The following is a 53,955-nucleotide window of genomic DNA, read 5'->3' as shown; positions in this document are numbered from 1 at the left end:
ACCTTGTCCCCCTCCCCTTCCGGGCGCACCAGGACGACCGGCCGCCGGGCGTGAGCGAGCACGGACATGGAGACGGACCCGGTCAGGAAGCCGGTGACCGCGCTGAGCGCGCGCGATCCGAGCACCAGCACCTCGGCCTCATCGGCGGCGGCTGCCAGCACCTCCACCGGGTGACCGGGAACGCGCTCCAGGCTGAGATCCAGCTCTGGGTGCAGGGCGCGCACCTCGTCCTCGGTCTCGCGCAGCAGGTGTTCGGCCCAGCGCTCGTCGGCGCCGGTCGCGCGGGGTGCCACGGCGGCCCCCGGAGAGCCGTACGCGGCGGCGTGCGTCCACGGCTGCCAGGCGTACAGCACACTGAGCGGGAGACCGCGCAGCCCGGCCTCCCGGGCCGCCCAGAGGGCCGCTGCCCGGGACTCGGCGGAGCCGTCGATTCCGGCGATTACGGTACGTGGCATGACGCCCCTCCGGAGGGGTTCGGCCGCTCGGTCGCGGTGCCTCGGGGTCGTCCCGGGGTGCCTCCAGACTGGTCTTCCCCCGCCCTGCCGGGTAGGGCCGACCGGCCCAGCGACGCGGAAGTCCGGCCCGTCCACGGCAGGCCGCGCTGAGCGGTCCCGGGTCCCGGCCGGTCCCGCCCGAAGGGACCATCGGCCCACGGAAGTGGTCCGAGCGCCCCCGGTACAGCGGACGCTCCCGGCATCAGATTGTCCGTGTACACGCACTCGGCGTGGCACGAGGAGAGGGCTGACGACCATGGCACTGCACGGGCATTCCCACCGTCCCGCGGGCATCCGCTTCGCCTTCCGGCGCACGGGCAGGACGGACGGCACCGCCGCCGTCCGGACGGACGGCCACACCGCCGCGGCCTCGGCGACGGCCCTGGCACGCACCCTGGCCGGGCTGCGTCTGATGACGGCGTTCACCTTCCTGTGGGCGTTCTTCGACAAGACCTTCGGCTGGGGCTACGCGACGCAGTCCGGCAAGGGCTGGATCGACGGCGGCTCCCCCACCAAGGGCTTCCTGAGCCACGTCGCCGCGGGACCGATGGAGTCCACCTTCCACTCCTGGGCCGGCGACACCTGGGCCGACTGGCTGTTCATGCTGGGCCTGCTCGGCATCGGGCTCGCCCTGGCGACAGGTGTGGCACTGCGCCTGGCCGCGGTGGCGGGCACCGCGCTGATGGCGCTGATGTGGGCCGCCGAATGGCCTCCCGCGCGCCATCTGTCGGACGGCGCCCTCAGCGCGTCCTCGAACCCGGTGATCGACTACCACGTCCTGTACGCGGCCGTCCTGATCACCCTCGCCGTGGCCTGCGCGGGCCGCACCTGGGGGCTGGGCACGCTGTGGGAGCGGCTGCCGTTCGTGGGGCGCAGCCGCTGGCTGAAGTGAACGCGGGAGCCCCGGCCGGAGGGCGTGCGGCTCCTCCGGCCGGGGCTCTCGCGTGTGCGGCGCCCGGCGTTCAGTTGCCCTCGCGGTGATCGTCCAGGGCCGCGCGCCCGGCCTCCAGACGGGCGATCGGGACGCGGAACGGCGAGCAGGAGACATAGTCGAGCCCGGCTTCGTGGAAGAAGTGCACCGACTCCGGGTCACCGCCGTGCTCGCCGCACACACCGATCTTCAGGTCCGGGCGGGCGGCGCGGCCTTCGGCCACCGCGATCCGCACCAGCCGGCCCACGCCCTCCCGGTCGATCGTCTCGAACGGGGAGACGGGGAAGACGCCCTTGTCGAGGTAGACGGAGAAGAACGCCGCCTCTACGTCGTCGCGGGAGAAGCCCCAGGTGGTCTGGGTCAGATCGTTGGTGCCGAAGGAGAAGAACTCGGCTTCCCGCGCGATTCGGCCCGCGGTGAGCGCGGCCCGGGGCAGCTCGATCATCGTGCCGACGGGGCAGTCGACGGCGGCACCCGCCTCGGCCGAGACCGCGCTCAGCACGCGCTGCACCTCTTCGCGTACGAGACGCAGCTCCTCCACCGTGCCGACGAGCGGCACCATGATCTCGGCTCTCGGGTCTCCCCCGGCCTTCCTGCGGACGACGACCGCCTCCGCGACGGCTCGTACCTGCATGGCCACCAGCCCCGGCACCACGAGGCCGAGCCGGACACCGCGCAGGCCGAGCATCGGGTTCTCCTCGTGCATCCGCTCCACGGCCGCCAGCAGTTCGGCATCCCGCGCGTCCGGTGCCCCGCCGAGGGCCTCTTCGCGCGCGATGCGGACGGCGAGCGCCGTGCGGTCGGGCAGGAACTCGTGCAGGGGCGGGTCCAGCAGACGGATCGTCACCGGCAGACCGTCCATCGCCTCCAGGATGCCGATGAAGTCCTCGCGCTGCAGCGGCAGCAGCGCGCCGAGCGCCTCCTGCCGCTCGGCGTCGCCGTGCGCGAGGATCATGGCTTCGACCAAGGGGCGCCGCTCACCGAGGAACATGTGCTCCGTGCGGCACAGACCGATGCCCTGGGCACCGAAGCGCCGTGCCCGTGCCGCGTCATCGGGTGTGTCCGCGTTCGCACGCACCTCCATGCGCCGCACCGCGTCGGCCTGTTCCATGAGCCGGTGGACGTCCCGCACATCCTGCTGGGCTCCGTCGCCGGGTGCACGGCCGCCCCCTTCGAAGTAGCCCACGACGGCCGAGTCGGCGAGGGGTACGGAGCCCAGGCGTACCTCTCCCGTGAACCCGTCGACCGAGATGACCGTTCCCTCTCGCACCGTGACGCCGCCCAGGGCGGTGAAGCACCGCCCTGCCGGGTCCACCGTCAGCTCCGAGGCGCCGCACACGCACACCTTGCCCATGCCGCGGGCGACCACGGCAGCATGGCTGGTCTTGCCGCCCCGGCTGGTCAGCACGGCCTGGGCCGCCACCATGCCGGGCAGGTCGTCGGGCGTGGTCTCCTGCCGTACGAGGACCACCTGCTCCCCTGCGGCGGAACGCCGCACGGCCTCACCCGCGTCGAACACTGCCGCGCCGACCGCGGCACCGGGGGAGGCGGGGATGCCACGGGCGATGGCATCTCCCTCGGCCGCGGCGCCGAAGCGCGGGGACATCAGGCGCGCGAGCCCCTCGCCGCTGACCCGCCGCAGCGCCTCGGCCATGGTGATCACGCCTTCGTCGGCGAGCTGCCCGGCGATGTTGAACGCCGCTTGCGCGGTCCGCTTGCCGACGCGTGTCTGCAGCATCCACAGTCTGCCGCGCTCGACGGTGAACTCGATGTCGCACAGGTCGCGATAGTGCGACTCCAGCCGCCGCATGTGACCGCGCAGCTGCTCGTACGCGGCCGGGGCCAGCCCTTCGAGATCGGTGAGGGGAACCGTGTTGCGGATCCCGGCGACGACGTCCTCTCCCTGGGCGTCGGACAGGTAGTCGCCGTAGACGCCCGTCCGGCCGGTCGCGGGGTCGCGGGTGAAGGCGACACCGCTGCCCGAATCCGCTCCGTGATTGCCGAACACCATCGTCTGGACGGTGACCGCGGTGCCCAGGTCGTCCGCGATGTGTTCACGGCGGCGGTAGAGCCGGGCCCGTTCGCCGTTCCAGGAGGTGAAGACGGCGAGGACGGCCCGCCGCAGCTGCTCGGCCGGGTCCTGCGGGAACTCCTCGCCGGTCCGCTCACGGATCAGGTCCTTGAAGGTCTCGACGATCCTGATGAGCTCGCAGCTGTCCAGACGGCTGTCGTCCTCGACCCCGCTCTGCCGTTTCACATCGGCCAGAACGTCCTCGAACAGCGCGCTGTCGACGCCCATCACCGTACTGCCGAACATCTGCACGAGGCGACGGTAGGAGTCCCACGCGAACCGCTCCCGCTCCGGCGACTTGCCGAGGCCGAGAACCGAGAGGTCGTTGAGCCCGATGTCGAGGATCGTCTCCATCATGCCGGGCATGGAGAAGCGGCCTCCCGACCGGACCGACACCAGGAGCGGGTCGTCCACCTGTCCCAGCCGTCGGCCGGTGGCCTGTTCGAGAGCGGAGAGGTGGGTGGCCACCTCCCCGGCCAGTTCGGCGGGCGGCTCACCAGTGGCCAAAAAGACCCGGCACGCCTCGGTGGTGATGGTGAATCCGGGTGGTACGGGGAGTCCCATCCGGACCATCTCGGCCAGATTGGCGCCCTTGCCCCCGAGCAGGTCGGCCATGTCACGGCCGCCTTCGGAGAAGTCGTACACGTAACGCACCATGGCTGCTCTTCCTCCCGGAGCGACTCGTCACCCGCGCCCGCGGCACTCGGGCTCCACCGCTACGCCGAAGGCCCGGGATCGAGCTGGAAACCCGTCACCAGATCCGACCGGATGAGCAGTGCGGCCTTCATCGTGCCCGCCGCCCAGGGCCGGAACGTCTTCGTGAAGCGGTCGAGCGTGGCACGGTCTTCGATCAGGCGGGCGTAGCCCGTCACGACGACGCTCCAGCCGAGGTGCGTGTCCGGATCGATGGCGTCCGCCTCGTAGGCGACCACGACGGCGGAGCCTGGCCCGGGCGCGTCCAGCGAGGCGAAAGCCGCCCCTTCGTGCAGGCAGACGATGATGTCGTCGCCGTCCATGAGATGGTTGACCGGGCGGACCGCAGGCAGCGCACCCTGGGTGAAGACGACCCGGCCCAGCGACGTCGTGGCCAGCAGCCGCAGCGCCTCCTGGCGGTCGAGCGGAGTCATCCGCCGCGGTGCCACCGCCTCGTCCCGGTCACCCAGGTCCTGCCCGCCGATCTCATTCATCGCGCACCCCATGCCTCCGGCCCCCGTTGTGCTCCACGGTCCCTTTCGGCCTCGCTTCTCTGACAGGGCCGAACGGACCCCACTTGGGCGCCCGGCGAGGCCATCAGGCCCACACTCGGCGGGAAGGGCCCGTTCGGCCCCTCACACTCGGCCCCGCACGGGCGTAGAGCGGAGGCAGGCAAGGAAAACCGCGGTTCCGCTACGGACGCTCCGCCCGTTCCGTCCGGCTGCCGGCCGGCGCCCACGGGGACGAGGCCACCGCCGACCACAAGGACGGTGTTCTGACCATCACGGTCCCGAGAGCGGAGCCGAAGGCGAGCACCCGCACGATCACGGTCCGGCGCACCTGACCGTCTCGTGTGCGATGCCGCACAGGCCCGTGCGCCTGGGGTCGCCCCCCGGCGTACGGGCCTCTCCCTTCCCGGTCAGCCGTGCGGCACCACGGCCACCGGGCACAGCACATGGTGGATCACCGAGTGGGCGACCGGGCCCAGACGGTCGCCCGTGCCGGGGCCGCGGCCGACGACCAGCAGACAGGCCCGGGTGGAGGCCAGCAGCAGATGGTGACCCGCGCGGCCGTGGACCGCGTGCTCCCGTACTTCCATGTCGGGGAACTTGCGCCGCCATGCGGACAGCGCCGCGGACAGTGCGTGGGCCTTCTCCTCCGCCGGGTCGTCCGCGTCCGCCGACGGCACCAGCGGCACGCTCCAGGCGTGCAGGACGTGCAGCGGCGCGTGCCGGCTCGCCGCCGCGTCGAAGGCGTACGCGAGCAGTTCATCGCTCGGGTGGGCCAGGTCGAGCCCGAGGACCACGGGCCGGTACCGGCCGTTGCCCGCCAGCCCCTCCCGCTCGTCCTCGGGCCGCTCCCCCGCGCGTACCAGAACGACCGGGCACGCGGCGCGCGCGGTGACGTCGAGGGCGACCGAGCCGACCAGGAACGCGGCCAGTCCGGTGAAGCCGCGCGAGCCCAGGACCAGGGCCTCGGAGGTCTCGGCCGCCTCCACCAGGGTGACGGCGGGCTGCCCCAGCGCGTGGGCGGGCCGGATCTCCAAGGTGGGGTGGCAGTAGGCGAGTTGGACGGCGGCCCGGTTCAGGGCCGTGCGCCCGCGCTCTGCGGGCACGTCCAGTTCGGGGAGGAAGGTCCGCTCGCCGGGTTCCTCGTCCACATGGAGCAGGTGCAGGGGAAGGCCGCGCAGCACGGCTTCGCGGGCGGCCCAGTCGGCGGCGTCGTGGCTTTCGCGCGAGCCGTCGATACCGGCCGTGATGTGGCGTTGCATGATCCACCTCCAGTGGGGATCAGCCGGTCCAGGTCCAGTCGGCGACCTCGGGCAGATCGGTGCCGTGGTCGCGGATCCAGGCGTGGTGGCGAGTGCGGGTGTCGGCCATGGTCTGGCGGACGACGGCCGCGCGTACGGCGAGGCCGGGGACGCGGTCGATGACGTCCATGACGAGCCGGTACCGGTCGAGGTCGTTGCGGACGACCATGTCGAAGGGCGTGGTGGTGGTGCCGGACTCCTTGTAGCCGCGCACGTGGAGCTGGCCGTGGCCGCCGCGGCGGTAGGTGAGCCGGTGGATCAGCCAGGGGTAACCGTGGTAGGCGAAGATCACCGGCTTGTCGCGGGTGAACAGCGCGTCGTACTCGAAGTCGGCCATTCCGTGCGGGTGCTCCTCGCGGGGCAGCAGTTTCGTCATGTCGACGACGTTGACGACACGGACTGCGAGGTCCGGGAGGTGGCGGCGCAGCAGCCCGGCGGCGGCCAGGACCTCCTGGGTGGGCACGTCTCCGGCGCAGGCCAGGACGACGTCGGGCTCGCGGTCGCGGCTCTCGGAACCGGCCCACTCCCAGATGCCCGCTCCGCGCGCGCAGTGGCCGCGGGCCTCCTCCAGGGAGAGCCAGTCGAAGCAGGGCTGCTTGCCGGCGACGACCACGTTGACGTATTCGCGCGAGCGCAGGACGTGGTCCGCCACGGACAGCAGGGTGTTGGCGTCCGGCGGGAGGTAGACCCGTACGACCTCGGGGCTCTTGTTCAGCACATGGTCGACGAAGCCGGGGTCCTGGTGCGAGAAGCCGTTGTGGTCCTGGCGCCAGACGTGCGAGGTGAGCAGGTAGTTGAGGGAGGGGACGGGGGCGCGCCACGGCAGGCCCCTCGATGTCTTCAGCCACTTGATGTGCTGATTGACCATCGAGTCGACGATGTGGACGAACGCCTCGTAGCAGGAGAACAGGCCGTGGCGCCCGGTGAGGTTGTAGCCCTCCAGCCAGCCCTGGCAGAGGTGTTCGGACAGGATCTCCATCACACGGCCGTCGCGGGCCAGGTTCTCGTCGGTCTCCAGGATCTCCGCCTGCCACGCCTTGCCGGTGACCTCGAAGAGGGCGCCCAGCCGGTTGGAGGCGGTCTCGTCGGGGCCGACCACGCGGAAGTCGCGCCGCTCGGCGGTGTCGGCCATCACCTGGGCCAGCAGACCGCCGAGGACGCGGGTGGGCTCGTGCAGGGTCGCGCCCGGCTTGTCGACGGGGACGGCGAAGTGCTCCAACGGCGGCAGGGGCAGTTCGCGGGTGAGCAGGCCACCGTTGGCGTGCGGATTCGCGCCGAGCCGGCGTTCGCCGTCCGGGACGCAGGCCAGCACCTGCTCGGTGGGGCGGCCGTCGGCGTCGAACAGCTCCTGCGGCCGGTAGGAGCGCAGCCATGCCTCCAACTGCCGTAGGTGCTGCGGGTCTTCGCGCACAGCGGCGAGCGGCACCTGGTGCGAGCGCCAGGTGCCCTCCACCGGTTCGCCGTCGACCTCGGCCGGGCCGGTCCAGCCCTTCGGCGTACGGAGCACGATCATCGGCCAGGACGCCCGTACGCCGGTCCGCTTGATCTCGGCGATACGGTCCAGGGCGTGGTCCATGGCATGGACCATCGCCTCGTGCACCTTGAGCGGGTCCGAGCCGGTGACGTGCAGCGGCTCGTGGCCGTATCCCCGCAGCAGGGAGTCGAGTTCGGCCTCGGGCAGCCGGGCGAGGACCGTCGGGTTGGCGATCTTGTAGCCGTTCAGGTGCAGGATCGGCAGTACGGCGCCGTCGTGGACCGGGTCGAGGAACTTGTTGGAGTGCCAGGACGCGGCGAGCGGCCCGGTCTCGGCCTCCCCGTCGCCGATCACACAGGCGACCAGCAGGCCGGGGTTGTCGAACGCGGCCCCGTAGGCGTGCGCCAGGGAGTAGCCGAGTTCGCCGCCCTCGTGGATCGAGCCGGGGGTCTCGGGAGCCACATGGCTGGGCACGCCGCCGGGGAAGGAGAACTGCCGGAACAGCCGCGCCATGCCCGCCGCGTCCCGGCCGACGTCCGGGTAGATGCGGGAATACGAGCCGTCCAGCCAGGAGTTCGCCAGCACCGCTGGGCCGCCGTGCCCCGGGCCCCACACGCACAGCGCGTCGAGCGAGCGCTCCTTGATCACCCGGTTCAGATGGGTGTGCACGAGGTTGAGGCCGGGCGAGGTGCCCCAGTGGCCGAGCAGGCGCGGCTTGATGTGCTCGGGCCGCAGCTCCTCGGTCAGCAGCGCGTTGTCCAGCAGATAGATCTGCCCCGCGGACAGGTAGTTCGCGGCGCGCCAGTGGGCGTCGAGGGCGGCCAGGTTCGGTGGGCGGTGCTTCGTCATGGTGTCTCCGGAGTCGTCAGGGGCGTGCCGTCGGTATGGGTACCGCGTACGGGGGGTGCTCAGTCGTGGGTACGACCCCCACCGGGCAGGGCGCGTGATGCGGCAGGGCGTGGCTGACCGGGCCGAGCCGCATGCCCAGGCCGGTCGTGCGGCGCCGGGCCCCGGCGACCAGCAGGTCGGAGGCGGTCGCCGCCTCCAGGAGCACGGTCCGCGCCCGGCCCTCCGGGGTCCTGCGCGTCACCCTCACCTCGGGGTGGGCGGCCGTCGCGTCCCGGCTCGGTCCCGAGCCGTCGACCCCACGATCAGCGGACGGCCGGTCGCCTCCACGTCTCCACGTCTCCACGTCTCCACGTCTCCACCGCCTCCACGTCTCCACCGCCTCCACGCCTCCACCGCCTTCCGGCCGCAGGTGTGCTCGGGAAGGCCGCCGCGGCCCTCCTCCCGGAGACTGGCACCGGCCGGTGGCGGGATACAGGGGCGAACCGGCCCTGCGGAGGGGTCATTCGGCCCCTGCCCGCCAAGGTGGCCGCGGGACACGCTGCTCGCATGGCTTCACGGACCCCTCGGCGGACTCTGCGGACTCGGCGGACTCAGAGGGCGGGGCGAGGGCCGCCCGGACACGGATGGACTATCACCCCCCTCGCACGGTCTGTCCGCACGGCCTGCCGCAGCTCTGCGAGGTGGAGCTCGATCCCGTTCTCGCCGGCCGAGCGGGGTGACCGCCCTCGATGTCCGGGTGCGGCTGCCCCCCGGCGGCCGCACGCCCCGTACCTGCGAAGACTGCGAAGGCTCCGATGAGGAGGAAGTAATGAAACACGCCAAGGTCGGTTCGGTCATGACGAGCGAGGTCGTGAGCGCGCGGACATCGGTCCCCTTCAAGGAGATCGCCCGCCTGCTGGCCGAGCATCACGTCAGCGGCCTTCCGGTGGTGGACGAGGACGACAAGGTCGTCGGTGTACTGTCCGAGACCGATCTGATGACCCGGCAGGCGGAGGCCGAGGACCCGTACGAGCCGCCACGCCGGTTCCGGCCTGCCGCCTTCGGGCGCGGTGCGCGCGCCCGAGGGAAGAAGGCCCGGGCCCGGACGGCGGGTGAGCTGATGTCCCGTCCGCCGATCACCGTGCGCGCCGACGACACGATCGCCGTCGCCGCCCGGACCATGGCGGCGCACCGCGTCGAACGCCTCCCCGTGCTGGACACCGAGGACCGGCTGGTCGGCATCGTGGCCCGGCGCGACCTCCTCCAGGTCTTCCTCCGCTCGGACGACGAGATCCGCGCCGAGGTCATCCGGGATGTGCTGGTCGGGACCCTGTGGCTGTCGCACGGCACGATCGACGTCACCGTGAATGAGGGTGTGGTGACCCTGTCCGGGCAGCTGGAACGGCGCAGCGAGGTCCGCCTCGCGGTGCGCGTGACGCGCATGGTGGACGGAGTCGTCGCCGTTGTCGACCAGCTCGGCCACCAGCTCGACGATTCGCACCTGCACCCGGACGCACCGGCCATGCACGGCATCGCCGACGACTGGCTGCGCAAGCTCTGAGAGGGGCGGTGACCCGCCATGAGGACCCGAGAGCGGTGGTGGCGATGGCGCCGCAACCCCTTGCGGCGCCGCTGCGACGTGGTCGAGGCATGGACCGCCCTGGCGTTGGGGATCGCGTTCCTCTTCGGCGTACCGGCTGCGGGATTCGCCGCGGGCGACGCGGCGTACGGCGCGGCGCACTCGACCGCCGTCGCCCAGCGGGCCTCTTCACGGCCGGTGGACGCGGTCCTCGTCCATGACGCGCCCGTTGACCTGCCGTCGGCCAACGGTGGGAGCACAGGCAAGGAGCGGGCAGCTGTGCGCTGGACCCAGGCCGACGGCACCGTACACACCGGAATCGCGAAGGTGAACTCCGCGACGCCCGCCGGTCAGCACATCCGGATCTGGCTCGACGTCCGCGGTCGCGTCGCCGACGAGCCGCTGGACGACAGCCAGGTGTGGCTCAGTGCCCTCTCGTGGGCCACCATCGCCGCCCTCGGGGCGGCAGGCACCCTGCTGACGGTGCGGTACGCCGTGCAACGGTACGCGGAACGGCACCGGTCGGCCGAGTGGGAACTGGCCTGGGCCCGCACCGAGCCCGGGTGGCGGCGCCCGCGGACCTGACCGGCCCGGCGCGAGGGCCGTTCGGCCCCTGTCAGCCCGTTCCGGGCTTGCCGACGCTGGGAGCAGCACCTCATCACCGTCACGAGTCGAGGAGGAACCCGATGGCCACCACCGGAGCCACGGCCCTCGACAGGGCGGGCCTCGGCGCCGTGGTCGCCGCTCTGGTGGCGGACGGCCACACCGACACGTCCCCGCACCCCGAGCGCGAGAAGCTGTGGAGCACGGAGCGCGCAGCGGACGGGACGCTGACGGTGTGTGAGGAGCGGGCCGAAGCCCCGTCGTACGCGTTCTTGGGCGTACACCCCTGCGATCTGCGGGCCATCGTGGTCCCGGACCGCGTACTGGTCTCGGGGCATTACACGCGCTCGGGCTGCCGGGAACGCCGGAGGGGGGCGTTCCTGATCGCCACCGAGTGCACAGAGCCGGGAGGCACGCGCTTCTGTGTCTCCATGGGGAGCGGCCCTGCCGCGGAGGACGGCTACGACCTCGCCCTTAGCGAGGTCGTCTCCGCCGCAGGGCACCGCTTCCTCGTCCGCGCCGACAGCGGCACTCCAGGGCGTCGTGAGCCGCAGCGACCTGCTCAAGGTCTTCCTGCGGCCCGACGAGGAGATCGCGGCGGAGGTCGCGCGCACCGTGATCGCCTGTCTCTTCCCCCGGCAGAGCGTCACGGCGACGGCGCAGGAGGGCGTGGTCACCTTTCACGGGGTGCTGCACGACCGCCACCTGGTCCCGGTCGCGGCGCGCCTCGCCCAGGCCGTGGAGGGCGTCGTGGACGTACACATGGACCTCACGGCACCGGACCTCACGGCACCGGCCGCGCCACCGCGGTGAAGTACCTCGGCGGCGAGGCCCAGAACCAGTACGCGCGGGCCGTGCACCGTCCGGGCGACGCCGGTGCGCGGGACGCGGTCCGCCGGATCTCGAAGCACTCGCCCCCCAGGGCGTGGCCGTGCACACGTTCGACATGCCGCTGGGCGAGCAACTGCCGCGTATCTGCTGAGGGTTCTCCGGCTCGCGAGGTCACGAGGTGGGGACCGTTCGGCCCTGTTCCCCGCAACGCCCTGTACGTCACGATCGACCACAGAAGCAACCACACCGCATCAGGGGGCGGCATGGCCGTAACGGAACACGACTCCAGGCCTACCATCGGGGTCTTCCTCGTCGACGACCACGAGGTGGTGCGCCGCGGGCTGCACGACCTGCTGGACGCCGAGCCCGACATCACCGTTCTCGGCGAGGCCTCGACCAGCGAGCAGGCCCTGGTGCGCGGCCCGGCCCTGCGGCCCGACGTGGCGGTCCTCGACGTGCGCCTGCCCGACGGCGACGGCATCACCGTCTGCCGCGAACTCAGGTCCCGCATAGCGGGATTGTCCTGCCTGATGCTGACGTCGTTCGACGACGACGACGCTCTCCTCGACGCGATCATGGCGGGGGCGGCCGGTTACGTCCTCAAGCAGATCAAGGGGACCGACCTCGTCGCGGCGGTGCGTACGGTCGCCTCGGGGCAGTCGATGCTCGATCCGGCCACCACCGCGCGGCTCATGAGCACGCTGCGAGGCCCCTCGGCGGAGGACGCGCCGGCCGGGGACCAGCGGCTCGCGGGCCTGTCCGCGCGCGAACGCGAGATCCTCGATCTGATCGGCGAGGGTTTCACCAACCGCCAGATCGGAAAGCGCCTCTACCTCTCCGAGAAGACGGTCAAGAACAACATCTCCCGGCTCCTGTCGAAGCTGGGCGTCGAGCGCCGCGTCCAGGCCGCGGTCATCGCGGCCCAGTTTCCTCCGGGGGACCGGTCTCGCTGACCCCCGGGCGCCGGACACCCAGCGGAACTCGCCATTCCAGCCGTGTGCCCCCTCCCTCCGCCGCTTCCACGACACACGTCCCGCCCCGCCCGTCGGCCCGCTCCGCGAGGTTGCGCAGACCGCTGCGCCGACCGGTCCGGACGGGGATCCCGATCCCGTTGTCAGTCACGGTCAGCGCGACCTCCCCACCGCGCACCACCAGCACCACCTCGGCCGCCGTGGCTTTCGCGTGGCGGGCCACATTGGTCAGCGACTCCCCCAGCACGGCCAGCACGTCCGCGCCGATGTCCCCCGGCACATCGACGTCGATCAGCCCCTCCATGCGCAGTGCGGGCGTGAAGCCGAGCGCGGGCGCGACGCCCTCCAGTGCCCGCACCATCCGTATCCGCAGCCCCGGGCCCGGCCCGTCGTGCGCGCGCAGCCCGAAGATCGTCGAGCGAATGATCTTGATCGTGGTATCGAGGTCGTCCACCGCCCGGCCCACCCGCTCCATGACCTCCGGATGCTGGATGAAACGCTGCGCGCTCTGCAGCGTCATCCCCGTGGCGAACAGCCGCTGGATCGCGAGATCGTGAAGGTCCCGCGCGATACGGTCGCGGTCCTCCAGGATGCTCACCTGCTCCGCGTCCCGGCGCCGGTCGGACAGTTCGAGTGCGAGCGCCGCCTGGTCGGCGAAGCCGCGCAGAGGCTTGCTCTCCGCCTCGCTGAACGGCGCCTGCCCCGCTCCGCGCGCCAGCAGAAGCACACCCCGGACGCCGTCCCGGGTGCTCATCGGCACCGCCACCGCGGGCCCCAGCCCCTCCCACCGGTCGGGCCCGTACGTCACCCGGGAGTCCTTCCGCACATCCACGGTGACGACGGCCGAACCCGTGCTCATGGCCGCGCCCGCGAGCGTCCCCTCCGCCGGCAGGACCAGACCCTGATGCCCTTCCGCCCCGCGGCCCAGGGCAAGGACACCCCGCAGTTCACCGGTCGCCGCCTCCACCAGGTCCACCACGCCCAGCTCGGCCGAGGTGATCTCACGAGCACGCTCGACCAGCACCTCCAGAACCTGCGACTCGGGCACCCCGGACAGCAAGGCGCTGGTGACCTCGGAGCCGGCCTCCAGCCACCGCTCCCTCAGCCGCACCTCCTCGAAGAGGCGGGCGTTCTGGATCGCCACCCCGGCCGCCACCGCCAGCATCGCCAGGACGGCCTCGTCCTCCTCGTCGAAATCGGCACCGCCGCGCTTCTCCGTCAGATAGAGGTTGCCGAACACCTCCTCCCCCACCCGGATCGGGACGCCCAGGAACGAGTGCATCGGCGGATGGTCGGCCGGAAAGCCGGAGGACGCCGGGTGCTCCGACAGCTCGCCGAGACGAAGCGCCACGGGGTGGCGGATCAGCTCGCCCAGCAGCCCGTGTCCCGACGGCAGCTGACCGATCTTGCGACGCACCTCCTCGGCGATCCCCACCGGCAGGAACTGCGTCAGCTGCCGCCCCTGCCCGATGACCCCGAGCGCCCCGTACTCCGCGTCGACCAGCACCACTGCGGCCTCGACGATCCTCCGCAGCACCTGCGGCAGATCCAGCTCCCGGCCGACCTCCAGAACGGACTCCAGCAGCACGTGCAACCGGTCACGCGTGCTGCGCACCGTGTCGATGCGCACTTGCAGCTCATCGAGCAGTTGATCCAGTCTCAGTCGCGACAGCGGCCGCGCCCCGTCCCGCCCGACCCCGCCCATCGGTCCCTCCCTGGGGATCCGCCAAAAGAAACCAGAGCTCCGGCTCTCACCGTAGCGGCAGCGGGACCTCCCTACTCACGCGATGCGCACACCGACGGGAAACGTCCGCTCCCGGCCGGTGCCGTGACGGGAGGCGTCCGCCCGGCTTCGAAGGCCCCACGACAAGCCGTCCGGATAGACCGGACAGAACTGTTCCCAAGTCGCTTACGCGCGCGTCGTCACCGACCGGGCGACTTTCGCCTGGCTGTGCGACGTCTACGTCGACCCCGCGCACCGCGGCAAGGGCCTCGGCACCTGGCTGGCCGGCGCCGTTCGCGACCACCTCGCCCCGTACAGGCTCAAGCGCGTCCTGCTCTCCACCCTCGACGCGCACGAGGTCTACGCGAAGGTCGGCTTCGCACCCCTGCCGGACCCCGACCACCTGATGATCCTGAATCCGCCGCAATGAACGCCGCAGTGAACGCCCACCGCGTACCGACGAAGGCTCACCCGGTCACCGTGTCCCCGTGACGATGAGCCACCCGCCACTCGCCGCCCTCGCGGCGGTACACCTGCGTCGCCCGCAAGGTGAACGTACGCGGCTGCCCGTCGACGGAGGTGGCGACGTGTTCAAGACCGGCCGTGTAGGCCATGTCGCCCACCACGTCGTACGCCTGCAGTTCGAACTCGTACGACGTGCAGTCGGAGAAGCTCTCCTCCAGGGCGGTGAAGAGCGTGCCGATCTCCTGCAGGCCGTTGGCGTTGCGCCACGCGCCCAGCACGCTCACGGGCTCCTTGCTCGACCACAGGGCCCGGCGGGGGCCCGCGTCGCCGTTGTGCAGCGCACGCTCCGCCTCGTACAGCGCGGTCCTGACCCACACCAGGAAATCGTCACGGTCGCTCATGTCCTCATCATGGCCCCGTCGAGTCGGCAACACCGCCGCGCGGCGCGACAACGGGCCGGAAATTCATTCCCCACCGCGGGGACAGGCACCGTACTGTGTCGCGGTGACGACTCAGATGATCATTCTCAACGGCGGCTCCAGCTCCGGAAAGTCCGGGATCGTACGGTGCCTGCAGGCCGTACTGCCGCATCCGTGGCTGGCGTTCGGAATCGACTCACTCGTCGACGCCCTGCCCGCGAGCATGCAGGCATCGCCCGACGGCATCGGGTTCGAGGCGGACGGCACGGTCAGCGTCGGGGCCGACTTCCGGGCACTGGAGGCGGCCTGGATGGAAGGCGTCGCGGCGACGGCCCGGGCGGGCGCCAGGGTCATCGTCGACGACGTCTTCCTCGGCGGAGCCGCCTCCCAGCAGCGCTGGCGCAGGGCCGTTGGCGACCTGGCCGTGCTGTGGGTCGGCGTCCGGTGCGAGAGCGCGGTCGCCGCGGCCCGTGAGACCGCACGGGGCGACCGGACCCGGGGAATGGCCGCATCCCAAGCACACGTGGCGCACGAGGGGGTCGTCTACGACGTGGAAGTGGACACGACACAAGCGGAGTCCCTGACATGCGCCCAGGCCATCGCCACTCACGTCATCTGATCGACGAGTCGACGCTCAGCCCGAAGCCTCCCCCCTCCCCCACTACTCACGACGAAATGAGTAGCCGCCCCCACGCGCCCCGGACAGCCCGCCCCCTAGCCTCTCGATCATGAGCACCGAGCAGCAGACCCCCACCCCGTCGGCCCGGGTGACGGTGGGGCAGGAGTGGACGGGTACGGCGTCGATGGTGCTGGGCATGGTCGCCGTCGCACTGTTCGGATGTCCGCGGCTGCCCGGCTCCGTTCCCTCGCAGCTCCGTTACTTCCCTCTGTACCTGACCGTGCCCCTGGGGATCTGCGCGATCGTCCACGGCATCGCGGATCTGCACCATCTGCGCGGTGAAGCGGGAGTCGACCGTCGCCGTGCTCGCGCCGGGGTCGCGCTCGGCCTGGTGGCCGTCGCGGTGCCGCTGGCCCTTGTCGTGTGGGCATGCGTGACCTTGAGCGAGTGACCGACGGCGAGGGCAAGGGCGGCCTCGCCGCAGCCGAGGCCCCGTCCGGCTCCACCGGCGGCTAGGGCCTGTTCGGCGGATGTTGTCTGGGACGTGGGGTCCTGGCACGCCCTCCCCCAAGGCCTCAAGGGCCAGGGGGGACCTGGGACCCCCAACGGCGTTGTCGTCGGCTGCCGACTCCCCCAAGCTCTCGACTTCGGTCGAGCAGGGGGCACCCCCATCGCGTCGACCCCCTCCTCCGCCTTGCAGCATTGGGGTCTCCCCTGCTCGAACGAAGTGGAGAGCTTGGGGAAGCACCAGGACCCCGCTCACCAGGACCGAAAGACGCAGGCACCTCACGGGCGACCAGATCCGCCGGACAGGCCCTAGCCCGGCCGACCGACCTCGACCACTCCCGTCTCGTACGCCACGATGACGGCCTGGGCGCGGTCGCGGACGCCGAGTTTGCCGAAGAGGCTGGTGATGTGGTTCTTGACGGTGGAGCCGCTGACGCCCATCGCCTCGGCGATCTCCACGTTGTCGAGGCCCGTGGCCATCAGCCGCCACACCTCCGCCTCGCGCGGTGTCAGACCGCTGATCTGTACGAGGGGCGGCTCGGGACGCTCCGGGGCCCTGACGTACGTCGAGATCAACCGCGTCAGCAGCCGGGGCGCGACAGCCGCCTCGCCCGTGTGCACCACCCGTACCGCCGCCACGAGTTCCTCCGGTGAGATGTCCTTCGGCAGGAACCCGCAGGCCCCGGCGCGCAGCGCGGCCACCACGTACTCGTCCATGTCGAAGGTGCTCAGCGCCAGCACCCGGCAGCCGGGCAGTTCCGCCGCGAGCCGGCCGGTCGCGGCGACGCCGTCGAGCACCGGCATGCGGATGTCCATCACGACGACGTCGGGTCGCAGCCGGTGGGCGAGGGCGACGGCCTCCTCGCCGTTGGCCGCCTCGCCCACCACCTCGAAGGCCGGGTCGGGGGTGAGGATCAGCGCGAGTCCGCGCCGTACGAGCGGCTGGTCGTCCGCGATCAGCACTTTGATGGCCTGCGTTTGCGTCACGTCGGCCGTCATCCCGTTCATCGCAGCGCCCCCTGGTCCGCCGTCAGCGGCAGCCGTGCCGCCACCCTGAATCCCGCCTCGTCCAGCGGACCGGCCTCGAACGTCCCGCCGTGCAGCGCGGCCCGCTCCCGCATCCCCACCAGGCCGTAGCCGGACCCCGATGCGGTGCCCGCTCGCACGAGCCCCTCGCAGGCGCCCGTTCCGTCGTCCGAGACCTCCACCGCCACCCCGTCCGGCTCGTAGGTCAACCGCACTTGGGCCCGCGCCTCGCCCGCGTACTTGCGCGCGTTGGTCAGCGACTCCTGCACGATCCGGAACACCGTCAGACCCACGCTCGGCGGCAGCGGACGCTCACCGCCCCGTACGTCGAGTGCGGTGGGCAGACCGGCCCGGCACGACTCGGCGACGATGCGCTCCAGGTCGGCGATGCCGGGCTGCGGGGCGATCGGCTCGTCCTCCGTCTCGTCCCCGGCCCGTAGTACGTCAAGGAGTTGGCGCATCTCACGCAGCGCCATGCGCCCGGAGCCCTCCAGTTCGACCAGCGCCTCCCTGGCCACCTCCGGATCACGGGCGAGGTTGGCCCGGGCGCCCCCGGCCATCAGCTGCATGGTGGTGATGTGGTGCGCCACGATGTCGTGCAACTCCCGTGCGATACGGCGCCGTTCGGCTGCCACGGCCCGGTCCGCCAGCAGCCGGCGGTTGGCCTCGATGTCCCGCTGCCAGCGGTTCATCACGGCCCCCGCGATGATCACGATCACGGCGGCGAGTGCATTGGCCACCAACTCCATCAGCGACGGCCGCGGCCACTTCGTCCAGTCCACCAGCGCCGCCACCGCGGCCAGCGACGCCGCCACCACCACGGGCGCGCTCCTGAACCGTACGACGGAGTAGAGCGCGACCACCACGGCGGCGCCGAAGTGCAGTGTCGTGGGCGTGGTCAGGTTCAGCCCGAGTCCCAGCAGCAGCACGGCCACGAGCACGAGCACCGGCGCACGGCGCCGCACCAGCAGCGGCAGCGCGGCGACCACCACCAGCACGCATCCGGCCACGGGGACGTCGCCCTGTCCCGCCAGGCTGGCGAAGGTGAAACTGAGCAGGTCCATGACCCCGGCGCCGACCGCGACCAGGCCGTCGTTGCGCGTCCAGGGCGCGTCGCCGCCCTGCCGGGTCGCCGGGGCCCAGGGCGCGGGGCGCGTGGTCACCATGACGGTCCTGATTCTGTGAGTAGCGGTCCGGGCCGCCGACGGTGTGCCAGTGGCCCTCGTTCCATGATCCCAGTCTCCCATCGGGAACCGGGCCAGTCCCGGGCCTGCGGTCCGATCCCGCCCTGGGACCAGGGTCCCAGTCCTCGCTCCCGGCCACCCCGAGCTCCCAGGCCGTATCTCCTCCCGCGCTCGGACGACTGCGTCCCGCCGCGCTGATGTGCTGGTCACAGGCCGAAAGCGCCGCACCCCACTCACCGTCGGAGGACAAAGTGATCCGCGCCCTGACCGGGTTCTCCACCCGCAGCCCATGGAAGGTCATCGCCCTCTGGGCCGTGGTGGGCATCTTCCTCGCCCTGCTCGGCCAGTCGCTGCTCTTCCGCGTCACCCAGAGCCAGAGCGGGGACTTCCTGCCCGCCAAGTACGACTCGGCCGCCGCGCTCAAGGTCGCCGAGGAGAAGTTCGGGGCGAAGCCCGATGCCAACGCGGTGACGGTGCTCGTCGCCCGGGCGGACGGCGAGCGCCTGACCGGAGCCGACCAGCGACGCGTCGGCGACATCGCCGCGGAGTTGGGCCGACGGCACGTCAAGATGCCCAAGCCCAGCGGGGACCAGCCGACGTTCCTGGCCGAGGACTACTCCCAGACGCCCAAGGTCAGTCCCGCCATGGTCGCTCCCGACGGGGGCTTCGAGCTGCTCTCCGTGCAGCTGACCGGCAACTCCACCGACCCCGGTATGCACGACCTCTACCGGGCCTTCCGCGACGACGTGAAGCACGAGTTCGCCGGTGCCCGGATGCGTACCGGCTTCACCGGCGGACTCGCCGACCTCGTCGACACCACGGAGGCGGAGGAGACCACCACCACCGTCGTCGGCGCGCTCATGGTCGGCCTGATCGTGTTGATCAACATTCTGGTGTTCCGCAGTGTGCTGGCCGCGTTCGTGCCCCTGCTGGCGGTCGCCATCATCAGCGGCGCGGCGCTCGGCGCGGTTGTGGGCGCCGCGTTGCTCACGGGCATCGACCTCGACACCTCCACCCCGAACCTGATCGGCGTCGTACTGATCGGCATCGGTGTCGACTACTTCCTCTTCCTCCTCTTCCGCTTCCGCGAACAACTGCGGGCCCACCCCGACCTGCCCGCCCGCGCCGTGGCCGCGGAGGTCACCGGCCGGGTCGGCACCGCGATCACCTCGGCGGCCCTCACCATCGTGGCCGCCTTCGCCACCCTGGGCATCGCGACCTTCGGGCAGTTCCGCGTCCTGGGCCCCGCCATCGCCCTGTCCGTGCTCGTCATGCTGCTCGCCAGCCTCACCCTGATGCCCGCGCTGCTCGCGGTCAGCGGGCGCAAGATGTTCTGGCCCTCCCGCGCCCTGCGGCGCGAGCCCCGGCCGGGCGCCGCCGGGCGCGTCGGTGACCTGGTCGCCCGGCGCCCGCTCACCCTCGTGGTCGCCTCCGTCGCCCTGCTCGGCGCGCTGGCGGCAGGAGTCGCCGGTATCCACATGGACTTCGACCAGACGGGCGGTGACAAGGACACCCCGGCGGCCGCCACCGCCGCCGAGATCAACCGCGCGCTGCCTGCCGGGGTGTCGGATCCGACCACCGTCTACGTCACGGCCGACCAGGGCCGTACGCTCACCACCCGAAGCGTCGACGCCCTGCCCAAGGCCCTCGCCAAGGTCCAAGGTGTCGGCCAGGTCGGTCAGACCGTGCTGAACGAGGACCGCACGGCGGCCCGCATCGACGTCTATCTCACCGCCGACACCCAGAGCAAGCAGGCCCGCGACCTCGTCTCGGGGCCGGTCCGCGACACCGTCGCCATCCACACGCCTGCCGGTACGGAGGCCCATGTCGGCGGTACGGCGGCCATCTTCGCGGACATCTCCACCGCCGTCGACCACGATCTGAAGACCGTGTTCCCGGTCGCCGCGGGCTTGATCGCCCTCATCCTGATCGTCCTGCTGCGGAGCCTGCTCGCCCCGGCCGTCCTCATGATCGCCGTGGGGCTCGGCTTCGCCGCGACGCTGGGTGCCTCCGCACTCTTCTTCCAGCACCTGCTCGACAAGCCTGGCGTCAACTTCGTCCTGCCGCTGGTGCTGTTCCTCTTCGTGGTCGCCCTCGGCACCGACTACAACATCCTCATCAGCGACCGCATCCGCGAGGAGATGGAACACCCGGGGCCGGCCCGGGCCGCCGTCGCCCGCGCCGTACGTCACACCGCTCCCGCCATCGCCACGGCCGGTGTGGTCCTCGCCGCCTCGTTCGGCAGCCTCGCAGTGAACGCGGCGCCCGCCACCCAGCAGATCGGCTTCGCGACCGGGCTCGGCATCCTCCTCTCCGCCTTCGTCCTGTCCATCGTGCTGGTGCCCGCGCTCGCCGCGCTCCTCGGCCGGAGCATCTGGTGGCCGGTCCGCCCGGGCCGCACCAAGGGCCGCCACCACGCCGATCCACTGGACGGCACCCGGCCCCACGAGGACCGCGTCACGGTCCACTGACACGCGATCCACGGACCCGGGCGACCACCGGTCGGCAGCCAGGGACGGCCGCACCCCTCACCGAGGCGGGGTGCGGTCGCCCCTTCGTACTTCCTCCGGCACTGAATCACGGTTGCATAACGAGTAATTCCACTGTGTGACATGTGCCATTGCACATGTCACATGATTTGACTGACCCCGTCGCGCCGCCATGGCGCGCCGACTGAGGAGGGCACATGCGAAGACCATTGGCACTGCTGGCCGTTGCGGTCTCCACCGTCCTACTGGGCAGCGCGGTCCCGGTCGCCGCGGCCCCCGACAGCGACAGTCGCGACACCGACGCGGGCCGGATCGCATGGACGTCCTGCGGTGACACCACGACCCCGGCGCTGCAGTGCGCGATGCTGGAGGTCCCGGTGGACTACGCCCACCCGGACGGGCGGAAGATCAAGCTCAAGCTCAACCGGCTGCCCGCCACCGCCCCCAAGGCCAAGCAGCAGGGTCCGATCCTGCTCAACCCCGGTGGCCCCGGCGACAGCGGTCTGTGGATGCCCGCCTACATCACCGGCCAGATCCCGGCCGACGTCGCCTCGACGTACGACTGGATCGGCTTCGACCCGCGTGGCACCAACGGCAGCGAACCCCATGTGGTCTGCGACGCGCACTACTTCGACGGCGAGCGGCCCGACTACCAGGTCGGCCACGGCACCGAGAAGGCGTGGCTCGGCAAGGCCGCCACGTACGCCGCCGACTGCGCGGCGGACTGGAGCTGGATCCTGCCGCACATGACGACGGTCGACAGCGCCCGGGACATGGACCGCATCCGCGGCGCGCTCGGCGCCAAGAAAATCAACTTCTACGGCGGCTCGTGGGGCACCTCGCTGGGCTCCACCTACGGCCAGCTGTTCCCCTCCCATGTGCGGCGCATGGTCCTGGACAGCATCGTCGGTCCCACCATCGCCTGGTACGACCACAACATCCTCCAGGACAAGGAGCATGAGCGGCGCTTCCGCGCCTTCGCGGAATGGACCGCCAAAGCCGACCCGGTCTACCACCTCGGCACCGACGCGGACGCCGTGATCAAGAAGTACTACGCCATGGAGGACGCGCTGCGCACCGCCCCGGTGTCCGCCGCGCCCGCCCCCGGCAAGATCGGGCCGGCCGAGTTCGAGGACACCTTCTACGGCGGCGGCTACAACTTCCTGCGCTGGCCCCGGATGGCCACGGTGCTCTCGGGCTACCTCACCCGGCACGACACCCGGCCGCTCACCATCGCCTACAACCGGTACGCCGCGCCGGGCGCCGACGACGGGGCCTTCCCGAACTACAACGCCACGCAGTGCACGGAGAGCGCCTGGCCCCGGGACTGGGAGTTCTGGAAGAAGGACCAGGCCAAGGTCAACGCGGTCGCGCCGTTCTACACGTACAACAACATGTGGTACAACGCCGCCTGCATGTTCTGGCCCTACCAAGGCGGACCGGGCCGACTGAAGATCACCGGCAAGGGCCTTCCGCCGGTGCTGCTGTTCCAGGCGACCGAGGACGCGGCCACGCCGTATGCCGGAGGGGTCGCGATGCGCAAGGCGCTGCCCGGCTCCAAGCTGGTCGTCCAGAACGGCGGCAGCTTCCACGAGGTCCTCTTCCACGGCAACGCCTGCCTGGACGACACCTTCGTCGACTACCTGCGCGACGGAACCCTGCCCGGCGGCAAGGGACTCATCGCCAAGACCTGCGCCCCCGAGGCCGACCCGGCACCGACGTACGTCGAGCCCACGCCGGCCGCCAAGGCCTCCGTGGCCGCGATCTCACCCACGGATCCGGAGGCCGTCCACGGGCGCTTCTGACCACCCGTCAGGGTAGAAGTCCGACGGGGAACCGACTACCGATGCGTGCTCCCGGGAGGGCCCCGGGAGCACGCGCGGGCTCAGGCGGTGCCGAGCGGGTTGAGGAGGGTGAAGCGCCAGCCGCCGTCGGCGTCCCGGCGGGCGATGTTGGCGGTAGTGCCGGTCGGGGCGATCCGTTCGCCGTCGGGGCCGTCGATCTCCATGGTCCAGTCGGTGACCAGGAGGGCGGTTTCCGCGCCGACGAGCGTATGCCGCCGAACGTTCGTCAGCCTGCCGCGGGCGGCGACGGTTCCGCCGATCTCCGCACGCAGCGCCTCGGTGCCGGCGATGTGCTCGCCGGCCACCGTACGCATACCCGCACCCGGGGCGAACAGGGCCAGCACACCGTCGACGTCGCCGACGTTCAGCGCGTCCTGGAACAGGATCGGCAGCTTGGCGGGGTCGGTGATGGCAGGGGACATGGTCGGGTCCTTACGTCACGAAGGGATGGTGGTGACGGCTCTTCGGCGCGGTGCCCGGCGTGGTGACCCGTCGGTGACCGGCGGGGTGCGCGTCGTTCGGCCGTGACTCCACAGTGCCTCCGCGGCCACCCTGCGGACGAGGTAGAGTCCGGACTCGACATGGTCGAAAGTGGACAGCGCGATGTCATCGACATCACCTACGACAACCCTGACCGGACGCACACCGGCATCGAGGTGCTGACCTTCGACATGCTGAAGTCGCGTCTGAAGAGCTCGGTGGCCCGTCGGCCGAGCCGTCTCGACTTCCACCAGATCATGCTCGTACGCGGCGGCGAGGGCACCGCGATGGTCGATTTCGTCACCTACCCCTGTACCCGAGGCACGCTGCTGCATCTGCGGCCCGGCCAGGTGCAGCGCCTGCCGTACGGCACGGACGGCCGCCCCGCCGACCTCGACGCCGTCCTGCTGATGTTCACGGCCGACTTCCCGCCGCCTCTGCCCGCGACGCGCGAGGTGCTCGATGGATTCGGCCCGGTGGCATGGCGTCTGCCGCCCGACGGGTTCGATGCTTTCGATCGCGCCGTGACGGAGATGGAGGCGGAATACGGGACGTTGCGAGAGGAGCAGACCCGTGACGCGCGAGTGCGCGCCGACACCGAGGCCGAGGCCGAGCTGACCGGCGCGTTGCTGCGCCAACTCCTCGGTGCGCTGCTCATCCGCATGGCGCGCCTTCCCGACCGGGCCGGACGGCCCGTCCCCGCCGCGCCCGGCGCCGAGGTCCACCTCGCCTTCCGGCGCGAGTTGGAGCACTCCTTCGCCACCACCCGCTCCGTCGAGGACTACGCCGCGCGCCTCGGCTACTCGCCCCGGACCCTCACGCGCGCATGCCTGGCCGCCACCGGCCGCAGCGCCAAGCAGCTCGCCGCCGCACGCGTCGCCCTGCAGGCGCAGCGGCTGCTCGCCCACACCGACCTGCCCGTGGCCGCGATCGGCCGCGCGCTCGGCTTCACCGAGGCCACCAACTTCGGGAAGTTCTTCGCCCGCGAGACCGGCCGCACCCCGGGCGAATTCCGCCGCGCCCAGCGGTGAGCCGAGCGGCCGTTACCGAACGCGCCCCGGAGTAACGGCAGTCCGCGCCGGGTCGGCCGCGTCGATGAGCTGGCGGAGCGCCCCGAAGAAGACCTCGTGGTCGACCACGGCGGGCAGGATGGCGGCAAGGTGCCCGGTCAGCACCGGGAATTCGGCGGGGTCCAGCGCGGCCAGTGCGGTGCGGGTGACGGCCTGGGCGGCGCCGGGGTCGCGGTGGTCGACGAAGCTCGCGCTGCCCAGGGTGAGCAGGTACATCCGCCGGTAGCAGGTGATCGCCTCCTGAGGCGTCATCCCGGCCGCGAGGGAATCGGCGAGTTGCGGCTCGACCAGGCGCTTGAGGAGCTGGGGGCCGAGCCAGGGGCGGGCGCCGCGCAGGGCGACCAGGCCCGGATGGGCGGCCAGCAGTTCGTACAGGCGCCGGAAGCGGGCCTCGGTGGCGTCGGTCCAGGCGGTGCCGGGTGCGATGTCGGGCAGGGATGCCGCGAGGTGGTCCACGCACAGGTCGAGGAGCCCGGCCAGGTCCGTGCAGCGGCGCTGGAGCGTGGCGTGGGCGATGCCGAGCCGGGCGGCCAGGGTCCGGAAGCTCAGGGCAGCGGTGCCTTCCTGGTCCACGATGAGCAGGGCCGTCTCGGCGATGCGCTCGGGGGTCGCGAGGTCGAGGGATGCGGATTGCCTGGGCATGTGAGCCAGCGTACGGTACATCGTATCGAACGTCATCGTCACCGCCCGGGGCCACGCCTCGTCCTGAGCGCCCTCTCCGCATGGGAGTCTCCGACATGCACCAGCTCACGTACGGCGACGTCAAGGCGGCCGCCGACCGCATCGCCGGACGCGTCCGGCCCGTCGTCCTCGCCCCGGCCGATCCCGGGGAGGTTCGCGCCGCCCGTCGCGGCCTCCTCGACGACCGCCCCGCAGAGGCCTCCAAGGTGTGGCTGGCGCTGGAGTTCATGCAGCACACCGGCTCGTTCAAGGCCCGTGGGGCGCGGAACTTCCTCCAGGCCCACCGCGAGGCCGGGACTCTCCCGGACGCCGGGGTGACGATCGCCTCCGGCGGGAACGCCGGGCTCGCCTGCGCCTGGGCCGCCCAGCAGCAGGGCGCCACCGCCACCGTCTTCCTGCCCACCACCGCGCCCGCCGTCAAGGTCGCCAGGCTGCGCGGCTTCGGCGCCGACGTCCGGCTGGTCGGCGCCGAGTACGCGGACGCCCTGGCCGCATGCGGGGACTTCGCCGCCACGACCGGCGCGCTCGCCTCTCACGCGTACGACCACCCGCTCATCGCCGCCGGGGCGGGCACCCTGCTGGAGGAGATCCTCCAGCAGGTACCCGACCTGGACACCGTGGTGGTCGCGGTGGGCGGCGGGGGCCTGTTCGCGGGCGTCGCCACCGCCGCACGGCACCACGGCGTACGCGTCGTCGCGGTCGAGCCGGAGAACTGCCGGGCGCTGAACGCCGCGATCGGGGCCGGCCGTCCGGTCGACGTCAAGGTCGACTCGATCGCTGCGGACGCCCTCGGCGCGCGTCGCGCCTCGGCGATGGCTCTGCACGCCGCCCAGCAGGCCGATGTGCACTCCGTACTCGTACCCGACAGCGAGATCGTCCGCGCCCGGCAGGCCCTGTGGGACCACCGTCGCATCGCCGTGGAGCACGCCGCCGCGACCGCGCTCGCGGCCCTCACCACGCCGCAGCACCACGCATCCGGCCGGGACCTGCCCGCCACGGCGGGCTTCGGCTACCGGCCCGGCGACGGCGAGAAGGTCGCCGTCGTCCTCTGCGGCGCCAACACCGACCCGGGCGACCTCGCCCACCAGGTGGACCAGGGCTGATCAGCAGGGGGCGAGGGGTCGGTCGCGCCTCCTCACTCCTCCTCGTCCAGCGCGAAGGATCCGTACTCGGGCTTTCCCGAGCGCTCGTAGACGCAGTACTGCACGCCGGCGCCGGTGGTGCGGGAGTCCTTGAGCGTCCAGGCGGACGGGGAGGCGCCCCCGCCGAAGAGCCGCTTGCCGGTGCCGAGGATCACGGGGTTGACGAGGAGCCGGTACTCGTCGACGAGCTCGTGCCGCTGCAGGGTGCGGATCAGGTCACTGCTGCCCTGCGTCATGATCACGCCGTCGAGCTGTTCCTTGAGCTGGGCCACGGATTCGGCGGCATCGCCCGTCAGCAGGTGGGAGTTGTTCCATTCCAGACTGCGCGGGGTGCGCGAGGCCACGTACTTGGGCATGGCATTGAGCTTCGCGGCGATCGGGTTGTTCTCGTCGGTGACGCGAGGCCAGTAGGAAGCGAAGAGGTCGTACGTCCTGCGGCCGAGCAGGAGATGGTTGGTCCGCTCGAAGATGTCACTCATGAGGTTCACGAAGTCGCCGTCGACGTACGGGACCTGCCAGCCGCCGTGCTCGAAGCCTTTGTCGACGTCCTCGCCCGGCCCGCCCGGGGCCTGCATGACGCCGTCCAGCGTGACGAACGCGGTGACGATGAGTGGGCTCATGATGCTGCCTTTCGCGTGCGGAATCCGTCCGTTTCCCGGTTGCCTCACGGACCCGCGAAAACTCATCGCCCCCTGCACGTCACCCGTCGGCGGCGTTCACAGATGCTGAGGCTGCTGCCCCCGCTGTTCGTCGTGCTGGGCCAGAACCCCTAGCAGGGTCGCCACGGTCAGCCCGGCCTCGGCCGGGTGCCTCAGAGGGGTGCCCGGTTCGATGCGATACGTATTGGAACGGCCCTGCCGGGTGTGGGAGAGATATTCGGATTCCTCCAGATCGGAGATAATTCTCTGGACGGCCCGCTCGGTGAGCCGGCAGTGCGCGGCGATGTCGCGTATGCGGACGGAAGGATCGTCGGCGATCGCGGCCAGCACGCGGGCGTGGTTGGTCAAGAACGTCCAGCCCGCATGCGGTTCAGGTACGGCACCCATCCCCTCAGGGTATGACGCACCTTTCGCGCATACAAACAGGCGAAATACTTTTCATGTATCCCTTGACGTATCAGGGACGGAGGCGGAACCTGAAGGGAGCCAAGCAGGGCACCGGCGGATGCCTGGGGAGCCAATGCCATGCCAGAGCATGCAATACCCGCGCAGGTCAGTCGCGGGTGCACCACCTACGCGGCACCGGCCTACTCGCCGAGCGGCCGGCCACTGCCGCGCCTTGAGATCGAGGTCCGGCCGGCCGGCGACCGCCAGCTGGTCGCGGTCACCGGCGAGATCGACATCGACGCCGACCACCTCCTGCACAGCACGCTGCGTGCGGCTCTCGACCACTCGCGCCACGGTGTCGACGTCGACCTGAGCAAGGTCGACTTCTGCGACTGCTCCGGCCTCAACATCCTGCTGCGCATCCGTCAACGCGCACTCCAGGACGGCAAGACGCTCTGCGTCCACGCCCCGAGCAGCGCCGTACACAGGCTGCTGACCGTCACCCGCACACTGTCGCTGCTCGCCCCATCGGACGGCCGCCGCACGGCCATTGCCGCCCAGGACCCGGATGCCGTCCAATAGCGCGACGACGAGCGCGGCCGGCCTTCGTCAGCCGCAGCGCTCCGCGTGCAGTTCCGAACGGATGAGCTCCAGGAGGCGGCCGGTCCAGTTCCGGCCGCGGCCGGAACGGTCGCCCCAGAAGTCGGAGTCGGAGTCGTCGTAGACGAGGGTCGCGTCGTCCGTGGCCAGGAGCACTTCGGCCAGAGCCGGGTGCTGGGTGTACTTGGCCCGCAGCAGACGGGTCATCACGGCCGGCCGGACCTGCTCCCAGCCGTCGCGCCGGCCGGCGTCGGCTGCGAGCTTCTTCGCCGCGAACGAGCTGTCCGCTTCCATGATCGCGGCGCGGGCGTCGGGGTCGGCGGTCGAGAGGGCCCAGTACGCGTGCGCGACGGAGAGGTAGGTGGTGCCGTCGACGTCGACGGGTGCCGGATAGTCGTTGCGCAGGGCCTTCGTGCCCGGATCGTCGGACGGCTTCAGCGGATAGCTCTGGTAGAGGTGGACCGCGGGGGCGACAGAGGTCGCGGGTCCGTCCGCCGGGACCCGCGAGGGCCGTTCGGCGATCCACTTCGCCCGTTCCTCGAAGTAGGCGACCGCCTCGTCGTACTCCTCCTGTGTGATCGCGTCGTCCGGCCAGTCCTCCGTGTACCCGCCCGGCCCGAGCACCAGCACCTGCAGCGGCACGTCCCTGCGGTCCATGTCGCCGAGCGCGTAGTGGCGCTGCGTTTCCGGGATGGCGAGGTAGGCGGCGCGGGCGGCGGCCCGCCGCTCCTCGGTGCGGTCGGCGAGGAAGGCGTCAACGGCGGCCAGACAGCGATCCGTTGAATCCGGCCGCCCGTTGAGCTGCTCGATGGTGTCGCGCACCTCGGCGAGCAACAGCTCAGGGGTGAGCCACGTGTACGGCTCGCTGAACTTCCAGGAGGCCAGCTCATGGCCGGACGCCCGGGCGCCTTCCGGGAGTTCGGTGGCGACCCAGCCGCAGTGCAGCTTCTCCTCGAACTCCTTGAGCGTGACCAGGCCCCAGCAGTCGATGAGACCGTCGGCGTAGATGAACAAGTCGGTGAGGTGGTAGTCGCCGTTGCGGATGAATGCGTGCCGCCAGGTTCCGGGTACTCGTATGCCGTCCGCCATGCGGTAGGTGCGCGCTTTGCCGATCATCGCGACATTGTGGCGGACGCGTGGGCCCCGTGACACCGCGTTCCGGCCCGGCCGAGCCTGCCGAGGCCCCGGCCCGAGGGGGTCGGGGCGACGAACGCCGTCACCGTCCCAGGTAGGTGAGGTCGACCGCGTCGGACATCGCACGAGCACCCTCGTCGTTGAGGTGGAGGTGGTCTCCGCTGTCGAGATCGGGGCGGATGAAGTCCGTTGCGTCCGGGTCCTGGACCGCGGCCGCGATGTCGACGACCGCGTCGAAGACGGTCGCCGTGCGGATCCAGTCGTTGACCTGACGGCGGATCACCCGGCCTTCGGGACTGTCGATCCCGGGGTAGATCGTGCCCGCGTACGGGCCCATGGTCATGCCGATGGTGGTCAGCCCCGCGGTGCGGGCCTTCGCGGCGAGCGCGGTGTAGCCCGCGATCAGGTCCTCGGCGGTGGCGGGCGGCTCGCCGGTCATACCCGGCAGCCCGAGGTCGTTGAGGCCGAAGTGGAAGAGCACGTGGGTGGCGCCGGGCACGCCGAGGACATCGCGGTCGAAGCGGGCCAGGCCGTGCGGGCCGACCTCGTCGGTCAGCAGCCGGTTGCCGCCGATGCCCTGGTTGACCACCCAGCCCCGGCCGATACGGCGGTTGAGGTGGTTGGGGAAGCGGTGGTTCATGCCTGTCGAGGTGCCCGTTCCCTCGAACCAGGAGTCGCCGAACGCGACGGCGATCGCGGTGCCCCGGGGGGCCAGGACGTCGACACCGGTGATGTAGAAGCGGCTGTCCACTTCCTCGGCGCCGTCCAGCACGGCCGCCGAGACATGGTCGCCGGACACCGCGTAGGCATTCTGCGACGCGGTGTGGGCGAACGTCGCCAGCCCGGTGTCCTCGGGCAGGTACAGGCTCAGTACGAGGTCGGTGCCCGCCCTCACCGCCAGGTCGACGGGGTCGCTCTGGACCACCTCACCGACCGGGACGGTCACCTCGGCCGCACCGCCGAAGCGCAGCACTGTGTCGGTCCCGGGCAGGAGGGCGGTTTCGGCGGCGGCATCGGCGGTGTCACCGCGCTCGGCTCGGAGCGCGACCCGAGCGGCGGCTATGACCAGCGGCTCCTTGCCGTACTCGTTGCTGAGCTGGACCCGTACGGCCTCGCCGCCGCCGTCGAGGTGCAGGATCTGACGCAGCGTCTGGTCGCGGAAGCCACGGGACGGCTTGATCTGGATGGTCTCGTACGGGCTGAGCACGGCGGAACGGAAGCCTGCGACCCAAGCAGTCGTGGTCATGGTGACGAACTCCTCTGCACGGTAAGGACGGGGAACCGGCGGTGTGAAGCCCCGCTCGATGAACTGAACCATACAGTACAGTTCACATGTACTAGACGGTTCAGTTGAACTGAACTCAACGGGCTGGTTCAGTACTGTCCAGACTGCGGTGCCAAGGCGACAGAAGGAGACGGCGAGAGTGCGCGCAAGCGAACGGGCCCCCAAGCGGATCCCCTCGGGCGACCGGGCGGCGGCCAAACGCAAGGCGATCGTGCAGGCAGCCGCCGACGCGTTCCTGCGGGACGGCTACGGCGTGGGCATGGACACCATCGCCGCCGAAGCGGGCGTCGCGAAGGTCACCGTCTACAACCACTTCGGCAGCAAGGAAGCCCTCTTCACGGCGATCGTCGGCGACGTCCTCGACGCCGCGCTCGCGGAGTCGACACGGCTGATCGAGGAACGTCTCGGCTCCTCCACCGACGTACGCGCCGACCTCGTCGCGATCTGCGAGGCCTGGGTGGCCGGCCACGCCACCCCCGAGGTCCTCGCACTCCACAACGCCGTCATGGGCTCCATGCCGCAACTGCCCGACCTGGGCCGCACCTGGCAGGAGCAGGGCCCCGAACGCTTCCACCTGATCGTCCGCGCCGCGCTCACCTCACTCGTCGACCGCGGCGAACTCGCCATCGACGACATGGAGTTGGCGGCCATCCAGCTCTCCGGCCTGGTCCTGATGCCGCATATCGCGTACGGCTCGGCCGGCGCCGCACCCGACCCCGACCTCACCCAACGGCTGATCACCGGCGGCGTGGACATGTTCCTCGCCCGCTACCGCCCCACCCCCTGACGGAGGGCTCAGGCGAGGGCCGTGCCCCCTTCGGCACAGCCCCCGGTCACTGGGAGAGCAGTCATTCCTTCGGCGTCAGGGACCTGGCGACCGGCGTCTGCAGTTCGGTCACCCACTCGTCGCGGTTGTCCGGGCACTCCAGGTTGATCTCCCGGGGGTAGCCGGCCGACCGGTAGCCGTTGCCGTCGATCCAGTGGGCCAGGGTCTGCGCCGTGGGCAGCACCGCGTCCATCGAGCCGCGGTGCACGATCGTCGCCGCCCGGTCGACGGGCGGAAGGTCGAGCACCCGGAAGGCGCCGTCCTGGAGGGGCGCCGCGACCTGGACGCCCGCGTGGACGATAATCCTGCCGTCACCCTCCGAGACGTCCTCGTAATAGGCGACCCCCGGCCCCGTCGGCGTGACGCCCGCCTCGCCCAGACGCCGGAACAGCTCGTCGTAGAGCGGCCCGATGACCGAGCTGATTTCCTGCGGCTCGAAGCTCGCGGCGGTCGCGGTCAGTTCCGCCACCCGGACCGCCGGGACGGTCTTGATGACAACGTCGTTCGTGGGCATGTGCCCCTCGCTCTCGATCGACCGGAGCCTCGCCTCGACCTGCACCAACCGCGCCGCCGCAGCGGCCATCGCTGCCTCCAACTCGGCTTGCCGCAGCCGCAGCATGCCGCGCAGTTCCTCGGTGGTGACCTTCCCGTCCAGGATCTCCTGGACCTGCTGAAGGGTGAACCCGAGATCCTTGAGCGCGATGACACGGTTGAGGCGGGCCAGTTGGGCGGCCGTGTAGTAGCGGTACCCGCTGACAGGGTCGACATGGGCGGGCCGCAGCAGACCGGTCGCGTCGTAGTGACGCAGCATCCGGACCGAGACGCGACCGTGCCGGGCGAAGTCTCCGATGGTGAACATGATGTCTCCGAGTTCAGCGCCTGACACGGTGTGAGGGTCAACAGACCATAGTGGTGAGGGAGGAACACCGACCGTTTCAGAGAGGTCGGCGGGGCACCGCAACCGCCGCTCCACGCCCAGGGGTGATGATGACGAGCATGACTACCTCAACCAGAAGAGCCGAGCTGTTCGCCGCAGACGGAGACGGAGACGGGCCGGACCGTCGGTTCAACGGACCCGCGACCGGTGATGAGCGGCGCATGCTCCTCGGCTTCCTGAGGGATCAGCGCGCAACCCTGAAGCTGAAGTGCGCGGGCCTGGAGTCGGAGCTGTCGTCGCGGGCCGTCGAACCGTCCACGCTCTCCCTGCTCGGCCTGGTCCGGCACCTCACGGATGTAGAGCGCCGTTGGTTCCGCCAGGTGCTGGCCGGGCAGGACGCCCCGGCCCTTTACTCTTCCGGCGATGCCCCCGACGGGGACTTCGACGGCGCCGTGTCCGCAGATCCGGAGACGATCGCGGACGCGTGGCAGGCCTGGCGGGCCGAGGTCGCATACGCCGAGGACTTCGCACGCCAGGCTCCGCACCTCGACGTCGAGGGTGAGGACGCGTGGCGCGGGACGGTGTCGCTGCGGTGGGTACTCATCCACATGGTCGAGGAGTACGCCCGGCACAACGGACACGCCGACCTGCTCCGCGAGCGGATCGACGGCGCCAGGGGGCTGTGAGGCCCAGCGGTGATACCGCCGAGCCCTCAACACGAGCGCGAACGCCGTGCGCACGCGGCGCGCATCCTTGTCCATCGGCAGCCGTGGCCAGGGCCCCACCTTGCGCCGCCCGCCGACCCCGTGGGCGTACCGCGCCCGTGCCTCCCTACCGTCGCCCGCCGAACTGCCAGTCGTGGACCTCGATGTCGGCATACCGTTGCGGGGTGAGTACGGCGCGTGCCGCGTCCGGGTCCGTGGCCCGGACCAGTGCCGCCGTACCCACCCAGGTGGCTGCGTCGTCGGAGAGCAGCGGCCCGAACGCGATCAGGTCGTCCCGGTCCGGCGGCACGACGAGGTCGGCGGGCTCCCCCGAGCCGAGGCCGAGGACCAGGTAGCGGTTGCCACCGGTCGGGCCTCCGGGGAAGTCCCACATGGTGCGCCCCAGCAGGTTGCGCCACCGTCGCACCAGTACGTCCCGGTACGCGCCTGCCTGGTAGTTGGGCTCGTCGAAGGCGAACGCGCGGGCCGCGCCCGGATCCGGCAGGTCGACGAAGTGCACGCTGCCGCTGGGCGTCTCACCGTCGTCGGCGAAGGTCGGGCCGCGGGCGATCAGCTCCTTCGCGTACCCGTCCATGTAGGACCAGTGGGCTTCCAGCAGTTCCTCGCGCAGTTTGACGGAACCGGGCCGATCGCGGTGGTAGCAGAAGAACTCCATGGCCACGGAGTCTCCCCGACGTACGGCAGCATCTCAACGGGCTTTCCGCGAGGCCGCATACCTCCGCGCGAGGGCAACCTCTCAGCTGGAGGCCAGAACACGATCCAGCGCCGCTCGGCCTGCCGGTCCCCATGTCTGCTTTCCACCGGGCAGCCCCCGCTCCCAGGCCTGCCCGATACTGACGAGGGAGAGGCCTCGCAGCACGGCCCACCCGCGCGCCCGCCGGATCATCGCCTCGTCCGCATCTGCGTACGTCTCGAAGAACCGCGAAGCCGAGCCCGACGGAAGAAGCAGCCACGCGGCTGCGAGATCCGTCGCCGGGTCACCGGCGCAGAGCTCGCCGAAGTCGAAGACGCCCGTGAGCGTCCCGTCCGAGACGGCGACGTTCGCAGGATGAAGGTCCCCGTGGACCCATACCGGCGGGCCCTCCCGGTCGGGGGCCGAAACCACCTCCTCCCAGACGTCCCGGATCCCGACGGGAACGCGTGAGGCGACGGCCTGGAGCTGCTTCTCGAAAGGGTGCGTGAGCGATGTGAGCGGAACGCCGCGCATCGGGTTGGCCGGTGCCCCGGCGGGCGCGTCCCTGTGGAGCGCCTTCAGGAAGGTCGCCAAGGTATCGGCCGCGCGGTGGCCCTCGGTGATCGGGGCACGGTCGCCCGGCTCGCCGGGAACCCATCTCGCCACGGTCCACACCTCCGGGAACAGGGCGGACGGCTCACCGAGCCGCAACGGGGTCGGAACCGGGAGCGGAAGGCCCGGAGCCAGCACGGGCAGCCACTCATGCTCCTTGCGGAGGAGTCCCGGCGCGCGTGCCGTGCGCGGCATCCGCACGGCCAACTCAGCTCCGAGCCGCCACAGTTGATTGTCCCACCCGCCCTCCACCGGACGCAGGCCGAGCCCGGCAAGGTCCGGATGCTGCGCCTGCAGGAGGGATCGCACCAACCCCGCATCGATCTCCACGCTGTCCACGCTGTCCACGGGTGAAGCTCCTGCCCTCGTGCCGACTGTCATCTCACTCCCCTCATGATCGCCGGAAGCGGCCGCAGGGGTGGACACGGCGTTGTTAGTGGCTTGTTGGTGCTCGTTGCCATAATCGCCCCGGCGGCGGCAGACAGGCCCGCGGCCGCACTTGATCAGGAACAACGGGGGAACGATGTCAATCAAGCACGTACGCCGGGCAGTTGTGACCGCGACGGCGGTCACCGCTCTGGTCCTGGCCGGCGCGACCAGCGCGTCCGCCGACGGCAACGTGACCTGGCACCACAAGACGTCCGACGACTGCCTCTTCTACCGGGTCAACGGCGCCGGCGTGCCCTACGACGTGGGCATCGACTGGTGTGCCGCCTCGAACGTCTGGTACGAGCAGCACAACAGTGACGACGACACCTGGCTGATGCATCCCGGCGCCAACCACGACTACTGCCTGGCGGCGTACTCCAACGATGACGTCTACGTGGAGCCCTGCACGCCGAACAACGACTGGCAGCGCTGGTACGAGCGCTGGACCGGGACGCACTGGAAGCTCCAGCACAAGCAGACCGGCCGTTACCTCGACAGCAACGACTCCAGCGTCTACCTCGGCCCCGGCGGCGTGAACAACGACAACAAGTACCAGCTCTGGTACTGACCGGCTGTTCCGCCCCCCGGCCGCCGATATATCAGCAGCCACGCACACAAATTGTCGAACCCAAGGAAATCGGGGGATCAACCATGCGCATCAAGCACATAGCTCAGGTTGTCGGAACGATGGCGCTCACGCCGCTCCTCGTACTGGCGACGAGCACCGCGGCCCACGCCGACTCGGACGTCCAGTGGAACCACAAGCCGAGCGGCAAGTGCCTGGACATCAGCTACAACTGGGCAGGCACACCGGACAACGTCCACCTCAACGGCCGCGGCTGTGGCAGTTCCTACAACCCCTGGCACGACGTGTCGCTGGGCGACGGAAGCTGGCTGGAGAAGGACGCGACCAAGCCCGGGAACGGCTTCTGCCTCACCGCGTACACCGACCACGACGCGTACATGGAATCCTGCAGCGGCAACAACTACCAGCGCTGGGACGAGATCGACACCGGCAACGGCTGGAAGCTGCGGAACCGGCAGACGCACGAATGCCTCGACAGCAATGGAACCGACGTCTACATGCATGAGTGCAACGACGGGAATCAGTGGCAGCTCTGGGACTGATTCACGCTGTCACACCAAGGGTGGCGCCGCGCTGTCGGCGCCACCCCGGTGGCGTCGCTACGGCCGGATGTACGGGCGGCTGCCGTCGTCGGCCGTGGTCTTGTCCTGCGACGCCTTCGTCGCGGCGGGCTTGGCGCCGCCCGTCTTCTTCAAGAAGATTAAGACAAGTAAGGCAAGGTCACCCATATCGTCAGCGGACGTTGACCTTCCCCTTACCTGCCCCTACCTCGCCTCGCCCTCCCGCCAGGCGCAGCGAATCGCGTTCACCAGCCCCGTGACAAGGTTCGCCCGCTCGGCCATCGCCTCGACCACCACGTATTCGTGATCGGCATGGGCCCCGCCCCCGACCGCTCCCAGGCCGTCAAGCGTAGGCACACCCAGCGCGGCCGTGAAGTTGCCGTCGCTGCCACCGCCCACTGCCACACCCTCGATCCCCGGATGCAACTTCTTCGCCACCGCGAAGAGTTCGGCCGACGCCGACTCGGGCATCGGGGGTCGGCCGACGCCGCCCTCGACCGTGATCTCCGCCTCGTCGAGGTGCGGAGCCAGAGCCGCGAACGCCGATTCGATGCGTTCCTTCTCCTCGGCCGACTCGACCCGGACGTCGACGACGACGGTCGCCTCGGCGGGAACGACGTTGTCCAGGGTTCCCGCGGACGCGACGGTCGGGGTGACGGTCGTGCCGATCCGAGGGCGACCGAGCGCCGCGATGTCCAGCACTTGGTGTGCCGCTTCGACCAGGGCGTTGACCCCGGCCTCGGGTTCGAGTCCGGCGTGCGACGCCCGGCCCGCGATCGAGACCCGGAACGTGCCGCAGCCCTTGCGGCCGGTCTTCAGACCTCCGCCGTCAGCGGCCCCCTCGAAGACGAGTACGGCGCCGCATGCCCGGGCCCGTTCTTCGATGAGGGCCCGAGAGGAACGGGAGCCGACCTCCTCGTCGGAGGTCACCAGGATCTCGACGCCGGAGAGGTCGTCGAGCGCCGCCAGCCCATGGATGGCCTGCACCAAACCGCCCAGCATGTCGAAGACACCCGGGCCGGTCGCCCGCCCGCCCTCGACCCGGAACGGGCGGCGGGCAAGCGTGCCGAGCGGAAACACCGTGTCATGGTGACCGAGGATCAGTACGCGGGGATCGCCACCGCCCGACCAGTGGACGTGCGGCCCGGCCGCGCTCTCGACGAGGACGGCCTTCCCGCCGAGGCGGCTCTCGACGACGGCGGCGACAGTTTTCGCCGATGCCGTCAAGGCGTCGGGATCGCGCGAGGGCGACTCGACTTCGACGAGTGTCCTGAGGTCCTCGATCATCGCGTCAACACTCACATCGACGCTCTTGTGCGTGGTCACGCGGTCAGCGTACTTGTCTGCGCCATGACGCCGACCCATGGCCTCGGCGCCCTTCGGGCGCGTAACGTGCCCAGGTGATCGTGATACCAGAGGTGTTCGCGCGGACCACCGTCGAGCGCGAAGGAGAACCCGGCGCGCTGTGGCTCGCCGAGCTTCCCGGGATCGTGGACGGGCTGCTGGACCGCTGGAGGTGCGTGCCGGACGGCGAGGTGATGCACGGGGGTGTCGGCGTGATCGTCCCGGTGCGCCGGCCGGCGGAGGGGCCCGCCGTCCTGAAGGTGTCGTTTCCACATCCCGGCAACGTCCACGAGCCGGACGCGTTCGCCGCGTGGGGCGGGCGCGGCGCCGTCCTGCTGTACGAACGCGACGACGAACGGTTCGCGATGCTGCTGGAACAGGCGCGGACGTCGACCCTGGCGGAGGTCCAGGACAGCGATGAGGTGGTGACGGTCGCAGGGCGTCTCAATCGCCGACTGGCCGTCCCCGCACCGCCCGAGCTGCCCCGGCTGCGGGAGCAGGCCGACGCGTGGGAGGAGCAGCTGAGCAAGGACGCCGCGGAACTGACGCACGCACTGTCGCGCAACGTGGTGGACGCCGCGGTGGCGACGGTCCGCGAACTGGGCCGCATCCAGCCGGACACGCTCATCCACGGTGACCTCCACGCCCGCAACATCCTGCGCGCCGACCGCGAACCGTGGCTGGCCGTGGACCCCAAGGGGTATGCGGGAGACCCCGCTTACGACGGCGGCACGCTGCTCAAGAGCCGCGCGCTGACGCTCCTCGCAGCGGACGACCTGCGCAAAGCCGTCCACCGCACCCTCGACGTCTTCGTCGAGGCCGCGGAACTCGACCGCGAACGCACCCGGCGATGGGCCCAGTTCCACGCCGTCCAGACCGCGTTCTGGGGCCGTCGCCACGGATTCCGCATCGCCCGCAACGGGCCCAGGCTGGACCGGTTCACCGAGTTCGCGGACCAGTTGGCGGGGTTGCTGACGGAGTGCTCGTAGGCGCTCCCGGCGCGCGCCCCTACGGGGCGACCGGCAGCTGGCGCTTGTGCTCGGTGAGGCGGTAGCGGCGGACGATCGTTTCGAAGGTCCGCTCGTCCACCGGCTTGCCCTCCAGGAAGTCGTCGATGTCGTCGTACGTGACACCGAGCGCGTCCTCGTCGGCCTTGCCCGGGTCGAGGGTTTCCAGGTCGGCCGTCGGGGTCTTCCACACCAGCTCGGCGGGCGCGCCCAGGGCGTCCGCGACGGCGCGCACCCGGCGCTTGGTCAGGCCGGTCAGCGGGACCAGGTCGGCGGCGCCGTCGCCGAACTTGGTGAAGAACCCGGACACCGCCTCGGCGGCGTGGTCCGTGCCGACGACCAGGCCGTTGTGCGCGCCGGCCACCGCGTACTGGGCGATCATGCGCTGGCGCGCCTTGATGTTGCCGTGCACGAAGTCCTGGTGGTGGGCGTCGCGGAAGCTCACCTGGGCGGCGAGCGCGGCCTCAAGGGCGGCGTCGCTCGCGGGCTTGATGTCCACGGTCAGCACGTGGTCGGCCTGGATGAAGGAGAGCGCGAGCTGGGCGTCGTGCTCGTCGGCCTGGACCCCGTACGGCAGCCGCATCGCGTGGAACCGCGCCTCGTGCCCGGCGGCCCGGGCCCGCTCGACGGCGAGCTGGCACAGGCGGCCGGTGGTGGTGGAGTCGACGCCGCCGCTGATGCCGAGCACGAGGGAGCGCAGGCCGGTGGAGGTCAGCCGCTCGGCGAGGAAGGCCACGCGGCGCTCGATCTCCCGCTCGGCCTCGAAGGTCTCGGCGACCTGGAGTTCCCGGGCGATCTCCTGCTGCAGGGCGGTGGACGCCGGCTCGCTCACGTCTGCTCCTTGTTCCACTTCACGATGTGCTGGTACGCCCACCCTACCCAGGGGGTGCGCGGTGCCCGACGCGGCCGAGGCAGTCGGTCCGGCCCCCGGTCGGTCCGGCGGTCCGCCTCACTCCGGCGGTCCTCCCATCCTGATGTGGGCCCAGGCCTCTCCGGCCCGGGGCTCTCGCAGCCAGGAGACCGTTTCGAAGGCGTCCAGCCGTCCGTCGACGAGTGCCTCCTCGGAAAGCGTCACACCGAATTCGGCGGCGATCGCATTGAGGGTTTACCGTAGGGGGTCGGGGGCGGGCTCGTCCTCCGGGCCGCTGGGATCCGTACCGAAGAGGCGGAGGCAGGGTTCGAGGTACGCGGGGACTTCTCCTGATGACGGTCACCTCGTCGCCGTGGTTGGCCAGCGGCCGGATGCGGAGGATCGTTCACAGCGGGCGGCCCGCGCACCACCGGCAAAGACCGACCCGGTCGGCGAACCCCTCGGCGCGCGAAGCCCCTCACGCGCCGACGCGCCTCCAGCTCCCCCGAGCCGCGAGAGCGAGCAGGGCGCTGGTGACGAGGTCGCCGATGCGGCTCGCCTTGTCGGCGTCCTTCACCGCGTTGATGAATCCGCCCAGCGCGAGCGCGGTGAGCAGGAGGGCGAAGAGGACCCAGAAGAGTTTCACGACGCCTCCATGGCGACTCCGGAATGCCGACAAGAGCCGACGAGATCGGCCAACATAGCTGCGGCGTAAAGGAGTTGCCCGGGGAACGCCGCAAGGATGCCCCGTCCGGGTGGACCTGCCTCATCAGGACGGACGAGTTGCCCGGCATACAGGGGACGACCCCCTCCATGGCAGCCACTGCCCGCACCCCCTCCCACGCTCCCCCGACGCGAGAGATCTTGTGCCGGGCAACCCCGCATCCGTAAGTTGTCCCGATGGGCATTTTCGACAGGCTGACCGGCACCCGTTACCCCGACGCCGGTGTCGCGGCACGTTCGGCCGCGGAGGTCCGGGCCGCGCTGCTCGCGGTCAACGGCCCGGGCGTGCCGTTCGTCGTACGCAACGGTGCCCCTTCCGAGCGTGCCGACCTGGTGGCGGTCTGGCGGGTCCGGGAGCTGGGCATCACCGTGCGGACCCGGATGCGGCTGGTCCCGGCGCAGCACGAAGTGCGGGCGATCGACGAACAGTGGGACGCTCAGACGCGCGAGTACTCGCGCGGACAGGTGACCAGCGTCGCCCGTGACTGGACGATCGAGCGCGGGACCGACGGCCGTCTGCAGAAGACGGAGGGGGCGCGTTTCGACTTCGCGGAGATGAAGAACCCCTTGCGGGGTGCGGTCCTGGACGCGGGATGGACGTGGCGCGGAGTCGTCTTCCGGCTCTGAACCGCCTGCGGGAACCGTCCGGCCACGGCGGGCGTGCGACGCGGGCACCGAGGGCAGGCTGTGGTGGGCACACGCGACAGGGGGCGGGGGGGCGGCCCCGTCCGGCCAACACCGACCATCTGCGCCACCTGCCCGACCCCGCCGACTCCCCCACGCTCCTCGGTGACGGGGCAGCCCGTACCCACACCGCCCGCTACGAGGAGAGCCTGGCCCGAAGCCGGGCGCCGGCAGCACTCCGACCGCCCGAGGCCCCCACCACCGACTGGTTCACGGAGGCACTCACCTCCGCCGCCCTGCCCCTCGGCGTCCACCGAACCGCGGCGGGCACCGATCCCCTCACCACCTTGTGCACCCTGGTCGCCGACCTGTCCGAGGGCACCGTCACACTGCGCGGCCGGGACGGGCAGAGCGCGCGGCTCCCGCTGCCGGTCTTCAGCGGTCGAGGGTGACGACCATCTTGCCGAGGGCCGCTCCGGCCTCCATGACCCGGTGGGCCTCCACGATCTCGTCGAACCGGAAGACCCGGGCAGGGCGGGCCCTCAGGACACCGGCGTCCACCTTGGCGTATATCTCGTCCAACGGCACGCCCCCGAGCGGGAATTGGGGACTGCCCAGCACGAAAGCGCTGCCGAAGAAGCTGAGCCGGACCCCGCTGGGGAGATCGGCGATCGGGTCGAAGTCCCGTACCGGCTCGAAGCCGCCCAGGAAGCCGAGCTGGCACACGCGGCCGCGGGGCCGGACCAGAGCCAGCGAGTCGCGCAGGGCGCTGTTGCCGACGACGTCGAACACCGCGTCGACACCGAGGCCCCGCTCCCCGACCTGGGCGGCGATCGCACCGTCGTCGATGAGTACGTCGTACGCTCCCAGCGCCTTCAACAGCGGTGCGTGCGCGGGGTTCCGGGTCGTCGCGAGCACCGTGGCACCGTGGTCGACCGCGAGGTTGACGGCGGCCTGGCCCAGCGAGGAGGTCGCTCCCCGCACCAGCACCGTTTCGCCCGGCCGCAGGTCCAGATTGCCGAACAGGCCGCTCCACGCCGTCGCGTACACCTCGGGCACCGCGGCCAGCTCGGCCCAGCCCAGTGACGAGTGCACGGCCACCACATTGGTCGCCGGTACGGTCACCAGCTCCGCGTAGCTGCCGTTGCGGGTGCGGCCCATACCGCCGAGGATCGCCACCACCTTGGTGCCGACGGGCAGTTCACCGGCCGGAGCGGCCTCGACCACCCCGGCGCACTCGATCCCGGGGACGGCCGCCGCCTCTCCCCAGGCTCCGCTGCGCATGTACGCCTCAGCATGGTTGAGGCCGAACGCCTTGACCCGCACCAGCACTTCACCCGGGGCGGGCACCGGATCGGGGAGCTCGACGGGGGTGAGAACCTCGGGGCCGCCGGGGGCGGATATGACGATGGCCTTCATGTGCCTCGACTCCATCCTTGAGTGGTCGTTCTTGAGTGGTCGTTCAACTACTGGTCCGCAAAAGAGGCCACCGCGTACGGTGGCCTCGGTGACTCGCCGTCAGGCGAGAGCGGCGAAGGCGTTGTCGACGATCGCACGCAGGACCGCCTCGTCAGGGTTGGCCTTCCCGATGACCATCAGCCCCTGACAGGTCGCGACCAGCAGCTTCGCACTGCCGGCGGGGTCCAGCGATGCACGCACCTGGCCCCGGCGAGCCGCGTTCTCCAGCGCGTGGGTCATGCACCGTTCGAGCCGGGCCAGATGGCCCCGCACGACGGCCGCCGCCGCGTCGTCCTCGGCGGCCTTCTCGATCGCGGTGTTGACCAGCAGACAGCCTTGGCGCCCCTCGGGGCTGAGCAGATCGCGCACCAGCCCCTCGAAGTAGCCGCGCACCTCGGCCACCGAGGCGTCCGGCGCCTCCAGCTCACCCAGCTTCTCGGGGACGACCAGCTTGGAGTAGCGCTCCAGCGACTTGAGGAACAGCGCCTGCTTGCCACCCGGGAAGGCGCTGTAGAGGCTGCCGGGGTTCACGCCGGTCGCCTTCACCAGGTCCTCGATGGACGTCGCCCGGTACCCGCGCTCCCAGAAGCGCAGCATGGCCTGCTTCAGGACGGCGTCGGGGTCGAACTCGCGAGGTCGGGGCATGAGGCAAACATACTTGAGTGTCCATTCAAGAACAAGCCGCAAGGGCAGGTCAAAAGGGACCGCGTCGGGGATAGATCGAGCCCCGCGCCGGCCTTCCCGTTCCTGGGCCGCAGGCGCATCCAGGACATGCCGGTCTTCCTCGGCTGGCGCACACGCCCTGGCGGAGGAGGAGCTCAGCCACTTCCCCCTCCCCCACGCGTGACACCGCGCTGATCCACGACCCGTGGGCACCGCCACTCCGGCGGTGCCCACCGGCGAGCCGGTGCCGCAGCAGGGCCGATCGGGTGGATTGGGGCCGGTTTCACCCGGGCCGCACCGCCGCCGGACGTGACGCGGGCCTCTCATCGCGGACGATCGGCTCGGCAGACGAACGGACAATGAGAGAGGCCCGATCATGAGAAGACCTTCCCCGCCCCGCCGGTCGACGGCGGCCCGCACGCTCGCCGCGGCGACGCTCGCCGTCGCGGGGCTGCTGCCGCTGGCGGTCGCCCCGGCACAGGCGACGCCGCCCGTCGACACCCTCGCCAAGGGGGGCGACCACGACTATCCGCACCACGAGCTGAGCCCGGAGCTCCAGGCCAAGCTCGACAAGACGGTGCGGGACGTCATGAAGAAGGCGGGCATCCCCGGGGTGCAGGTCGGCCTGTGGATGCCCGGCAAGGGCAGCTACGTCCGTGCGTTCGGTGTCGCCGACAAGCACACCGGCGCACCGATGACCGACGACCTGCGGATCCGCATCGGCAGCGAGACCAAGACGTTCACCGCGACGGCGGTGCTGGAGCTCGTCGATGACGGCCTGGTCGGCCTCAACGACCCGATCTCCAAATACGTGAAGGGTGTCCCGAACGGCAACCACATCGCCGTGCGCGATCTGCTCGACATGCGCAGCGGCCTGTTCTCGTACAGTGCGGACAGCGCTTTCATCCGCGCGTTCCTCAACAACCCCAAGCGCCCCTTCGCGCCGAAGGAACTGCTCGGTTACGCGTTCAAGCACCCCAACCAGTTCCCTCCGGGATCAAAATTCCAGTATTCGAACACCAACTACATCCTGCTCGGCCTGGTGGTCGAGAAGGTGAGCGGCAAGAGCCTGCGGGACTTCATCGAGCATCGCGTGCTGCGGCCCAGTTACCTCGACCACACCCTCTTCCCGCAAGCGGCCGAGTTCCCCCGCCCGCACGCCCACGGCTACACCGACCAGACGCCGACCGGGAAGGTCGCGGACGCCACGCACTGGAACCCGAGCTGGGGCTGGGCGGCCGGTGCGATGATCTCGGACCTGCACGACCTCAAGCACTGGGCCAAGGACCTCGCCACCGGCACACTGCTCTCGCCCGCCACCCAGGCGAAGCGCCTGAAGGTCCTGCCCACCGGCATCCCCGGCGCGGGCTACGGCCTCGGCATCTTCAACGTCAACGGGTGGACGGGCCACAACGGCTCCCTGCCCGGGTACGAGAGCCTGACCATCTATCTGCCGGAGCAGAAGGCGACGCTGGTGGCGCTGCTCAACACGGACATCCTCTACAAGGGCGAGGAGCCGAGCACCGTCCTCGGCAAGGCGATCACCAGCGTTGTCACGCCGAAGCACGTCTACTACCTCCCGCCCCAGAAGTAGCCGACCGTCGTGGTGGGCGGGCCGACTGCGACACGCACGGCCCGCCACCACCCGGAGCACGGCCACATGGTCGACCTGGCTGTCCAGGACGGCCCGGATCCCACGCGGCCCCCAAACCGCCTGCCACTCAGGGACAATGGGGTGATGGGAATAGCCGTCTTCATGACCCTGCCGGGCCTGGTGCTGGTCCTCGTCGCACTGATCTCCATCGACCAGATACGGGTCAGACTCGGCCGCACACCCAAGCGCGGCCGAGTCTCCACGACCGGCCTCGAACAACTCCACACCGTGTTCTCGGGGGGCAAGGAGAACGAGCTGAAGGAGCGCCAGAGCGCGCTCCTTCAGAAGGACGACACCGAGGACGGCGCTCCGCCCCACCACAGCACCGTCGACCTCGACGGCCGGCGCGCCGTCATCCGGCTGCCCCGCGTGCCCCAGCCCACCGGCCCACGGGCACTCCCGGACGGTGGCGTCAGGGCAGAGTGAGCGTGCCCCACACCGCCCGGTGGTCGGAGGAGCCGGTGTCCGTTGCGACGCCGCAGCCGCTCCACGTGCCCCCGCCGAACAGGTAGTCGATCTTGATGGTGCCCGCCGTCGGCCGGTTCGGCGTCGCGGAATGCGCGTCGCACTCCTCGTACGCGGAGTACAGCGTGGACAGCACACCCGTCGACGGCGTGGCGTTCAGATCACCGCCGAGCAGCGGGCGGTAGCCGGGCAGGGATGCCGCCCGGCGCAGGGTGTCCGCCTGCTGCGGCTGGTACGTACGGTCCGGGTCGTCGTAGCCGGGGCCGCCCGTGCTGAAGTGCGCGGCGCACACCTCCGCCGCCCAGGAGGCCACCGTGGCGCACAGTGCGGTGCGCTGCTCGACACCGGGCGGGGAGGGCAACTCGTACGCCCGGTACCAGGTGTTCTCCTCGGGGACGGCCAGCGCCACGCCGTACGCTCCCCGGTCCGCTCCCGACGCGTCGGGCCGGCAGTTCTTCCGCGCCTTGATGTCCGTTCCGGGCACCAGGTACTGAACCGGCGCGAACCGCACGTCCCAGCCGCCGCCGAGCTGCGTCTCCAGCGCCTGCTCCACGGGCTTGGCGAACTTCTCGCAGAACTCTTCGAGCAGGATCACATCAGGGGTTCCGGCAGCCTTCGCGCGTGCCACGATCTGGTCCGCCAACGGACCCGCCGTCGTGTGGTAGAAGCCGCAGTTCTCGTTGTTGTCGGCGCACACGTTCCAGGTCAGCGCCTTGACGGCGCGCGGGGACGGAGACGGCGGCGGGGTCGGGTCGGCCGGTGCGGCCACGGGCACCAGGCGGAAGCGTTCCCATGAACCCACCGCCGTGGCGCGGGCCTGGAGCAGCCCGTCGCCGGTCGCTCCCGCGTCGGCGGACACATAGCGGTCCTGCCCGTCGTGGTGGTAGCGCAGGGCGTAGACGTCGGCGCCGGTCTGCGGCTGCGGCACGAGCTCCAGCTTCTCCCAGCCGGCGGGCGGCCCCTCGGTCCGGGCGCGCAGCTTCCCGTACCGGCCGTCGGCCCCGGCACCGAACTCCGCTGCCACATAGGCGCCGTTGGCCTGCGAGCGCAGAGCGACCGTCGCCCCCTTGGCCGCGTTGTCGGTGTGCAGGGTGAACTGCTCCGGGATTCCGGGGCTGTCCGCCCGGGCGTGCAGTTCGTCGGTGCTGGACGCCTCCACCGAGACGTACTTGCCGGTGGCGAGCGAGAGCAGCTCCCACTGCTGTCCGGCCGACTTGGAGGTGTTCGGGGGCGTCGGTGCGGCCGCCGTGGCGGGCGCACCGAGCAGGGCCGGCAGGACCGCCCCGATCAGCGCGGCAGCCAGCAGCCGCGGTATGCGCAGACGATTTCTCATACCGCGAGGATAGGGACTCGCTGATGTGAACCTGCCAGGTGAGTGCGGGCATCTGCTCCGGACCCTCCAACTCGGCCTTCGTGCCCGCCGGCTGGGGGTTGCTGTCCGTCCGGGCCGCGCCCTCGCGGGCTGCTTCGCGCCGGGTTCCCGGACGTGTGCGTGGGAAGGATAGTCGGAAGCCGACGGCCTGCCCCGCACAGGCCCGGCATGTTCCTCATGGAGGTGTCCTGCTGTGACCACGACCCCCTCCAGGCCGCGCGCCGGTGTGGCTCCCGGCGGCCTGCCGCTGCTCGGCCACGCCTGGCAACTCCACGCCCGCCCGCTGGAGTTCCTGTCCTCGCTGCCGGCCCACGGGGACCTCGTACGGATCGGGATGGGGCCCTGGCCGGCCTATGTCGTCTGCCGCCCGGACGCGGCGCACCAGATGCTCACCGACTCGCGGACCTTCGACAAGGGCGGCCCCTTCTTCGACAAGGCGAGGGTGCTGTTCGGCAGCAGTCTGCCCATGGCCGGATGGCGCGAACACCGCTGGCAGCGCCGCCAGATGCAGCCCGCCTTCCAGCCCGGCCGCATCGACGGGTACGCGGTGGTGATGGGCGAGGAGGTGGACCGTATGACCACCGCCTGGAAGCCCGGCCAGCGGCTGGACGTCACCGCCGCGCTGACCACCCTGACCCTGCGCATCGTCACCCGCAGTGTGCTGGCCGCCGAGGCGGAGGACTCGGCGGTGGCAGAGGTGCTGGAGAGTCTGCACACGGTCATCGACGGTATCTACCAGCGCGTGATGCTGCCGCTGGGGCCGCTCTACCGGCTGCCCACGCCGGGCAACTTGCGCTACCGCCGCGCCTGTACGCGTCTGCACCGCGCGATCGACGAGATCATCGCCGCCCGGCGGGCCGCGCCCGGCGAGCACGACCTCGTGTCGATCCTGCTGAGCGCCCACGACGACGACACGGGCGAGCCCATGTCCGACGGGGACATCCGCGACCAGCTGATGGTGATGATCGGCGCCGGTTTCGAAACCACCGCCAACACCCTCGCCTTCGCACTGTGGTTGATCAGCCAGCACCCGAAGGTACGGGAACAGCTGCGCGCCGAGGTGGACGCGACGCTGGCCGGGCGCACCGCCACACCCGCCGACCTCGACGGCCTGCCCTACACCCAGCGCATCATCCACGAGGTGATGCGCATGTACCCCGCAGGCTGGTTCTTCACCCGCGTCACCACGACCGACACCACCCTCGCCGGACACCCCCTCCCCAAGGGCACCGCCCTCCTCTACAGCGCCTACCTCCTGCACCACCGGCCCGACCTGTTCCCCGACCCCGAGCGTTTCGACCCCGACCGCTGGGCCGCCGACGAGACCGCCCCGCCCCGGGGCGCGCACGTGCCCTTCGGGGGCGGCAACCGCAAGTGCATCGGCGACCAGTTCGCCCTCACCGAGATGACCCTCGCCCTGGCCACCGTCTGCACCCGCTGGGACCTGACCCCCGACCCCGGGGCCACCCTCCACGTACAGGTGCGCGGCACGCTGGGACCGGGCCCGCTCGACATGACGTGCACGCCCCGCAACACGCCTGCCGGTTCAGCCTGAGCGAGAATCCCGGGTCGGCCTCTCCCACAGCCGGCCCAAGTGGGTGTGGAGGACGTCCTGAGCCTGCCGCGCGGTGAGATGGCCGATGAGGACGTGTGCGGTGAGGCCGTCGGCCAGGGCGAGGAGAGTGCGGGCTTCGTGGTGCGCGTCGAGGGGCTCCACGTACCCGGCGCTCTCGTCGGCCTCCGCGACGAGGCGCGCGAACACCTCGTGCAGGGCCGCGTAGTTCGCCTTCAGTGTGCCGGCGAGCGCCTCGCTGACCGCCGCCTGGGCGACGAAGGCGAGCCACACCCTGGCCTCGGCGCGGTGTTCCTCCCTGAGCAGTGAGATCTCGGTGGCCGCGTGCCCCAGGGCTGATGCGGCCGACTGGGCCGGGCTTCGGACGAGGCGGGCCCGTACGCGCTCGATGATCCGCTCACCGATGACCCCGAGCGCGAACACCAGCATCTCTTCCTTGGTGCGGAAGCAGCGCTGAACCGCGCCCATCGACACCTGCGCCTGGGCGGCGACGTCGCGCAGGGTCACGCCCTCCAGCCCGCGTTCGTCGGCGAGTCGGCACACGGCCTCCGCGATGAGCCGGCGTCGGCCTTCGTGGTCCACCTGTCTGGGCATGCCCGTCGCCTCCATCTGCCGTGCTCGGCGCGGCCTGTCGCGCTCCGCCCACTCTATTCGATGCGCCCGCATCGGTACTCCGGCTATTGTTCCGATGCAACCGCATCGGAACGACCATGGGGAGAGTGCGAAGCATGCAGGACGCGTTGTGGCAGAGGTCCGCAGCTGCGCAGGCGGCAGCCGTACGGAGCGGAGAGGTGTCGGCCGTCGAGCTGGTCGAGAGCCATCTGGAGCGCATCGCGGCGGTCAACCCGCAGGTGAACGCCGTCACCCAGCTCCTGGCGAATCGCGCCCGCGAGGCCGCGGAGCAGACGGACCGCGGGCGGGCCGCGGGGGGCGTGCTGGGGCCGCTCGCGGGCGTGCCGTTCACGGTGAAGGAGAGCACCCCGATCGAAGGCGTGCCGACCACGTTCGGCGTGAAGCGCTTCCGCGATCTGGTCGCGGCGGCCGACGCGCCCCCGGTGGCCCGGCTGCGTGCCGCCGGTGCCATCCCGATCGGGCACAGCAACATACCCACCTTGATCCTGGCCGGAATGCACACCCGCAGCGAGCTGTTCGGCGACACGGTCAACCCATGGGACCGGGGCCGGACGCCCGGTGGCAGCAGCGGCGGCGACGCGGTGGCCGTCGCCACGGGTATGGCGGCGCTAGGCCTCGGCAACGACTCCGGCGGGTCCATCCGGATCCCGGCCCAGTTCTGCGGAGTGGCGGGGCTGAAGCCGACCCCCGGGCGCTTCCCCGCCGACCATCGCGTCCTCGGGCCGGACGACCCGGGCCCGGCCTCCCAGATGCTGGTCACCGACGGCCCGCTGGCCCGGAACGTGGCCGATCTGCGCCTGGCCTACGAGGTGCTGGCCGGGACCGATCCGCGCGACCCGCGGGCGGTTCCGGTGCCCGCGTACGGCGACCCCCTGCCGGGAAAGGTGAAGGTGGCCGTCGTGACGGACCCGGGCGGCCACGGCGTCCATCCCACCGTCGCGGCGTCCCTCCAGGCCGCGGCCGACGCGCTCCGCCACGCCGGATACGACGTGTGCGAGGTGCCGGACGTACCGAGGCTGGACGAGGCCCTCGAAGCGTACGGCCGGATCACCGTGGCCGAGTTCGCCCCGAACTGGCCGACGGTACGCACACTCCTCGGCAAGGGCGGTGACCGCTACATCGAGATGGCGATGGAGCGGACCCCGCCGGTCACCGGTGCGGACGAGCTCATGAGGCTGATGGGCACGTGGATGAACATCCGCCGCTCATGGGCCGAGTTCCTCGACGAGTACCCACTGGTGCTCGGTCCGTCGTTCACCGAGCCGCCGGTCGAGCCGGGCCTGGAATCGCGCGACCGGGCGGGCCGGGACCGGGTCGCCTCGGCGATGCGCCTGTGCACGGCGACGAGCTTCGTCGGCGTACCGGCGGTGGCCGTACCGACCGGGCTGACCGAAGGACTCCCCTGCGGGGTGCAGATCATCGGGCGCCCCTTCCGCGAGGACCTGTGCCTGGACGCGGCCCAGGCGGTCGAGGACCGGCTCGGAGTGCTGACGCCGGTGGATCCGTGTGGGGGCGGGGTGGGGTGATCGGGCCCCGCTCGGGCAGGGCTGACAAAATCGCTCGACGCGTTCCTTGAGATCCTTCACACTCACCACATCGGCGTCGTCTGCGCCGAAGGGCGTCCAGCCGACAGGCGGCGCCCGCGAAGCACCCCGGTCGGCGGCGGGCGCCGCCAAGTCGGGTATGAGTACACAGGTTTTGGAGTCTCACCATTGAGTTACCAGCTCACAGCGGTAATCGCCGAGAGCGGACTTCTCACGTCCGCAGCGGCGACGCTCCCGTCGGCGCGGACTGCACCCCTGCCGCAGGGGCTCGCGCTACTGCCCATGACCGACACCCTCTTCAGCGAACTGGCGAAGGAGGCCGAGGCCGGCCGCCCGGGGTTCTGGCGCCTGCCCGCCGGCCTCGACCTCACCCTTGCTGAATGGTCGAAGGCCGGACCGGTGGCGTATCTCGAATCCGAGTACTTCGGAGGGATCGGCGAAGAGAACAGCGCCGTCTGGCGGGACGGGCGTCTGGCTCTCGGCCCCCTCCACCTCCTCGAAGGCGAGCCCGTCCCCGCCGAAGGATCACCGGTCATACGGGCCCTGCGTGAGCTCGGGGTCCAGCCCGGCCGTTCATTCGACGAGTTCACCGCAGTCGGACTCGACCGGCACCGGGACAGCGAGAGCTGGGTCTAGGACGGCCAGCAGGTCGCCTACGCCGTGGTACCGGGTGCGGAAAACGCGAACCTCGGGGCGGGTGCCCTCTACGGTACGACCGCGGCGATCACCGTGGTCACGACCTTTCGGACCTCCTCCGGCTCGGGCGGGACGCCCTCCCGCCCCGCGAACAGCAGGTGCCCGGTCCCGATCAGCGTGAGCGCGAGCGTGTCGACATCGGCGTCCGCCGCGACTCGGCCCAGGGCGCGTTCCGCGCTCAGGTAGGAGGCGATCATGGATGTGGCCTCCGCCAGTACGGGGATGCCTCCCGGCGTGGTCCCGCGCAGCCGGGCGCGCAACTCGTCCCGGAAGGTGACGAGCCCGACGATCGCCACCCCGACCGAACCGAACAGATCCGTCAGCGCACCGGTGAGATGGTCCGCGACGGTGCCGGTGCCGGCGGACTCGCGCAGGATGTCGGACTGGCGGCCGATCCGGCCTACCCGGTCCCGTACGAGCTCGGCGAGGAACGCGTCGAAGTCGGCGAAGTGGCGGTGCAGGACCCCCTTGGCACAGCCCGCCTCCTCAGTGACCGCCCTGCTGGTCAGCGCGTTCGGGCCGCCCCGGAGCAGGACGCGCTCGGCGGCGTCGAACAGCTGCTGGCGCGCGTCGCGCATGGCCACGCCTGTCGGCATACCCGTACCTCTCACTCCCTCACCGGGCCCGCCCGTTGACGAGTGGGCGCGTGCCCACCATAGTGGGCGCATGCCCACTTTACCGCCGGAGCCACAGGGCCCTCAGGGTTCTTCCGAAGCCGATACACATCAACTGCGGCAAGCGGCCGAGTCGTTCGGCTCCGACGCCGAGCGTTATGACCGGGCGCGACCCCGATATCCGGACGCCCTGGTGGACCGGATCACCGCCCCCACCCAAGGCGCCCGCGTCCGCGTCCTCGACGTCGGCTGCGGGACCGGCATCGCCGCCCGGCAGTTCCAGGCGGCCGGCTGTGAAGTGCTCGGGGTCGAGCCCGACGGGCGTATGGCCGATGTGGCGCGCCGGCTGGGGGTCGAGGTCGAGGTGGCAACGTTCGAGGCGTGGGATCCCGGCGGCCGGGAGTTCGACGCGGTCGTCGCCGGACAGGCCTGGCACTGGGTGGACCCGGCGGCGGGAGCGGCCAAGGCCTCCCGGATGCTGCGGCACGGCGGTCGGCTGGCGGCGTTCTGGAACGTATTCCAGCTCCCTCCCGAGGTGGCGGAAGCCTTCGCCGCCGTCTACCGGCGGGTGTTGCCGGACGCGCCGTTCAACCTCCAGGCGCTGACGAAGCAACCCCTGGACACATACGAGGCGTTGTTCGCCAAGGCCGTCGACGGGATGCGCGGGGCCGGTGCGTTCAGCGAGCCGGAGCAGTGGCGCTTCGACTGGGAGTGGTCCTACAGCCGGGACGCCTGGCTGGACCAAGTGCCCACCCACGGCGCCCTCACCCGGCTCCCGCCGGACGAGCTGGCCGAGGCACTGGAGGGCATCGGGGCCGCCATCGACACGGTGGGCGGCGGTTTCACGATGCGTTACTCGACGGTGGCGGTCGCCGCGACGCGCACCAAGACCGCCGTGTGACGGCGGCGGCCGAAAGCACGGCCACCCGTCCCCGAGGGGGGCGACGCTCTAGGCTTCACCGGTACCGGCCCGGCCGCCGATCCCGACGTCAGGAGCGCACACCGTGTTCGACCCCGTAGCGGAGAACCCGTACCCCGACAGCCTCAGGCCCGACGACGTGCCCGCACCGCACGAGTTGCTCGCGCCGGTGCTCGGCCTCCTCGGCACCTGGCACGGCCGGGGCCAGGGCGGGTACTCCACGATCAGCGGGGACTTCAGCTACGCGCAGGAGGTCACCTTCAGCCACGACGGCCGCCCCTTCCTCCGTTACGAGGCCCGGGCCTGGCTGCTCGGCGCGGACGACACCCCACTGCGCCCCTCGGCCCGGGAGAGCGGCTGGTGGCGGCTCCAGCCCGAAGGCCGGGTGGAGGCGCTGATCACCCAGCCCACCGGCATCGCGGAGATCGTGGTCGGCTACGCGGGCGAGAACACGGTCGACCTCTCCACCCACGAGGTGGCCCTCACCCCCACCGCCAAGGAAGTCGAGGCCACCCGCCGTCGCTACACCCTCACCGACGACGACACCCTCACCTTCGCCCACGACCTCGCGGCGGTCGGCCAGCCGCTCCAGCATCACCTCTCGGCACGCCTGCGGCGCAAGGCGTAGCCGCCCGATGCGGATATCGGCTCGTAAGCTGAACGGTACGGACAAGAGATCCGCACGAGGTCGGCGAACGGCCTCAGGGGCGCAACCCGCACCGCCGGAAGATCGGGGTGCTCGGCTGGTCGCTGCCGATCCTGTTCCTGCTCGTGCTGTTCTTCGTGGGGCCGCGCCGACGCACCGCGCCACGAAGACCGACACAGCGGCCCGCAGACCCTAGACCTGCGGCCAGTCCCAGCCGAGCTGCAGGAAGAAGCCGAGGCGGTCGCTGACCGCCCGGATCTCCGTGATCTTGCCTGCGGCCAGGGTGAAGATCCAGATCGCCTCGACGTCGAAGCTCCGGCCGGTCGGCTCGGGCATCCGGGGGTGCGTCCCGCCATGGACACCGCGCTGGGTGACCCGAGCGACCACACGGTCCCCCTCGCCGATCAGTTCGTCGACGCGGACGGTGAGCGGGTCGAACGCGGCGAGCTGCTGACGGAGCCCCTCGAACGCGGCACCCGGCTCATCGGCCTCACCGTGGATGATCTTGTTGTGGTCCACGACGTCGGGCGCCATGAACCGAGGCAGATCCTCCAGCCGACGGCCACTGACCGCCTCGAAGAAGCCCTGCACTGCCTTCTTGTTGTCGTCCACGACAGGCCCCCCGCATGATCGTTTACTGGCGGAGGTAAGCCTAGAGGCAGGACCGGCTCCCCCGCCAACTCCCGTCGGCGGGGCCAGTCCCCGGCCCACTTCCTCCCGCAATCGGTCAGTTGTGCCCGAACTTCCGTGGCTGCTTGTGGGAGACCTCCTGCGGGGCCGGACGCGCCATGTCCTGCGCTGCGGGCGACCTCGTCGGCTCCCTGACTTCCGCCGCCGTCGCACTGCGCTCATGGCCGCCGGTGCGGGCGCCTCGGTTCTGTCGGGTCTGTTTCTTGCCCACGACGATGCCTCCTTCAAGGGGTCCCGGAGGATGGACGACACCAGGCTCGCACACACGTACGAAGATCGCATTTCGGGCAATCAGGGCCCGGTCGGACCTCGTGCACCGCGCCCTTTCACCAGCGCACCGCGCTCGGTCCGCCGATGCCGTATCCGGTTCCCAGCCACTCGAAGAGGGGCCCCACGGACGGGTCGCTGCGCCCTCCCTCCGCTGCCCGCGGGTCTCCCGACAGGAACTCGGCCGCCAGGCGCTCCGCCTGCACGGCGGGCTCCTCGCCGGTCACCGGCCTGAACGCCCCGAACGCACCGGCGGAGCACATGCTGCCGTCCGCTCTCCGCTCGTAGTGCGCGAACAGGAGGCGAACGCGTTCGGGATCCCCCAGTTCCGCCCAGACATGGTCGAGCTCGCACGACCGGGACGAGAGCCATTCGGGCCCGGGACCGCAGCCGCTCGCCCAGCAGCCGGGCGACAGTCATCGCAGGCCACTCCCAGCCGAAGCCCTTGGACGCCCGCTCCACCTCGGCGTCGTACTGCGCGGCGTCGAACCGGTACTCACCGAAGGCAGGTCCCGTAGCGGTCGTACAGGCCGTCGGGCACGGTGACGCCGACGCCGACGACATGGATGCGTTCAGTCATGCCCCCACAGCCAGGCACCTGCTGATCGCTTGTCACACCCTTTCGGACTGCCTACAGACTGAAAGCCACTGGAGCCAGCCGGACCGACCTGCGAGGATCACTTTCGCGCCATGGCCGCTGCGCCACGGGCGCTGCTTCCAACCATGTGGAGGGTGACGATGTACGCGATATCGCTGGGCGACGACGGCGCCGAGCTGCGCCCGGTCGAGCCGTGGCAGGCAGAGGAGTTCCTCGCTCACGTGGACCGGGGGCGGGAGTTCATCGGGCAGTACAACGGCCTGCCCGACGTCGTCACCGACCTGCAGTCGAGCCGGGCGTTCCTCCAGGCGTACGCGGAGAAGGCCGC

At 71.1% G+C, this 53,955-nt stretch carries 58 protein-coding genes and 2 pseudogenes (2 of these 60 only partly in view); 29 read left to right on the top strand and 31 right to left on the bottom strand.

From position 1 onward, the window contains the following. Positions 1 to 455, bottom strand: the start of a protein-coding gene (locus tag ACZ499_RS24985) for a universal stress protein (protein ID WP_468678072.1). The gene continues 460 nt to the left of window position 1, outside the view; only the first 455 of its 915 coding nucleotides appear in the window; it begins with the start codon at positions 453 to 455; the stop codon falls past the left edge of the window. A gap of 295 nt (positions 456 to 750) precedes the next feature. Here ACZ499_RS24985 and ACZ499_RS24980 point away from each other — a divergent pair, with 295 nt between their 5' ends. Beyond that, positions 751 to 1,386, top strand: coding sequence for a hypothetical protein (locus tag ACZ499_RS24980; protein WP_468678071.1), 636 nt, complete (start codon positions 751 to 753; stop codon positions 1,384 to 1,386). A gap of 70 nt (positions 1,387 to 1,456) precedes the next feature. Here the strand turns inward: ACZ499_RS24980 and ppdK are convergent, their stop codons facing one another. Beyond that, positions 1,457 to 4,153 (bottom strand): pyruvate, phosphate dikinase, encoded by a 2,697-nt coding sequence (gene ppdK / locus ACZ499_RS24975; RefSeq protein WP_468678069.1) that lies wholly within the window; start codon positions 4,151 to 4,153, stop codon positions 1,457 to 1,459. A 59-nt stretch (positions 4,154 to 4,212) separates the two neighbouring features. Beyond that, positions 4,213 to 4,683, bottom strand: coding sequence for a pyridoxamine 5'-phosphate oxidase family protein (locus ACZ499_RS24970; RefSeq protein WP_468678068.1), 471 nt, complete (start codon positions 4,681 to 4,683; stop codon positions 4,213 to 4,215). Positions 4,684 to 4,892: 209 nt separating this feature from the next. On the opposite strand from ACZ499_RS24970, the pseudogene ACZ499_RS24965 reads away from it, so the two are divergent. Continuing rightward, a pseudogene (locus ACZ499_RS24965) lies at positions 4,893 to 5,033 on the top strand (Hsp20/alpha crystallin family protein); the annotation flags it as partial. A 75-nt stretch (positions 5,034 to 5,108) separates the two neighbouring features. Here the strand turns inward: ACZ499_RS24965 and ACZ499_RS24960 are convergent. Genes ACZ499_RS24960 through ACZ499_RS24950 form a run of 3 tightly spaced genes read right to left on the bottom strand, consistent with a single transcriptional unit; the run spans position 5,109 to position 8,665 of the window. Continuing rightward, complete coding sequence (locus tag ACZ499_RS24960; protein ID WP_468678066.1) at positions 5,109 to 5,960, bottom strand: universal stress protein; 852 nt, start codon at positions 5,958 to 5,960, stop codon at positions 5,109 to 5,111. Between the two features lie 19 nt (positions 5,961 to 5,979). Next, positions 5,980 to 8,322, bottom strand: coding sequence for a phosphoketolase family protein (locus ACZ499_RS24955; RefSeq protein ID WP_468678064.1), 2,343 nt, complete (start codon positions 8,320 to 8,322; stop codon positions 5,980 to 5,982). Positions 8,323 to 8,338: 16 nt separating this feature from the next. After that, the gene (locus ACZ499_RS24950) at positions 8,339 to 8,665 is read right to left on the bottom strand and encodes a universal stress protein (RefSeq protein WP_468678062.1); all 327 of its coding nucleotides are present in this window, start codon (positions 8,663 to 8,665) and stop codon (positions 8,339 to 8,341) included. 465 nt (positions 8,666 to 9,130) lie between these two features. On the opposite strand from ACZ499_RS24950, the gene ACZ499_RS24945 reads away from it, so the two are divergent. Together ACZ499_RS24945 and ACZ499_RS24940 are read left to right on the top strand one after the other, a co-directional pair. Then, positions 9,131 to 9,862 (top strand): CBS domain-containing protein, encoded by a 732-nt coding sequence (locus ACZ499_RS24945; protein WP_468678060.1) that lies wholly within the window; start codon positions 9,131 to 9,133, stop codon positions 9,860 to 9,862. Positions 9,863 to 9,880: 18 nt separating this feature from the next. Then, positions 9,881 to 10,465, top strand: coding sequence for an Rv1733c family protein (locus ACZ499_RS24940; RefSeq protein ID WP_468678058.1), 585 nt, complete (start codon positions 9,881 to 9,883; stop codon positions 10,463 to 10,465). A 79-nt stretch (positions 10,466 to 10,544) separates the two neighbouring features. Here the strand turns inward: ACZ499_RS24940 and ACZ499_RS24935 are convergent, their stop codons facing one another. Further along, positions 10,545 to 10,787 (bottom strand): hypothetical protein, encoded by a 243-nt coding sequence (locus ACZ499_RS24935; protein WP_468678056.1) that lies wholly within the window; start codon positions 10,785 to 10,787, stop codon positions 10,545 to 10,547. A gap of 239 nt (positions 10,788 to 11,026) precedes the next feature. Here ACZ499_RS24935 and ACZ499_RS24930 point away from each other — a divergent pair, with 239 nt between their 5' ends. Both ACZ499_RS24930 and ACZ499_RS24925 read left to right on the top strand, forming a co-directional pair. Continuing rightward, a complete protein-coding gene (locus tag ACZ499_RS24930) occupies positions 11,027 to 11,296 on the top strand; it encodes a BON domain-containing protein (RefSeq protein WP_468678054.1) in 270 nt (89 codons plus the stop codon). A 281-nt stretch (positions 11,297 to 11,577) separates the two neighbouring features. Further along, entirely contained in the window at positions 11,578 to 12,267 is a 690-nt protein-coding gene (locus tag ACZ499_RS24925; RefSeq protein ID WP_468678052.1) for a response regulator, read from the top strand. Here ACZ499_RS24925 and ACZ499_RS24920 read toward each other — a convergent pair. Further along, entirely contained in the window at positions 12,227 to 13,990 is a 1,764-nt protein-coding gene (locus tag ACZ499_RS24920; RefSeq protein WP_468678051.1) for a sensor histidine kinase, read from the bottom strand. The genes ACZ499_RS24925 and ACZ499_RS24920 overlap by 41 nt on opposite strands. A gap of 193 nt (positions 13,991 to 14,183) precedes the next feature. On the opposite strand from ACZ499_RS24920, the pseudogene ACZ499_RS24915 reads away from it, so the two are divergent. After that, positions 14,184 to 14,438 (top strand): annotated as a pseudogene (locus ACZ499_RS24915) (GNAT family N-acetyltransferase); the annotation flags it as partial. 37 nt (positions 14,439 to 14,475) lie between these two features. Here the strand turns inward: ACZ499_RS24915 and ACZ499_RS24910 are convergent. Continuing rightward, the gene (locus ACZ499_RS24910) at positions 14,476 to 14,874 is read right to left on the bottom strand and encodes a nuclear transport factor 2 family protein (protein WP_468678049.1); all 399 of its coding nucleotides are present in this window, start codon (positions 14,872 to 14,874) and stop codon (positions 14,476 to 14,478) included. Positions 14,875 to 14,989: 115 nt separating this feature from the next. On the opposite strand from ACZ499_RS24910, the gene cpt reads away from it, so the two are divergent. Together cpt and ACZ499_RS24900 are read left to right on the top strand one after the other, a co-directional pair. Beyond that, a complete protein-coding gene (cpt, locus tag ACZ499_RS24905; protein ID WP_468678145.1) occupies positions 14,990 to 15,511 on the top strand; it encodes a chloramphenicol phosphotransferase CPT in 522 nt (173 codons plus the stop codon). A 109-nt stretch (positions 15,512 to 15,620) separates the two neighbouring features. Further along, positions 15,621 to 15,962 (top strand): hypothetical protein, encoded by a 342-nt coding sequence (locus ACZ499_RS24900; protein ID WP_468678048.1) that lies wholly within the window; start codon positions 15,621 to 15,623, stop codon positions 15,960 to 15,962. Positions 15,963 to 16,327: 365 nt separating this feature from the next. Here ACZ499_RS24900 and ACZ499_RS24895 read toward each other — a convergent pair whose 3' ends face one another. Both ACZ499_RS24895 and ACZ499_RS24890 read right to left on the bottom strand, forming a co-directional pair. After that, positions 16,328 to 17,026: a response regulator gene (locus tag ACZ499_RS24895; RefSeq protein WP_468678046.1), complete on the bottom strand. Its 699-nt coding sequence runs from the start codon at positions 17,024 to 17,026 to the stop codon at positions 16,328 to 16,330. Next, a complete protein-coding gene (locus ACZ499_RS24890) occupies positions 17,023 to 18,210 on the bottom strand; it encodes a sensor histidine kinase (RefSeq protein WP_468678044.1) in 1,188 nt (395 codons plus the stop codon). Before ACZ499_RS24890 ends, ACZ499_RS24895 begins: the two co-directional genes overlap by 4 nt. A 269-nt stretch (positions 18,211 to 18,479) precedes the next feature. Between ACZ499_RS24890 and ACZ499_RS24885 the strand changes: the two genes are divergently transcribed. Further along, the gene (locus tag ACZ499_RS24885) at positions 18,480 to 20,699 is read left to right on the top strand and encodes an MMPL family transporter (protein WP_468678042.1); all 2,220 of its coding nucleotides are present in this window, start codon (positions 18,480 to 18,482) and stop codon (positions 20,697 to 20,699) included. Positions 20,700 to 20,914: 215 nt separating this feature from the next. Continuing rightward, positions 20,915 to 22,522, top strand: coding sequence for an alpha/beta hydrolase (locus ACZ499_RS24880; RefSeq protein ID WP_468678040.1), 1,608 nt, complete (start codon positions 20,915 to 20,917; stop codon positions 22,520 to 22,522). 80 nt (positions 22,523 to 22,602) lie between these two features. Here ACZ499_RS24880 and ACZ499_RS24875 read toward each other — a convergent pair whose 3' ends face one another. Next, positions 22,603 to 22,983 (bottom strand): YybH family protein, encoded by a 381-nt coding sequence (locus ACZ499_RS24875; RefSeq protein ID WP_468678039.1) that lies wholly within the window; start codon positions 22,981 to 22,983, stop codon positions 22,603 to 22,605. 159 nt (positions 22,984 to 23,142) lie between these two features. On the opposite strand from ACZ499_RS24875, the gene ACZ499_RS24870 reads away from it, so the two are divergent. Beyond that, a complete protein-coding gene (locus ACZ499_RS24870) occupies positions 23,143 to 24,072 on the top strand; it encodes a helix-turn-helix domain-containing protein (protein WP_468678037.1) in 930 nt (309 codons plus the stop codon). 12 nt (positions 24,073 to 24,084) lie between these two features. Here the strand turns inward: ACZ499_RS24870 and ACZ499_RS24865 are convergent, their stop codons facing one another. Continuing rightward, positions 24,085 to 24,753: a TetR/AcrR family transcriptional regulator gene (locus ACZ499_RS24865; protein WP_468678036.1), complete on the bottom strand. Its 669-nt coding sequence runs from the start codon at positions 24,751 to 24,753 to the stop codon at positions 24,085 to 24,087. 95 nt (positions 24,754 to 24,848) lie between these two features. On the opposite strand from ACZ499_RS24865, the gene ACZ499_RS24860 reads away from it, so the two are divergent. Next, complete coding sequence (locus tag ACZ499_RS24860) at positions 24,849 to 25,895, top strand: serine/threonine dehydratase (protein WP_468678144.1); 1,047 nt, start codon at positions 24,849 to 24,851, stop codon at positions 25,893 to 25,895. A 32-nt stretch (positions 25,896 to 25,927) separates the two neighbouring features. Here the strand turns inward: ACZ499_RS24860 and ACZ499_RS24855 are convergent, their stop codons facing one another. After that, entirely contained in the window at positions 25,928 to 26,554 is a 627-nt protein-coding gene (locus ACZ499_RS24855; protein ID WP_468678034.1) for a dihydrofolate reductase family protein, read from the bottom strand. 96 nt (positions 26,555 to 26,650) lie between these two features. After that, positions 26,651 to 26,980 carry a helix-turn-helix transcriptional regulator gene (locus ACZ499_RS24850; protein ID WP_468678031.1) on the bottom strand — a complete coding sequence of 110 codons (330 nt, stop codon included), beginning with the start codon at positions 26,978 to 26,980 and terminating at the stop codon, positions 26,651 to 26,653. Positions 26,981 to 27,118: 138 nt separating this feature from the next. Between ACZ499_RS24850 and ACZ499_RS24845 the strand changes: the two genes are divergently transcribed. Beyond that, a complete protein-coding gene (locus ACZ499_RS24845) occupies positions 27,119 to 27,562 on the top strand; it encodes an STAS domain-containing protein (protein WP_468678029.1) in 444 nt (147 codons plus the stop codon). Between the two features lie 27 nt (positions 27,563 to 27,589). On the opposite strand, the gene ACZ499_RS24840 is transcribed toward ACZ499_RS24845, so the two are convergent. Next, positions 27,590 to 28,696, bottom strand: a complete 1,107-nt coding sequence (locus ACZ499_RS24840; protein ID WP_468678027.1) for an NADAR family protein — start codon at positions 28,694 to 28,696, stop codon at positions 27,590 to 27,592. A gap of 100 nt (positions 28,697 to 28,796) precedes the next feature. Further along, positions 28,797 to 29,960 carry a GDSL-type esterase/lipase family protein gene (locus tag ACZ499_RS24835; protein ID WP_468678024.1) on the bottom strand — a complete coding sequence of 388 codons (1,164 nt, stop codon included), beginning with the start codon at positions 29,958 to 29,960 and terminating at the stop codon, positions 28,797 to 28,799. 178 nt (positions 29,961 to 30,138) lie between these two features. Between ACZ499_RS24835 and ACZ499_RS24830 the strand changes: the two genes are divergently transcribed. Continuing rightward, positions 30,139 to 30,786 carry a TetR/AcrR family transcriptional regulator C-terminal domain-containing protein gene (locus ACZ499_RS24830; RefSeq protein ID WP_468678022.1) on the top strand — a complete coding sequence of 216 codons (648 nt, stop codon included), beginning with the start codon at positions 30,139 to 30,141 and terminating at the stop codon, positions 30,784 to 30,786. A gap of 61 nt (positions 30,787 to 30,847) precedes the next feature. Here ACZ499_RS24830 and ACZ499_RS24825 read toward each other — a convergent pair whose 3' ends face one another. Continuing rightward, positions 30,848 to 31,684 carry a MerR family transcriptional regulator gene (locus ACZ499_RS24825; protein WP_468678019.1) on the bottom strand — a complete coding sequence of 279 codons (837 nt, stop codon included), beginning with the start codon at positions 31,682 to 31,684 and terminating at the stop codon, positions 30,848 to 30,850. A 137-nt stretch (positions 31,685 to 31,821) separates the two neighbouring features. On the opposite strand from ACZ499_RS24825, the gene ACZ499_RS24820 reads away from it, so the two are divergent. Next, the gene (locus ACZ499_RS24820) at positions 31,822 to 32,388 is read left to right on the top strand and encodes a DinB family protein (protein ID WP_468678017.1); all 567 of its coding nucleotides are present in this window, start codon (positions 31,822 to 31,824) and stop codon (positions 32,386 to 32,388) included. Between the two features lie 145 nt (positions 32,389 to 32,533). Here the strand turns inward: ACZ499_RS24820 and ACZ499_RS24815 are convergent, their stop codons facing one another. Both ACZ499_RS24815 and ACZ499_RS24810 read right to left on the bottom strand, forming a co-directional pair. Beyond that, complete coding sequence (locus ACZ499_RS24815) at positions 32,534 to 33,082, bottom strand: YciI family protein (protein ID WP_468678143.1); 549 nt, start codon at positions 33,080 to 33,082, stop codon at positions 32,534 to 32,536. A gap of 81 nt (positions 33,083 to 33,163) precedes the next feature. After that, positions 33,164 to 34,093, bottom strand: coding sequence for an aminoglycoside phosphotransferase family protein (locus ACZ499_RS24810; protein ID WP_468678015.1), 930 nt, complete (start codon positions 34,091 to 34,093; stop codon positions 33,164 to 33,166). 142 nt (positions 34,094 to 34,235) lie between these two features. Here ACZ499_RS24810 and ACZ499_RS24805 point away from each other — a divergent pair, with 142 nt between their 5' ends. Both ACZ499_RS24805 and ACZ499_RS24800 read left to right on the top strand, forming a co-directional pair. After that, complete coding sequence (locus ACZ499_RS24805; RefSeq protein WP_468678013.1) at positions 34,236 to 34,709, top strand: hypothetical protein; 474 nt, start codon at positions 34,236 to 34,238, stop codon at positions 34,707 to 34,709. 83 nt (positions 34,710 to 34,792) lie between these two features. After that, the gene (locus tag ACZ499_RS24800; RefSeq protein WP_468678011.1) at positions 34,793 to 35,269 is read left to right on the top strand and encodes an RICIN domain-containing protein; all 477 of its coding nucleotides are present in this window, start codon (positions 34,793 to 34,795) and stop codon (positions 35,267 to 35,269) included. A 222-nt stretch (positions 35,270 to 35,491) separates the two neighbouring features. On the opposite strand, the gene ACZ499_RS24795 is transcribed toward ACZ499_RS24800, so the two are convergent. Then, a complete protein-coding gene (locus tag ACZ499_RS24795) occupies positions 35,492 to 36,574 on the bottom strand; it encodes a M20 family metallopeptidase (protein ID WP_468678141.1) in 1,083 nt (360 codons plus the stop codon). A gap of 113 nt (positions 36,575 to 36,687) precedes the next feature. On the opposite strand from ACZ499_RS24795, the gene ACZ499_RS24790 reads away from it, so the two are divergent. After that, positions 36,688 to 37,620 (top strand): aminoglycoside phosphotransferase family protein, encoded by a 933-nt coding sequence (locus ACZ499_RS24790; RefSeq protein ID WP_468678010.1) that lies wholly within the window; start codon positions 36,688 to 36,690, stop codon positions 37,618 to 37,620. Positions 37,621 to 37,639: 19 nt separating this feature from the next. Here the strand turns inward: ACZ499_RS24790 and nadE are convergent, their stop codons facing one another. After that, positions 37,640 to 38,470, bottom strand: a complete 831-nt coding sequence (gene nadE, locus ACZ499_RS24785; RefSeq protein ID WP_468402168.1) for an ammonia-dependent NAD(+) synthetase — start codon at positions 38,468 to 38,470, stop codon at positions 37,640 to 37,642. Positions 38,471 to 38,966: 496 nt separating this feature from the next. Beyond that, positions 38,967 to 39,134, bottom strand: coding sequence for a hypothetical protein (locus tag ACZ499_RS24780; RefSeq protein WP_468678009.1), 168 nt, complete (start codon positions 39,132 to 39,134; stop codon positions 38,967 to 38,969). A gap of 254 nt (positions 39,135 to 39,388) precedes the next feature. On the opposite strand from ACZ499_RS24780, the gene ACZ499_RS24775 reads away from it, so the two are divergent. Together ACZ499_RS24775 and ACZ499_RS24770 are read left to right on the top strand one after the other, a co-directional pair. Further along, entirely contained in the window at positions 39,389 to 39,838 is a 450-nt protein-coding gene (locus ACZ499_RS24775; protein WP_468402171.1) for a hypothetical protein, read from the top strand. Next, a complete protein-coding gene (locus tag ACZ499_RS24770) occupies positions 39,805 to 40,287 on the top strand; it encodes a hypothetical protein (RefSeq protein ID WP_468678007.1) in 483 nt (160 codons plus the stop codon). The genes ACZ499_RS24775 and ACZ499_RS24770 overlap by 34 nt, the downstream gene beginning before the upstream one ends. Here ACZ499_RS24770 and ACZ499_RS24765 read toward each other — a convergent pair. Beyond that, a complete protein-coding gene (locus ACZ499_RS24765; protein ID WP_468678005.1) occupies positions 40,271 to 41,254 on the bottom strand; it encodes a zinc-binding dehydrogenase in 984 nt (327 codons plus the stop codon). The two genes, ACZ499_RS24770 and ACZ499_RS24765, sit on opposite strands and share 17 nt — an antisense overlap. A gap of 99 nt (positions 41,255 to 41,353) precedes the next feature. Beyond that, entirely contained in the window at positions 41,354 to 41,938 is a 585-nt protein-coding gene (locus ACZ499_RS24760; RefSeq protein ID WP_468678003.1) for a TetR/AcrR family transcriptional regulator, read from the bottom strand. A 394-nt stretch (positions 41,939 to 42,332) separates the two neighbouring features. Here ACZ499_RS24760 and ACZ499_RS24755 point away from each other — a divergent pair, with 394 nt between their 5' ends. After that, entirely contained in the window at positions 42,333 to 43,550 is a 1,218-nt protein-coding gene (locus ACZ499_RS24755) for a serine hydrolase domain-containing protein (RefSeq protein WP_468678001.1), read from the top strand. A gap of 144 nt (positions 43,551 to 43,694) precedes the next feature. Further along, on the top strand, positions 43,695 to 44,036 hold the full coding sequence (locus ACZ499_RS24750) for a DUF6191 domain-containing protein (RefSeq protein ID WP_468677999.1): 342 nt from the start codon (positions 43,695 to 43,697) through the stop codon (positions 44,034 to 44,036). Here ACZ499_RS24750 and ACZ499_RS24745 read toward each other — a convergent pair. Further along, positions 44,023 to 45,408, bottom strand: a complete 1,386-nt coding sequence (locus tag ACZ499_RS24745) for an endonuclease/exonuclease/phosphatase family protein (RefSeq protein WP_468677998.1) — start codon at positions 45,406 to 45,408, stop codon at positions 44,023 to 44,025. The genes ACZ499_RS24750 and ACZ499_RS24745 overlap by 14 nt on opposite strands. A gap of 232 nt (positions 45,409 to 45,640) precedes the next feature. Between ACZ499_RS24745 and ACZ499_RS24740 the strand changes: the two genes are divergently transcribed. Beyond that, positions 45,641 to 47,002, top strand: coding sequence for a cytochrome P450 (locus ACZ499_RS24740; protein WP_468677996.1), 1,362 nt, complete (start codon positions 45,641 to 45,643; stop codon positions 47,000 to 47,002). Here the strand turns inward: ACZ499_RS24740 and ACZ499_RS24735 are convergent. Next, positions 46,994 to 47,614: a TetR/AcrR family transcriptional regulator gene (locus ACZ499_RS24735; RefSeq protein ID WP_468677994.1), complete on the bottom strand. Its 621-nt coding sequence runs from the start codon at positions 47,612 to 47,614 to the stop codon at positions 46,994 to 46,996. The genes ACZ499_RS24740 and ACZ499_RS24735 overlap by 9 nt on opposite strands. Before the next feature lie 134 nt (positions 47,615 to 47,748). Between ACZ499_RS24735 and ACZ499_RS24730 the strand changes: the two genes are divergently transcribed. Beyond that, entirely contained in the window at positions 47,749 to 49,179 is a 1,431-nt protein-coding gene (locus ACZ499_RS24730; RefSeq protein WP_468677993.1) for an amidase, read from the top strand. 300 nt (positions 49,180 to 49,479) lie between these two features. Beyond that, positions 49,480 to 49,833, top strand: a complete 354-nt coding sequence (locus ACZ499_RS24725) for a hypothetical protein (protein WP_468677992.1) — start codon at positions 49,480 to 49,482, stop codon at positions 49,831 to 49,833. Positions 49,834 to 49,901: 68 nt separating this feature from the next. On the opposite strand, the gene ACZ499_RS24720 is transcribed toward ACZ499_RS24725, so the two are convergent. Continuing rightward, the gene (locus ACZ499_RS24720) at positions 49,902 to 50,489 is read right to left on the bottom strand and encodes a TetR/AcrR family transcriptional regulator (RefSeq protein WP_468677990.1); all 588 of its coding nucleotides are present in this window, start codon (positions 50,487 to 50,489) and stop codon (positions 49,902 to 49,904) included. Positions 50,490 to 50,559: 70 nt separating this feature from the next. Between ACZ499_RS24720 and ACZ499_RS24715 the strand changes: the two genes are divergently transcribed. Beyond that, positions 50,560 to 51,408 (top strand): methyltransferase domain-containing protein, encoded by an 849-nt coding sequence (locus ACZ499_RS24715; RefSeq protein ID WP_468677988.1) that lies wholly within the window; start codon positions 50,560 to 50,562, stop codon positions 51,406 to 51,408. Positions 51,409 to 51,511: 103 nt separating this feature from the next. After that, on the top strand, positions 51,512 to 52,054 hold the full coding sequence (locus tag ACZ499_RS24710; protein WP_468677985.1) for a nitrobindin family protein: 543 nt from the start codon (positions 51,512 to 51,514) through the stop codon (positions 52,052 to 52,054). 210 nt (positions 52,055 to 52,264) lie between these two features. Here ACZ499_RS24710 and ACZ499_RS24705 read toward each other — a convergent pair whose 3' ends face one another. The 3 genes from ACZ499_RS24705 to ACZ499_RS24695 form a co-directional block, all read right to left on the bottom strand. Then, positions 52,265 to 52,684, bottom strand: a complete 420-nt coding sequence (locus ACZ499_RS24705) for an ester cyclase (protein ID WP_468677983.1) — start codon at positions 52,682 to 52,684, stop codon at positions 52,265 to 52,267. A gap of 115 nt (positions 52,685 to 52,799) precedes the next feature. Further along, positions 52,800 to 52,973, bottom strand: a complete 174-nt coding sequence (locus ACZ499_RS24700) for a hypothetical protein (RefSeq protein WP_385535967.1) — start codon at positions 52,971 to 52,973, stop codon at positions 52,800 to 52,802. A 115-nt stretch (positions 52,974 to 53,088) separates the two neighbouring features. Then, positions 53,089 to 53,292: a hypothetical protein gene (locus ACZ499_RS24695; RefSeq protein WP_468677982.1), complete on the bottom strand. Its 204-nt coding sequence runs from the start codon at positions 53,290 to 53,292 to the stop codon at positions 53,089 to 53,091. A gap of 475 nt (positions 53,293 to 53,767) precedes the next feature. Here ACZ499_RS24695 and ACZ499_RS24690 point away from each other — a divergent pair, with 475 nt between their 5' ends. Further along, positions 53,768 to 53,955 carry the 5' end (the start) of a GNAT family N-acetyltransferase gene (locus ACZ499_RS24690; RefSeq protein ID WP_468678140.1) on the top strand. 373 nt of this gene lie beyond the right edge of the window, so only the first 188 of its 561 coding nucleotides appear in the window; it begins with the start codon at positions 53,768 to 53,770; the stop codon falls past the right edge of the window.

The organism is Streptomyces sp. NPDC031265 (genome assembly GCF_055570295.1).
Note: the sequence above shows the minus strand (reverse complement) of the source record. Positions and strands in the feature narration are given on the sequence as shown.

Coding starts and splice junctions, on each gene's coding strand:
- ACZ499_RS24980 (WP_468678071.1), top strand. CDS start 751: ATGGCACTGCACGGGCATTCCCACCGTCCCGCGGGCATCCGCTTCGCC.
- ppdK (WP_468678069.1), bottom strand. CDS start 4,153: ATGGTGCGTTACGTGTACGACTTCTCCGAAGGCGGCCGTGACATGGCC.
- ACZ499_RS24970 (WP_468678068.1), bottom strand. CDS start 4,683: ATGAATGAGATCGGCGGGCAGGACCTGGGTGACCGGGACGAGGCGGTG.
- ACZ499_RS24960 (WP_468678066.1), bottom strand. CDS start 5,960: ATGCAACGCCACATCACGGCCGGTATCGACGGCTCGCGCGAAAGCCAC.
- ACZ499_RS24955 (WP_468678064.1), bottom strand. CDS start 8,322: ATGACGAAGCACCGCCCACCGAACCTGGCCGCCCTCGACGCCCACTGG.
- ACZ499_RS24945 (WP_468678060.1), top strand. CDS start 9,131: ATGAAACACGCCAAGGTCGGTTCGGTCATGACGAGCGAGGTCGTGAGC.
- ACZ499_RS24940 (WP_468678058.1), top strand. CDS start 9,881: ATGAGGACCCGAGAGCGGTGGTGGCGATGGCGCCGCAACCCCTTGCGG.
- ACZ499_RS24935 (WP_468678056.1), bottom strand. CDS start 10,787: ATGGCCCGCAGATCGCAGGGGTGTACGCCCAAGAACGCGTACGACGGG.
- ACZ499_RS24925 (WP_468678052.1), top strand. CDS start 11,578: ATGGCCGTAACGGAACACGACTCCAGGCCTACCATCGGGGTCTTCCTC.
- ACZ499_RS24920 (WP_468678051.1), bottom strand. CDS start 13,990: ATGGGCGGGGTCGGGCGGGACGGGGCGCGGCCGCTGTCGCGACTGAGA.
- ACZ499_RS24910 (WP_468678049.1), bottom strand. CDS start 14,874: ATGAGCGACCGTGACGATTTCCTGGTGTGGGTCAGGACCGCGCTGTAC.
- cpt (WP_468678145.1), top strand. CDS start 14,990: ATGATCATTCTCAACGGCGGCTCCAGCTCCGGAAAGTCCGGGATCGTA.
- ACZ499_RS24900 (WP_468678048.1), top strand. CDS start 15,621: ATGAGCACCGAGCAGCAGACCCCCACCCCGTCGGCCCGGGTGACGGTG.
- ACZ499_RS24895 (WP_468678046.1), bottom strand. CDS start 17,026: ATGAACGGGATGACGGCCGACGTGACGCAAACGCAGGCCATCAAAGTG.
- ACZ499_RS24890 (WP_468678044.1), bottom strand. CDS start 18,210: ATGGTGACCACGCGCCCCGCGCCCTGGGCCCCGGCGACCCGGCAGGGC.
- ACZ499_RS24880 (WP_468678040.1), top strand. CDS start 20,915: ATGCGAAGACCATTGGCACTGCTGGCCGTTGCGGTCTCCACCGTCCTA.
- ACZ499_RS24875 (WP_468678039.1), bottom strand. CDS start 22,983: ATGTCCCCTGCCATCACCGACCCCGCCAAGCTGCCGATCCTGTTCCAG.
- ACZ499_RS24870 (WP_468678037.1), top strand. CDS start 23,143: ATGGTCGAAAGTGGACAGCGCGATGTCATCGACATCACCTACGACAAC.
- ACZ499_RS24865 (WP_468678036.1), bottom strand. CDS start 24,753: ATGCCCAGGCAATCCGCATCCCTCGACCTCGCGACCCCCGAGCGCATC.
- ACZ499_RS24860 (WP_468678144.1), top strand. CDS start 24,849: ATGCACCAGCTCACGTACGGCGACGTCAAGGCGGCCGCCGACCGCATC.
- ACZ499_RS24855 (WP_468678034.1), bottom strand. CDS start 26,554: ATGAGCCCACTCATCGTCACCGCGTTCGTCACGCTGGACGGCGTCATG.
- ACZ499_RS24850 (WP_468678031.1), bottom strand. CDS start 26,980: ATGGGTGCCGTACCTGAACCGCATGCGGGCTGGACGTTCTTGACCAAC.
- ACZ499_RS24845 (WP_468678029.1), top strand. CDS start 27,119: ATGCCAGAGCATGCAATACCCGCGCAGGTCAGTCGCGGGTGCACCACC.
- ACZ499_RS24840 (WP_468678027.1), bottom strand. CDS start 28,696: ATGATCGGCAAAGCGCGCACCTACCGCATGGCGGACGGCATACGAGTA.
- ACZ499_RS24835 (WP_468678024.1), bottom strand. CDS start 29,960: ATGACCACGACTGCTTGGGTCGCAGGCTTCCGTTCCGCCGTGCTCAGC.
- ACZ499_RS24825 (WP_468678019.1), bottom strand. CDS start 31,684: ATGTTCACCATCGGAGACTTCGCCCGGCACGGTCGCGTCTCGGTCCGG.
- ACZ499_RS24820 (WP_468678017.1), top strand. CDS start 31,822: ATGACTACCTCAACCAGAAGAGCCGAGCTGTTCGCCGCAGACGGAGAC.
- ACZ499_RS24815 (WP_468678143.1), bottom strand. CDS start 33,082: ATGGAGTTCTTCTGCTACCACCGCGATCGGCCCGGTTCCGTCAAACTG.
- ACZ499_RS24810 (WP_468678015.1), bottom strand. CDS start 34,093: ATGACAGTCGGCACGAGGGCAGGAGCTTCACCCGTGGACAGCGTGGAC.
- ACZ499_RS24805 (WP_468678013.1), top strand. CDS start 34,236: ATGTCAATCAAGCACGTACGCCGGGCAGTTGTGACCGCGACGGCGGTC.
- ACZ499_RS24800 (WP_468678011.1), top strand. CDS start 34,793: ATGCGCATCAAGCACATAGCTCAGGTTGTCGGAACGATGGCGCTCACG.
- ACZ499_RS24795 (WP_468678141.1), bottom strand. CDS start 36,574: ATGATCGAGGACCTCAGGACACTCGTCGAAGTCGAGTCGCCCTCGCGC.
- ACZ499_RS24775 (WP_468402171.1), top strand. CDS start 39,389: ATGGGCATTTTCGACAGGCTGACCGGCACCCGTTACCCCGACGCCGGT.
- ACZ499_RS24770 (WP_468678007.1), top strand. CDS start 39,805: ATGGACGTGGCGCGGAGTCGTCTTCCGGCTCTGAACCGCCTGCGGGAA.
- ACZ499_RS24765 (WP_468678005.1), bottom strand. CDS start 41,254: ATGAAGGCCATCGTCATATCCGCCCCCGGCGGCCCCGAGGTTCTCACC.
- ACZ499_RS24760 (WP_468678003.1), bottom strand. CDS start 41,938: ATGCCCCGACCTCGCGAGTTCGACCCCGACGCCGTCCTGAAGCAGGCC.
- ACZ499_RS24755 (WP_468678001.1), top strand. CDS start 42,333: ATGAGAAGACCTTCCCCGCCCCGCCGGTCGACGGCGGCCCGCACGCTC.
- ACZ499_RS24750 (WP_468677999.1), top strand. CDS start 43,695: ATGGGAATAGCCGTCTTCATGACCCTGCCGGGCCTGGTGCTGGTCCTC.
- ACZ499_RS24745 (WP_468677998.1), bottom strand. CDS start 45,408: ATGAGAAATCGTCTGCGCATACCGCGGCTGCTGGCTGCCGCGCTGATC.
- ACZ499_RS24735 (WP_468677994.1), bottom strand. CDS start 47,614: ATGCCCAGACAGGTGGACCACGAAGGCCGACGCCGGCTCATCGCGGAG.
- ACZ499_RS24730 (WP_468677993.1), top strand. CDS start 47,749: ATGCAGGACGCGTTGTGGCAGAGGTCCGCAGCTGCGCAGGCGGCAGCC.
- ACZ499_RS24725 (WP_468677992.1), top strand. CDS start 49,480: ATGACCGACACCCTCTTCAGCGAACTGGCGAAGGAGGCCGAGGCCGGC.
- ACZ499_RS24720 (WP_468677990.1), bottom strand. CDS start 50,489: ATGCCGACAGGCGTGGCCATGCGCGACGCGCGCCAGCAGCTGTTCGAC.
- ACZ499_RS24715 (WP_468677988.1), top strand. CDS start 50,560: ATGCCCACTTTACCGCCGGAGCCACAGGGCCCTCAGGGTTCTTCCGAA.
- ACZ499_RS24695 (WP_468677982.1), bottom strand. CDS start 53,292: ATGTGCTCCGCCGGTGCGTTCGGGGCGTTCAGGCCGGTGACCGGCGAG.